The organism is Streptomyces sp. NPDC032198 (assembly GCF_040636975.1).
Taxonomy (GTDB): domain Bacteria; phylum Actinomycetota; class Actinomycetes; order Streptomycetales; family Streptomycetaceae; genus Streptomyces.
The window spans coordinates 1-57301 of record NZ_JBEZVL010000016.1; the positions used below are offsets into that span (position 1 = coordinate 1).

General features: G+C 70.2%; 48 protein-coding genes and 2 pseudogenes (1 of these 50 cut by a window edge). 21 read left to right on the plus strand and 29 right to left on the minus strand.

Annotated elements, in window-relative coordinates:
- Window positions 1-200 precede the first annotated feature (200 nt).
- The 10 genes from AB0E78_RS34595 to AB0E78_RS34640 all read right to left on the minus strand — a co-directional run bounded on the left by AB0E78_RS34595 (window position 201) and on the right by AB0E78_RS34640 (window position 11758).
- A complete protein-coding gene (locus tag AB0E78_RS34595) occupies window positions 201-1007 on the minus strand; it encodes a hypothetical protein (RefSeq protein WP_361841276.1) in 807 nt (268 codons plus the stop codon).
- A 299-nt stretch (window positions 1008-1306) separates the two neighbouring features.
- Window positions 1307-1555, minus strand: a complete 249-nt coding sequence (locus AB0E78_RS34600) for a hypothetical protein (RefSeq protein WP_361841279.1) — start codon at window positions 1553-1555, stop codon at window positions 1307-1309.
- Between the two features lie 282 nt (window positions 1556-1837).
- A complete protein-coding gene (locus tag AB0E78_RS34605) occupies window positions 1838-3361 on the minus strand; it encodes an aldehyde dehydrogenase family protein (RefSeq protein ID WP_361841282.1) in 1524 nt (507 codons plus the stop codon).
- A gap of 147 nt (window positions 3362-3508) precedes the next feature.
- Window positions 3509-4819, minus strand: coding sequence for a GAF domain-containing protein (locus AB0E78_RS34610; RefSeq protein WP_361841285.1), 1311 nt, complete (start codon window positions 4817-4819; stop codon window positions 3509-3511).
- A gap of 134 nt (window positions 4820-4953) precedes the next feature.
- The gene (locus tag AB0E78_RS34615) at window positions 4954-5553 is read right to left on the minus strand and encodes an N-acetylmuramoyl-L-alanine amidase (protein WP_361841288.1); all 600 of its coding nucleotides are present in this window, start codon (window positions 5551-5553) and stop codon (window positions 4954-4956) included.
- Between the two features lie 38 nt (window positions 5554-5591).
- Window positions 5592-6608 (minus strand): acetamidase/formamidase family protein, encoded by a 1017-nt coding sequence (locus AB0E78_RS34620; protein WP_361841290.1) that lies wholly within the window; start codon window positions 6606-6608, stop codon window positions 5592-5594.
- A 317-nt stretch (window positions 6609-6925) separates the two neighbouring features.
- Complete coding sequence (locus AB0E78_RS34625) at window positions 6926-8335, minus strand: tetratricopeptide repeat protein (protein ID WP_361841293.1); 1410 nt, start codon at window positions 8333-8335, stop codon at window positions 6926-6928.
- Between the two features lie 214 nt (window positions 8336-8549).
- A complete protein-coding gene (locus AB0E78_RS34630; protein WP_361841295.1) occupies window positions 8550-9833 on the minus strand; it encodes an MFS transporter in 1284 nt (427 codons plus the stop codon).
- On the minus strand, window positions 9833-10771 hold the full coding sequence (locus AB0E78_RS34635; protein ID WP_361841298.1) for a MerR family transcriptional regulator: 939 nt from the start codon (window positions 10769-10771) through the stop codon (window positions 9833-9835). Before AB0E78_RS34635 ends, AB0E78_RS34630 begins: the two co-directional genes overlap by 1 nt.
- An 81-nt stretch (window positions 10772-10852) precedes the next feature.
- On the minus strand, window positions 10853-11758 hold the full coding sequence (locus AB0E78_RS34640) for a LysR family transcriptional regulator (RefSeq protein ID WP_361841300.1): 906 nt from the start codon (window positions 11756-11758) through the stop codon (window positions 10853-10855).
- A 148-nt stretch (window positions 11759-11906) separates the two neighbouring features.
- Here AB0E78_RS34640 and AB0E78_RS34645 point away from each other — a divergent pair, with 148 nt between their 5' ends.
- Window positions 11907-12380, plus strand: coding sequence for a cupin domain-containing protein (locus tag AB0E78_RS34645; protein WP_361841303.1), 474 nt, complete (start codon window positions 11907-11909; stop codon window positions 12378-12380).
- Window positions 12381-12471: 91 nt separating this feature from the next.
- Here the strand turns inward: AB0E78_RS34645 and AB0E78_RS34650 are convergent, their stop codons facing one another.
- Window positions 12472-13674: an ROK family transcriptional regulator gene (locus tag AB0E78_RS34650; protein ID WP_361841305.1), complete on the minus strand. Its 1203-nt coding sequence runs from the start codon at window positions 13672-13674 to the stop codon at window positions 12472-12474.
- A gap of 28 nt (window positions 13675-13702) precedes the next feature.
- On the minus strand, window positions 13703-15166 hold the full coding sequence (gene xylB, locus AB0E78_RS34655) for a xylulokinase (protein ID WP_361841308.1): 1464 nt from the start codon (window positions 15164-15166) through the stop codon (window positions 13703-13705).
- A gap of 191 nt (window positions 15167-15357) precedes the next feature.
- On the opposite strand from xylB, the gene xylA reads away from it, so the two are divergent.
- Entirely contained in the window at window positions 15358-16524 is a 1167-nt protein-coding gene (gene xylA, locus AB0E78_RS34660; protein ID WP_361841310.1) for a xylose isomerase, read from the plus strand.
- A gap of 343 nt (window positions 16525-16867) precedes the next feature.
- A complete protein-coding gene (locus AB0E78_RS34665; RefSeq protein WP_361841312.1) occupies window positions 16868-17197 on the plus strand; it encodes a PT domain-containing protein in 330 nt (109 codons plus the stop codon).
- Window positions 17198-17228: 31 nt separating this feature from the next.
- On the opposite strand, the gene AB0E78_RS34670 is transcribed toward AB0E78_RS34665, so the two are convergent.
- The 3 genes from AB0E78_RS34670 to AB0E78_RS34680 all read right to left on the minus strand — a co-directional run bounded on the left by AB0E78_RS34670 (window position 17229) and on the right by AB0E78_RS34680 (window position 23298).
- The gene (locus tag AB0E78_RS34670) at window positions 17229-18581 is read right to left on the minus strand and encodes an esterase-like activity of phytase family protein (protein ID WP_361841315.1); all 1353 of its coding nucleotides are present in this window, start codon (window positions 18579-18581) and stop codon (window positions 17229-17231) included.
- Between the two features lie 521 nt (window positions 18582-19102).
- Window positions 19103-20431, minus strand: a complete 1329-nt coding sequence (locus AB0E78_RS34675) for an SWF or SNF family helicase (RefSeq protein WP_361841318.1) — start codon at window positions 20429-20431, stop codon at window positions 19103-19105.
- The gene (locus AB0E78_RS34680; RefSeq protein WP_361841320.1) at window positions 20428-23298 is read right to left on the minus strand and encodes a DEAD/DEAH box helicase; all 2871 of its coding nucleotides are present in this window, start codon (window positions 23296-23298) and stop codon (window positions 20428-20430) included. The genes AB0E78_RS34675 and AB0E78_RS34680 overlap by 4 nt, the downstream gene beginning before the upstream one ends.
- A gap of 247 nt (window positions 23299-23545) precedes the next feature.
- Here AB0E78_RS34680 and AB0E78_RS34685 point away from each other — a divergent pair, with 247 nt between their 5' ends.
- The 3 genes from AB0E78_RS34685 to AB0E78_RS34695 all read left to right on the plus strand — a co-directional run bounded on the left by AB0E78_RS34685 (window position 23546) and on the right by AB0E78_RS34695 (window position 28532).
- Window positions 23546-24601: an acyl-CoA desaturase gene (locus tag AB0E78_RS34685; RefSeq protein ID WP_361841323.1), complete on the plus strand. Its 1056-nt coding sequence runs from the start codon at window positions 23546-23548 to the stop codon at window positions 24599-24601.
- Window positions 24602-24744: 143 nt separating this feature from the next.
- Window positions 24745-24927, plus strand: coding sequence for a hypothetical protein (locus AB0E78_RS34690; protein WP_361841325.1), 183 nt, complete (start codon window positions 24745-24747; stop codon window positions 24925-24927).
- 191 nt (window positions 24928-25118) lie between these two features.
- A complete protein-coding gene (locus tag AB0E78_RS34695; RefSeq protein WP_361841327.1) occupies window positions 25119-28532 on the plus strand; it encodes a hypothetical protein in 3414 nt (1137 codons plus the stop codon).
- 30 nt (window positions 28533-28562) lie between these two features.
- Here AB0E78_RS34695 and AB0E78_RS34700 read toward each other — a convergent pair whose 3' ends face one another.
- On the minus strand, window positions 28563-29450 hold the full coding sequence (locus tag AB0E78_RS34700; protein ID WP_361841330.1) for a hypothetical protein: 888 nt from the start codon (window positions 29448-29450) through the stop codon (window positions 28563-28565).
- Window positions 29451-29707: 257 nt separating this feature from the next.
- A complete protein-coding gene (locus AB0E78_RS34705; protein ID WP_361841332.1) occupies window positions 29708-29986 on the minus strand; it encodes a hypothetical protein in 279 nt (92 codons plus the stop codon).
- Window positions 29987-30087: 101 nt separating this feature from the next.
- Between AB0E78_RS34705 and AB0E78_RS34710 the strand changes: the two genes are divergently transcribed.
- The gene (locus AB0E78_RS34710) at window positions 30088-30993 is read left to right on the plus strand and encodes an oxygenase MpaB family protein (RefSeq protein WP_361841335.1); all 906 of its coding nucleotides are present in this window, start codon (window positions 30088-30090) and stop codon (window positions 30991-30993) included.
- On the opposite strand, the gene AB0E78_RS34715 is transcribed toward AB0E78_RS34710, so the two are convergent.
- Window positions 30982-31503, minus strand: coding sequence for a PadR family transcriptional regulator (locus AB0E78_RS34715; RefSeq protein WP_361841338.1), 522 nt, complete (start codon window positions 31501-31503; stop codon window positions 30982-30984). The two genes, AB0E78_RS34710 and AB0E78_RS34715, sit on opposite strands and share 12 nt — an antisense overlap.
- Before the next feature lie 102 nt (window positions 31504-31605).
- On the opposite strand from AB0E78_RS34715, the gene AB0E78_RS34720 reads away from it, so the two are divergent.
- Complete coding sequence (locus AB0E78_RS34720) at window positions 31606-32361, plus strand: alpha/beta hydrolase (RefSeq protein WP_361841340.1); 756 nt, start codon at window positions 31606-31608, stop codon at window positions 32359-32361.
- 159 nt (window positions 32362-32520) lie between these two features.
- Here AB0E78_RS34720 and AB0E78_RS34725 read toward each other — a convergent pair whose 3' ends face one another.
- Window positions 32521-33120: a methyltransferase domain-containing protein gene (locus tag AB0E78_RS34725; protein WP_361841342.1), complete on the minus strand. Its 600-nt coding sequence runs from the start codon at window positions 33118-33120 to the stop codon at window positions 32521-32523.
- A 151-nt stretch (window positions 33121-33271) separates the two neighbouring features.
- Here AB0E78_RS34725 and AB0E78_RS34730 point away from each other — a divergent pair, with 151 nt between their 5' ends.
- The 5 genes from AB0E78_RS34730 to AB0E78_RS34750 all read left to right on the plus strand — a co-directional run bounded on the left by AB0E78_RS34730 (window position 33272) and on the right by AB0E78_RS34750 (window position 38114).
- On the plus strand, window positions 33272-34045 hold the full coding sequence (locus AB0E78_RS34730; RefSeq protein ID WP_361841344.1) for an MHYT domain-containing protein: 774 nt from the start codon (window positions 33272-33274) through the stop codon (window positions 34043-34045).
- Between the two features lie 72 nt (window positions 34046-34117).
- Window positions 34118-36667, plus strand: a complete 2550-nt coding sequence (locus tag AB0E78_RS34735; RefSeq protein WP_361841347.1) for a nitrate- and nitrite sensing domain-containing protein — start codon at window positions 34118-34120, stop codon at window positions 36665-36667.
- Entirely contained in the window at window positions 36664-37098 is a 435-nt protein-coding gene (locus AB0E78_RS34740) for a roadblock/LC7 domain-containing protein (RefSeq protein WP_361841349.1), read from the plus strand. Before AB0E78_RS34735 ends, AB0E78_RS34740 begins: the two co-directional genes overlap by 4 nt.
- A 19-nt stretch (window positions 37099-37117) precedes the next feature.
- Window positions 37118-37531: a DUF742 domain-containing protein gene (locus AB0E78_RS34745; RefSeq protein ID WP_361841352.1), complete on the plus strand. Its 414-nt coding sequence runs from the start codon at window positions 37118-37120 to the stop codon at window positions 37529-37531.
- The gene (locus AB0E78_RS34750) at window positions 37512-38114 is read left to right on the plus strand and encodes an ATP/GTP-binding protein (RefSeq protein ID WP_361841355.1); all 603 of its coding nucleotides are present in this window, start codon (window positions 37512-37514) and stop codon (window positions 38112-38114) included. Before AB0E78_RS34745 ends, AB0E78_RS34750 begins: the two co-directional genes overlap by 20 nt.
- A gap of 46 nt (window positions 38115-38160) precedes the next feature.
- On the opposite strand, the gene AB0E78_RS34755 is transcribed toward AB0E78_RS34750, so the two are convergent.
- A complete protein-coding gene (locus AB0E78_RS34755) occupies window positions 38161-38589 on the minus strand; it encodes a PPOX class F420-dependent oxidoreductase (RefSeq protein WP_361841358.1) in 429 nt (142 codons plus the stop codon).
- 93 nt (window positions 38590-38682) lie between these two features.
- Between AB0E78_RS34755 and AB0E78_RS34760 the strand changes: the two genes are divergently transcribed.
- Together AB0E78_RS34760 and AB0E78_RS34765 are read left to right on the plus strand one after the other, a co-directional pair.
- Window positions 38683-39096, plus strand: coding sequence for a roadblock/LC7 domain-containing protein (locus AB0E78_RS34760; RefSeq protein WP_361841359.1), 414 nt, complete (start codon window positions 38683-38685; stop codon window positions 39094-39096).
- Between the two features lie 110 nt (window positions 39097-39206).
- On the plus strand, window positions 39207-40190 hold the full coding sequence (locus AB0E78_RS34765) for a DUF6397 family protein (protein ID WP_361841362.1): 984 nt from the start codon (window positions 39207-39209) through the stop codon (window positions 40188-40190).
- A gap of 78 nt (window positions 40191-40268) precedes the next feature.
- Here AB0E78_RS34765 and AB0E78_RS34770 read toward each other — a convergent pair whose 3' ends face one another.
- A complete protein-coding gene (locus tag AB0E78_RS34770) occupies window positions 40269-40766 on the minus strand; it encodes a tetratricopeptide repeat protein (RefSeq protein ID WP_361841366.1) in 498 nt (165 codons plus the stop codon).
- Between the two features lie 143 nt (window positions 40767-40909).
- Window positions 40910-41386, minus strand: a pseudogene (locus AB0E78_RS34775) (substrate-binding domain-containing protein); the annotation flags it as partial.
- 284 nt (window positions 41387-41670) lie between these two features.
- Here AB0E78_RS34775 and AB0E78_RS34780 point away from each other — a divergent pair.
- Window positions 41671-43929: an MMPL family transporter gene (locus AB0E78_RS34780; protein WP_361841369.1), complete on the plus strand. Its 2259-nt coding sequence runs from the start codon at window positions 41671-41673 to the stop codon at window positions 43927-43929.
- Between the two features lie 22 nt (window positions 43930-43951).
- Here AB0E78_RS34780 and AB0E78_RS34785 read toward each other — a convergent pair whose 3' ends face one another.
- Together AB0E78_RS34785 and AB0E78_RS34790 are read right to left on the minus strand one after the other, a co-directional pair.
- Window positions 43952-44098: a hypothetical protein gene (locus tag AB0E78_RS34785; RefSeq protein ID WP_361841371.1), complete on the minus strand. Its 147-nt coding sequence runs from the start codon at window positions 44096-44098 to the stop codon at window positions 43952-43954.
- A gap of 120 nt (window positions 44099-44218) precedes the next feature.
- Entirely contained in the window at window positions 44219-44725 is a 507-nt protein-coding gene (locus AB0E78_RS34790) for a hypothetical protein (RefSeq protein ID WP_361841374.1), read from the minus strand.
- A gap of 23 nt (window positions 44726-44748) precedes the next feature.
- Between AB0E78_RS34790 and AB0E78_RS34795 the strand changes: the two are divergent.
- A pseudogene (locus tag AB0E78_RS34795) lies at window positions 44749-44901 on the plus strand (activator-dependent family glycosyltransferase); the annotation flags it as partial.
- Window positions 44902-44907: 6 nt separating this feature from the next.
- Here the strand turns inward: AB0E78_RS34795 and AB0E78_RS34800 are convergent.
- Together AB0E78_RS34800 and AB0E78_RS34805 are read right to left on the minus strand one after the other, a co-directional pair.
- Window positions 44908-45813, minus strand: a complete 906-nt coding sequence (locus AB0E78_RS34800) for an acyl-CoA thioesterase II (RefSeq protein ID WP_361841376.1) — start codon at window positions 45811-45813, stop codon at window positions 44908-44910.
- Between the two features lie 52 nt (window positions 45814-45865).
- Window positions 45866-48379 carry a DUF3516 domain-containing protein gene (locus AB0E78_RS34805; RefSeq protein ID WP_361841379.1) on the minus strand — a complete coding sequence of 838 codons (2514 nt, stop codon included), beginning with the start codon at window positions 48377-48379 and terminating at the stop codon, window positions 45866-45868.
- A gap of 121 nt (window positions 48380-48500) precedes the next feature.
- On the opposite strand from AB0E78_RS34805, the gene AB0E78_RS34810 reads away from it, so the two are divergent.
- Window positions 48501-49295, plus strand: coding sequence for a metal-dependent hydrolase (locus tag AB0E78_RS34810; protein WP_361841382.1), 795 nt, complete (start codon window positions 48501-48503; stop codon window positions 49293-49295).
- 56 nt (window positions 49296-49351) lie between these two features.
- Here the strand turns inward: AB0E78_RS34810 and vph are convergent, their stop codons facing one another.
- From vph to AB0E78_RS34825, 3 genes are all read right to left on the minus strand, one after another.
- The gene (vph, locus tag AB0E78_RS34815; RefSeq protein ID WP_361841385.1) at window positions 49352-50218 is read right to left on the minus strand and encodes a viomycin phosphotransferase; all 867 of its coding nucleotides are present in this window, start codon (window positions 50216-50218) and stop codon (window positions 49352-49354) included.
- A 102-nt stretch (window positions 50219-50320) separates the two neighbouring features.
- On the minus strand, window positions 50321-52102 hold the full coding sequence (locus tag AB0E78_RS34820; RefSeq protein ID WP_361841387.1) for an ABC transporter ATP-binding protein: 1782 nt from the start codon (window positions 52100-52102) through the stop codon (window positions 50321-50323).
- A complete protein-coding gene (locus AB0E78_RS34825) occupies window positions 52099-53955 on the minus strand; it encodes an ABC transporter ATP-binding protein (RefSeq protein ID WP_361841389.1) in 1857 nt (618 codons plus the stop codon). Before AB0E78_RS34825 ends, AB0E78_RS34820 begins: the two co-directional genes overlap by 4 nt.
- Window positions 53956-54220: 265 nt before the next feature.
- On the opposite strand from AB0E78_RS34825, the gene AB0E78_RS34830 reads away from it, so the two are divergent.
- The 3 genes from AB0E78_RS34830 to AB0E78_RS34840 all read left to right on the plus strand — a co-directional run.
- Window positions 54221-54955: a L,D-transpeptidase family protein gene (locus AB0E78_RS34830; RefSeq protein ID WP_361841392.1), complete on the plus strand. Its 735-nt coding sequence runs from the start codon at window positions 54221-54223 to the stop codon at window positions 54953-54955.
- A 42-nt stretch (window positions 54956-54997) separates the two neighbouring features.
- Window positions 54998-56620 (plus strand): peptide-N4-asparagine amidase, encoded by a 1623-nt coding sequence (locus AB0E78_RS34835; RefSeq protein ID WP_361841393.1) that lies wholly within the window; start codon window positions 54998-55000, stop codon window positions 56618-56620.
- 157 nt (window positions 56621-56777) lie between these two features.
- Window positions 56778-57301 carry the beginning of a cation:dicarboxylase symporter family transporter gene (locus AB0E78_RS34840; protein ID WP_361841396.1) on the plus strand. The gene runs 919 nt beyond the window's last position, so the window shows 524 of its 1443 coding nt (coding positions 1-524); its start codon is at window positions 56778-56780; its stop codon lies off the right edge, out of view.

A 57301-nucleotide genomic window follows, 5' to 3' on the forward strand; every position in this document is an offset into this window, starting at 1 on the left:
GGGCCCCGAGTTCGGCCGTTCGGGGGGGGGGGATCAGTGAGCGTTTTCAACGAGGCCACTGATCGGGTGACGCCGGTGAGACCGAGATCGCCCCCGGGAAAACTCTTGTAGTTGAAGGGGGCAGTCGGTTCTGCCCTCTCCCTCGGGGACAGCGACCTTAGACGGGCTGGGACGTGCCAGCTTGCGTCCCCCGGGGGTCACTACTTGCCGGGGAAGAAGGAGCCCAGCAGCAGCTCCAGGACGATCAAGCCGACACCCGCGATTCCACCAGCAGCCGCGTTCCGATAGATGATCGCCACCACAACCACAGCGGCAGCCATCGCGGCTGGCTCGGGCACCCCCTGCCGTGCTGCCGCTATGACAATCGCTGCGACCAGGACGACCGTGAGCGACAGGCGCACCGCATCACCCATCCGATGCGGCCCTTTGAGGTCCCGTTCGTCCAAGAGCGCTCCGAGCCGCCCCGAGGCGTACCGTTCGCTGATCGTCAACGCCATGCGCGCAAGGCCGCGCGCTGCCTTCTGCGGGTCCTTGTCCAGTTCGGCCTCAGCGGCACGCAACGCCCCCACAACCTGGGCCGCGTGGCTCTTCAACGGTCCGTTACGCCGTGAGAAGAAGGGGACGGACCCTCGGGACATCCGAGCACCTCGTACGCGCATCACTGGAAGCCGAAGGGACAGTGCTCGGAGGTGAGCATCACGACTTCCGGGAGAGCGCACGATGTCCGCGCACTGCCCGATCAAATGCGTCCAGACGTTCACGCGCTCGAAAGTGTAGCCACCTGCACCGCACATCCGGGCGACAGAAGCCAGAAGCGACCACAAAGGGTATGTCAGCAGCAGCAAGGCAATAGCACCTGCGCCAACGTCGCCGACGAACCAAACGGCCAGAGCCTTCGCGTCGCCGTAGTACGGAATCCGCTCGGCGTGTTCGTCTGCTTGCTTCACATAGTTCGACAGCCCCTCGCCGATGACGCGGAGACAGATGTAGGTGAACAGGCCATACAACACCCACGTTCGTACTCGACGTTGGTGATAGCGCCGCAGGGCCACCCGAACCGGACCCGGCACAGGACCGATCCTGAGCACCTCGGCGTCTTCACGCAGCTTCCGTATCGCCTCATCCGCCTGCCGCCTGTGGCGCGCAGCCAGAGGAGCCCCCCTCCACCTCATCACCAACCGATCATCGCATCCGGTGACCAGTAGCTTCGGTTTTTCTCAACACCCCGCGTACGAGCGCCAATTAAGGAACAGCGAGCCAGCAGGGCAGCGATGGCGGGGCCGGGCTCCGAAAGGGAATGAACGCGCTATGTAAGCAGGTCAGAGCACAATGCAACATCCAGCAGTTTCGTTGGCATGTCTGCCTTGCCGAGTTCGGCAGCGAGGTCCGCTCGGGCAGCAGGGTCGGCGTCGACGGCGTCCCACAGCAGTGCGGCGAGACCGGCGCTGGTCGGGTACCGGGCGGAGAGAAACAGTCCGGCCCCGACGACGGCGACGACGCCGAGTCCCAGACGACTGCCCAACTGCGCGATGCGGTGTGCGACATCGGTGTTCATCGGCTCAACCTGGATGTCGACGGGCAGCAGGAAGGTTCGCTACTGAGTGGAAGTCCTCGCATGCCCTCTATTGTCGACCATGGCACTGACAACGGCCTTGTTCACGCCGGGTGCGGCTCGCGGGGTGACGTTCTCCAGCACAAATTTGGTCCGTGACTGGTCCGAGTGGAACTCCACTGGGCGCCAGAGAGTAACTAGAAGAACCCGACTGATTGCATTGGGTAGCTATCGTGTCGGGTTGCCTGGAGCGCATCGGTGCCTCCAGGCAACCGACTTGAGACTCTAGAAGAACCCAAGTTTCTTCGGGCTGTATGAAACCAAAACGTTCTTCGTCTGCTGGTAGTGCTCCAGCATCATCTTGTGCGTCTCGCGGCCGATGCCGGACTGCTTGTAGCCGCCGAACGCCGCGTGTGCGGGGTAGGCGTGGTAGCAGTTCGTCCAGACGCGGCCCGCCTGGATCGCACGGCCCGCCCGGTAGGCGGTGTTCATGTCGCGCGTCCACACCCCGGCGCCGAGGCCGTACAACGTGTCGTTGGCGGTCTTGATGGCGTCGTCGAAGTCGTTGAACGACGCGACGGAGACGACCGGGCCGAAGATCTCCTCCTGGAAGATCCGCATGCGGTTGTCACCCTCGAAGATGGTCGGCTGGACGTAGTAGCCACCGGCCAACTCGCCGTCGTACGTCACTCGCTGACCGCCCGTCAGTACCTTGGCGCCCTCCTGCTGGCCGATGTCCAGGTAGGAGAGGATCTTCTCCAACTGGTCGTTGGAGGCCTGGGCTCCGATCATCGTGTCGGTGTCCAGCGGGTGCCCCGGCACGATCTGCTCGGTACGGGCGACCGCCGCCTCCATGAACTCGCTGTAGTGACCCCGCTGGACAAGGGCGCGCGACGGACAGGTACACACCTCTCCGTTGTTGAGGGCGAACATCGTGAAGCCCTCGAGCGCCTTGTCACGGAAGTCGTCGTTGTGGTCCCACACGTCGTCGAAGAAGATGTTGGGCGACTTCCCGCCCAGCTCCAGCGTCACCGGCTTGATGTTCTCCGAGGCGTACTGCATGATCAGGCGCCCCGTCGTGGTCTCACCGGTGAAGGCGACCTTCGCGACGCGTGGGCTGGAGGCGAGGGGCTTGCCCGCCTCGACGCCGAAGCCGTTGAGGATGTTGACGACACCGGGCGGCAGCAGATCGGCGACGAGGCTCATCCAGTAGTGGATGGAGGCCGGAGTCTGCTCCGCGGGCTTGAGGACGACCGCGTTGCCCGCCGCGAGGGCGGGTGCGAGCTTCCATGCCGCCATCAGAATCGGGAAGTTCCACGGAATGATCTGCGCGACAACACCGAGCGGCTCATGGAAGTGGTACGCGACGGTGTCCTCGTCCACCTCGCTCAGCGAACCCTCCTGCGCGCGGATGACCCCCGCGAAGTAGCGGAAGTGGTCGATGGCGAGCGGGATGTCGGCGGCCAGCGTCTCGCGTACCGGCTTGCCGTTCTCCCAGCTCTCGGCCACCGCGAGCTGCTCGAGGTTCGCCTCCATGCGGTCGGCGATCTTCCGCAGGATGTCCGAGCGTTCGGTCGCGGAGGTGCGGCCCCACGCGGGCGCGGCGGCGTGCGCCGCGTCCAGGGCCCGCTCGACGTCCTCTGCCGTGCCGCGGGCGATCTCGGTGAAGGGCTCTCCGTTGACCGGACTCGGGTTCTCGAAGTACTGGCCTCGGGCGGGCGCGACGTACTCGCCGCCGATGAAGTGGTCGTAGCGGGCCTGGTAGGAGACAACTGCGCCATCGGTGCCGGGCGCTGCGTAACGGGTCATCTTGCTGGCCTCCCGGGGAAGGCTGCCCGCCGTTGGGCAGCTCTCGCCCCGGAGAGTAGGAGCGCGGACGTTGCAGGTACGTTGCGGAAGCTGGCCGTCGGTTCGATTGCCAGGCAACCCCGCACCCACACACTGCGCCCCCGCCCCTCAGGCAGGCCTCGGACCGGCAGGCATGCGCCCGGCAGGTGCGCTCCCCACCACCTGCCTCACGCCCTTGAGCTCCGCATCCAGCTCCCGGAGCCGCGCCAGCACCGGTGGCGTCGCCCGGATCTGCGCCAGCGCTCGCCAGACCGGAAGGTCGTCCTCACCCCACGGGGAGTGCACCCAGTCCGCCAGGAGATCCGGGTCGCGGCGTGCGATGAGGGCAGCTCGAAGCTGATCGGCGAGCCTGCGCCGCAGCCGGGCCACGGCAGGCGCCTGCGAAGCGGGCAGGAGTGGACCCGCGTACGCGGCGGCGGCCGCGGTGACCGCCCCCGAACCGAGCCGTCGCTCGACGGCGTCGACATCAGACTCGACCGGCAACGAGATCCTGTAGGGGCGTGACCCCAGCAGCTCTGGCCCCAGAAGCCGCCGTAGCCGCGCCAGCTCGGCCCGAAGCGTCACCGGCGTCACCGACTCGTCCTCGTACAGCGCGCACAGCAGCTCATCGCCGGTCAGGCCGTCCGGGTGGCTGGCGAGCAGGACGAGAATCTCGCTGTGCCTGCGGCTCAGCCGCACCTTGCGACCACTGGTCAGCAGCAGCGCCTCGTCACGGCCGAGCGCGGTGAGACCCACGGTCTCCGTGTTCGCCATCGGAGGTGACAGCAGCGCCAGTTGAGACTCCGCCGCCCGAGCGACCGCCTGCACGAAGGCGAGGCTGTGCGGATGCGCCAGTCCGTCGCCCCCGGTGATGTCCACGGCTCCGAGGAGCCGCCCGGTCCGCGGATCGTGCACCGGGGCCGCCGCGCACGTCCACGGCTGGACGCGCCGGATGAAGTGCTCGGCCGCGAACACCTGCACCGGCCGATCGACCGCCACCGCCGTCCCCGGAGCATTCGTCCCCATCGCGGACTCCGCCCATCGCGCACCCGGCACGAAGTTCATCCGCCCCGCCTTCTGCCGGGTCGCGGAGTGTCCCTCGACCCAGAGCAGCCTGCCGTGCGCGTCGCACACCGCGAGAAGATGCTCACCGTCCATCGCGAACGTGCCCATCAGCTCACGGAACAGCGGCATCACCCCGGCCAGCGGATGTTCGGCCCGATACGAACCGAGATCCCCGTCGGTGAGCTCGACCGCCGCGCCGGTGTCCTCCGGGCTGACCCTCGCTCTGGCCGAGCGCCGCCACGACTCGGCCACCACGGAACGCACCGGTCGCGTGAGCGTCCCCGCCTCGGTGAACCTCTCGTGGGCGCGCCGCAGCACCCGCACCCGCTCGGCAGGATCGGCACCGGCTTCCAGCGCCACCCATGCTTCGGTCAACTCGGCCTCCCGGGACGGCGATGGGGTGCAGCCATCGTCGCCCCGTGAGCGTGCTCCGACAAGCGCTGCGGCAAGTGCCCCGACGAGGGTCGAACAAGTGCCTCAGTGATCGCCCCTGTTCGAGCCGACTGACGTCACGCAGAGTTGACCAAGCGGATATAGCGCGTCCAGTCCCAGTGCGGCCCTGGATCGGTGTGGTCGGTGCCGGGCACTTCCACGTGCCCGATGATGTGCTTGCGGTCCTTGGGGATGTCGTACGTATCGCAGATGGCCGAGGTCAGCAGCGCGGACTGCTCGTACATCGCGTCGGTGAAGTACTCGGGCTGATCCACCCACCCCTCGTGTTCGATGCCGATGCTTCGGGTGTTGTAGTTCCAGTTGCCCGCATGCCAGGCGACATTGCGTTCGCGGACGCACTGGGCGATGTGGCCGTCCTTGGAGCGCACCACGTAGTGGGACGAAACCTTCTTCGCCGAGTTCTGGAAGATGGCGAGCGTGTCGGCGTAGGTCTCCTGTGTGACGTGGACGATCACGTAGTCGATGGGGTAGGTGCTGGGACGGTTGGCGGCCGTGTAGTTGGAGCTGCTTGCCGGAACCCACTCGGCGAGCGGATAGTCGACCGCATGAGGTCGGGCCACGGCGCGGGTGGCGGGGAGGAGCGCGGCGGGGACGGCGGCCAGGGCCGCTCCCTGCAACAGCCTGCGCCTGCTGGGGAAACGTCTTGCTCGATCCATGGCTGGCCTGCCTCTCGGTGGGGGGAACAGCTGGATTCTCAGTGGGGCAACAGCGCGGCCGCCTCGCGCAGCCGGGCGTGCAGCCCCTGGTGAGTTTCGCGCGCGGGCAGCCACTCCTTGCGGATCTTGGCCACGCACGTGTAGTTGGTGTCGCAGACATTGGCGAGCGGCGACTCGACGGTCTGGGTCGCGAACTGGTAGGCGTCGAGCTCGCTGAAGCCGTAGTCCCGCACCAGCCACTGCACCAGGTCGAGTTGGGATATTCGGAAGGCGTCTTCGAGCGGACGTGCCGAGCCGGTGGAGATGATGTGGGTATCGGACTCCAGGCGCGGCCAGGGTGTGGTGATCTCCTTCAGGAGTTCGACGATCACGACTGTGTTCATCGCGCACTCGACGGCGACTCCGCAGGTCTCTCCCTCGCCCTGCCGGGCGTGTCCGTCACCCAGGCTCAGGAGCGCGCCCTCCACGTTCACCCCGAGGTAGCAGCAGGTGACGCCGGCCCGCATCTCGGGAGTGTCCATGTTGCCGCCGTGCGCGTCGGGCACGAGAGCCGAGCGCACCTCCAGATTGGCCGGTGCGACGCTGACCGTGCCGTGCATCGGGTCCATTGGCAGCGCGATCTCGAAGTCGCTGTCACGTGCGCTGAAATGTGCGGTGCGCCGGTCCCGGTCGAGCTGCCATATCCATACGGTCTCGGGCAGCGGAGGTTGGAGCGACGCGGTGGCGTGGGTAGAGGTAAGCGCCCCGAAGAGGGGGACTGTGGTGGACGCCGCCCAGTCGCGGGCCGGTTCGATCGACACGAAGTGCACGGCGACGGTGTCGCCCGGTTCCGCGCCCTCGACGTGGAAGGGGCCGGTCTGCGGATTCAGGAACGGAAACTGGCAGACCTCGGACACCAGGTCTTTCTCGGAGCGCACGCTCCCCGCGAAACAGTCCTCCGTGTACAGGTCGAGCACCGTACCCGGAGCGATCCGCGCCACGGGTGGCGCACCGCCGAACGTCCAGGCGAACTCGCCCGGTTCGGGCCGGACGGTCAGGATACGAGGCTGGTTCATGGCGGACTGCTCTCCTCTGTCGTTCCGTGGGGGACTTGGACCCTGTGCGGCCCGATGGCCCCGCGACGCAGCCCAGGACGGCTTGCTCCCGACACCTGAATCCCCCGATCCGCGAGGACATGAAACGCCGTCAGGGCGATGGTGTCCCGCGTCAATTACGCTACGGCGAGGGATGGTTGAGCCGGAAGAGCTCCGGACGAATCTGTGTACAGCACCGTGATTGTGGATAACGCTGTCACCCTTGAGAGTGCCGCGAGGACGAGAAATCTGAGGGTGCCGAGGGGGCCCGATGGTGTTGAGGGATGTCCGGGTCGTACTCAGCCCAAGGCAGCCGCGCCCACAGCGGCCTGCTCCTCCGCACGGGCGCGGGCGGACGCGGCCTGAGCCGTGTCTCCGAGCCGGTCGGCCAGTCGGGCACGTGCCCGCCAGTTGTAGGGGCAGATGGGGCGCAAATTGATGCGTTCACTCAGCAGAGTGCGCGCCAGGTCGTGTCGGCCGGAACGGATGGCCGCCTCCACGAGCGTCCGCTGGATGGCGTCGCGCTGTGCGTGGCTGCCGCCGAAGGAATTGAGGTGGTAGCGAATGGGGGCGAGCAACTCGACCACGCGGGCGTACTGCCGCTGCCGGTAGGCGATGAGGGCACGGCACACCGGGATGCCGATGTTGCGTGTCATCGCGTGATTCGACACGGAGACGTCGGTCCGGGCAAGCCACTGCTCGCGGTCTTTGACCAGCCGTTCGGCATCAGAGAGCCGTCCCGCCCCCGCGTACGCCATCACGGCGTGGACATCGTTGAAGGCGTAGTAGGCGCCGTCCCCACGCCCGGCCCAAGCCTGGGCGAGGGCAGTCCAACGGGACTCGACATCGATGTCGACCAGGAGAAGCCGCCACAGCAGGGCGGAGGCATCCAGGAGTTCCATGGCGATGGCCTGCGACGCCTCGTTGTGGAGAGTGTTGTCGTAGACGCTGAGGACGCGTTCGACGCTGCCCGCCTCGAGCGCGTACAGGGCGTAGTGCCACGCATTGTGCACGGAAAGGTAGTTGCCGTCGGTCCAGTCCTCGGTCCGCGCGTCCATATAGCGGATCCCCTCGCCGAACAGCCCTCGCATCTCGTAGGTGTGGACGACCGCGTGGATGCCCCACACATCCCGTGGGTGACGTTCGACCGCCTGTAGTCCTACCTCCTCCGCGTGGCCGTAGTGCCCGGCCTCTTCGAGCCCGAAGGCGTACATCCCCAGCAGTGGACCGAAGTGCGGGTCATCGCCCTCCCACGAGGAGAGTGCGCCACCGATCCGGTCACGCAACCGCTGCGCGTCCCCGGTGAAGAAGTCGATCTGGTGACCGACGGCCAGGGCGAGGGCGTCGCGGGGGAACTCGGTGCTGATCTCGCCGAGGATCTCCCCGGCCCGCAGCATGTTCCCCTCCAACCACGTCTCGGCAGCGGCCGCGTGCATCTGCTCGCGAGGCGAGAGCCCGGCAGGATCGACTGCGCCTCGGAAAGCGCTGAAGGAACGACGGGCGGCGGCTGCGTCCTTCTCCTCAGTGCCGAGAAGGCCGAGGTAGGCGCCCAAGACGTGCGCCATCGCGGAATCCGGAGAGGCCGCCACCATGGCCTGCGCCTCGTCGGCAACCTCGCCACGGAAGAACAGCAGCGCGCTGAGCGCTCGTTCGTAGTGACGCGCGGCTTCGTCGCTGGTGCCACTCAGGACGTGGGCATGCCGATCCATTTCCATTGCTGTCCCTCTCCCGCAGATCTGTCCGGTCTCCCGGGAGCATCCGATTCCGGTTCACGCTGTGCACTCAGTCCACTCAGTGCAGCTAGTTCAGTCAGTACAGTCAGACCAGTCTCGCGATTTCTGCCCGTGGGACACGAGGACGACGCTCGGTTCACCAGAACGACATACTGCCGGGCACGCTACGGCGGTTCGGTGCCCCGGACCGTCACGGTTGCCGACCACGCGTGTTCCACCCGATCGCCGCGGCGAGCAGGGCGGCCGCTGGAATCAGCAGCAGGGCGGCTCGGCTTCCCTGGTCCGCCGCGATGTGCGCGAACAACGCCGCGCCCACCGCACCGCCGACCATGTCGAGGCTGCTCAACCAGGACATCGCCTCGGTGATGCGTCCCCCGGGGGCGAGGTCGCCGCCGGCCGTGCGCAGCGCCGCGAACGTACATCCGATCACCAGCCCCGCCAGCGGGCAGGCCAGGAGCACCACGAGAGGCGACATCCCTGAAGCGAGCGTCAGCGCTCCGGCCCCGGCTGCGAAGACGCAGAGGAGTACGGAGACCTTGGGGCCGTGGGACAGGAGAGTCGGAACGGCGCCCAGAGCGAGGCTGCCCAGCACGCTGCCGATGGACAAGATCCCCAGGTACAGGCCGGTGAACCCGGCCGCGTGGTACTCCCGTGCGTAGATCGGCAGCACCACGTCCACCGCGGTCACCGCCATGACGAAGAGCGCGTCCGCGGCCAGCAGGCGCCGCAGGGGAGCGGACGCCAGGGGGCCGAGCCAATGCCCGGACCGAGTGGACCGAGTGGGCCGAGTGGGCTGAGCGGAACGTGACTGCGGGCCCGGCGAGTTGATCAGGAGGCCCACTGAAGCGGCCGTCAGCAGCCCCACGACAGCGAACGGCGCGACCGGCGAGAGCGACAGGCTGAGCCAACTGGCGAGCACGGGGCCGCTGATCAGCGCGGTACCCATCATCGACGAGTCGAGAGCCATCGCCGTCGCCAGCAACCCGGCGTCCGAGGAACTGCTCATCGAGCGGTGCCAGACCGAGCGCATCATGACGCCTACGGGAGGCGCGCTCGCGCCCATGATCGTGGCGAGTGCGAGGATCGCGCCGACGGGCCCGCCGCCGCTGACCACCAGGACCAGCAGGGCTGCGGCCACCAAGTACGCGGCCAGAAAACCCAGCAGGACCGGGCACGATGCAAGCCGGTCGACGAGACGGCCGCGCAGGGGAGCGGTGACTCCTTGGCCTACGGCCAAGGCGCTCACCGCCAAGCCTGCGGTTCCGTACGTGTGATCCCGGGCGACCAGGAGCAGCAGACTGAGGCCGACCATGCTGGACGGCAGTTTCGACGCCATGCCGGTCGACGCGAGCCGCCAGAAGCCGGGTACGTCCATCAGGCGCCGGTAGGCGGCGAGAAATCGCCGGGGCGGTGGCTCGGTCTGCTCCGTCGGCTCGGTGAGGCCGTCGGCGCGGACCGCGCTTTCCCGGCCCACTACTGAGGCAGTCGTGCGCGCAGGGCCGCGATGGCCCAGTCGAGTACAGGCGCCAGACTCTCGGGCGCGGGCCACCCGTTGACGACCGCGAGCAGCGTCAAGTAGCGGTCCCGCCGGGGGTCGTCCATGGTTTCCAGGCGGGACACCAGGCGCCGGCGGAGGGTGGTGTCATCGGGGAGGGCGAGAATGTGCGCGTAGTGGGCCGCGAGCGCCGTGACCACCGGTTCTGCCTCGGGCGAGGCCGGATCGATGCCTGCCGCCAGGGCCGGGGCGACCTGGGCGCGTAGGGCCTCGGCGAGGACGCGTGGCAGGCCGGTGCTGTCGTCCGGGGCGCGGTCGGCCGCCAGATCCCTGGCCATGCCCTGCATGGTGGAGCGGAACCCCGGATCCTGGAACAGCTCGGCCAGCTCCACCCAAGCCTCGACCTGTTCGGCCTCGGGGTCGTCCGGTAGCTCGGGCGTGAAGGAGCGGGTGACCGCCGCGAAGGCGGGGTGGTCGTACAGGCCGTCGAACACGGTGTCCAAGAAGTCGTCGATCAGACGTTGACGCTCGTCTTCGGAGAGCTTGGCCAGCTTGTGCATGAGATCCAACTCCTCAGGGGTGGACCCGCGCTTGGCCACCGCCGTCAGGACCGCTCGCCGCAGGCGCAGCACACGGATCTGCACCTCAAGAGCGTCCGCGTGTGCTGCGGCAACCTCGGGGAGCGAGACCTCCCGGTCCACCACCTTCCGGATGGTGGGAAGGTCAAGACCCAGCTCGCGCAGGGTGCGTACGAGGTCGAGGCGGGCGACGGCGTCGGTGCCGTACAGGCGGTAGCCGGCCGGGCTGCGGTCGGCGGGCGGCACGATCCCCGCGTCGGAGTAGAACCGGACGGTCTTGACCGTCAGGCCGGTCCGCCGTGCCAGATCACCGATCGAGTAGAGCGTGTCGCCGTTCATGACCCCACCTTCATGTCTCCCCCTACGGGAGACTCAAGCCGCGTCGCCCACCGGGATGAAGCCCAGTACTTACTGCGGCTCTTACCGAGCACGCGCACGCGTGGCCCCCAGGGCGTCGAGCAGGTGGCCGATCGCGGGGGACAGCGGGCCCGGTCGCGTGGCAAGGCTGACGGGCGAGCGCGCGCCGAGAAGCGGCCGGAAGGCGATACGGCGGGCTGATGGAAGATCGCCCACCAGGTCGAAGACGGTCCAGGAGGCCACCCCGCTAGCCGAACAGTCTGCGTCCGTGGCGATCGCAGTCAGCGTCTCCTGCAAGGTGGTGAAGTGCGGGCCGGCCGGCACGTCGGTGCCGGATGCCCGCAGTAAGCCCGTCACCAGGTCGTGAAACGCAGGGTTGTGTTCCCGTGGAGCCAACCGCAGCGGCAGGCCCGCGAGATCGGTCGGTTCGAGACGGGGCAAGGCTGCCAGTGGATGGGTCGCGGGCAGTGCGACGATCAGCGGATCGTCCCAGACCGCCAGCACCTCAAGGCCCGGCAGCGGTCCGCCGCCCCGGACGAGTGCGGCATCCAACTCCCCTCTCCGTAGTGCCCCGATACGCCGCTCACGAGCCTCCTGCACCAAACGGACCCGAAGCCTCGGAACCCGTTCCGCCAGCACGTCGAGGGCCGGATACACGCGCTCCGCGAACGCCCTGGTGGTGCCGAGCCGCAGTATCCCCTCCCCTCCGGAGACCATCTCGGCAGCCACGTGCCCCACACGGGCATCGGCCGCGAGCGCGGCCCGCGCCTCCGGAAGCAGCCGCTCCCCGGCCGCTGTCAGCCCCACTCGACGGGTGGTCCGGTCGAAGAGGCGCAGACCCAACCCCCGCTCGAGACGGGCAACCTGCTGGCTCACCGAGGCCTGTACGACGTGCAGCCGCACCGCCGCCCGGCCGAAGCCGCCCTCGTCCGCGACCGCCACGAAGTACTCGAGCTGCCGAAGCTCCACAGCCGTCGTCGCCCCTCCCGTATCCGGTCCACCCGAGCGCATTCATCGGCTCAGGTGATCACTGCCTTCATGAACGGCTTCTTGGACGCGCTGTGTTCCCGCGATGGACTGGTGCTCACGACCACCCACCGCGCCCGAGGAGTACGACGTGCCCCGCAACCCACAGCCCTTGATCGTCCACGCACGAGACGCGGAGGAAGTCCCCCTGCCCGGAGGCGGCCGGTTCCGGTTGCTGGAGGACAGCCGGGCGACCGGTGGGCTCCTGGGGGCCAACCGGCTCGTTCTGCCGGCCGGCGCCGACGGCACGCGCCCGCATCACCACCGCTTGTCCACCGAGCTCTTCCATGTGCTCGACGGCACCATGGAGTTCCTGATCGACGGCGCCCTGACGGCCGTGGACGAGGGCGGTCTGATCGTGGTGCCGCCCGGCACGGTGCACGCCTTCGGAGCGGCGGACGACGGCCCTGCGGAGTTCTTCGCCGTGCTCACCCCAGGCATCGAACGGTTCGGATACTTCCGGCAGCTGGGGCGCATCGCGCGAGGCGAGGCGAAGTGGGACAGCATGGATGGGCTGCATGACAGGTATGACGTGCACTTCGTCGGGGGGCCGCAGTGGCGCTGACAAGGAGGCGGGAGGCAAGAGGGAAGCGGCCCGTCGAGCCACCCCACGCTCTCCGAGTGGACAGCCGCCCCTAGGCCGCCGCTCCCGCAGGCTAAGCCGCCGCCCCCGCCGGATCATCGAGCACAGCCCGTACGACCGAGTGCGCCGCCCCCAGCAACGGACCGTCCGGGCCAAGACCGGACACAGCGACAGCACACGCTGTGCCCGCCGTGCGGCGCCCCAACTCGCCCTCCAGCGACGGCAGCAACCATGGCGCGAGCCTTGAGAGTGCTCCGCCGAGCACCACCGAACGCGGGTCCAGCAGATTCACCGCACCGGTGAGCGCGATGCCCAGTGCGGCGCCCGCAGCGCGCAGTGCCCTTCGTACGTCCTCGTCGCCCCGCTCGGCGCGTTCCGCGAGAAGTCCGACGCGGTCCGCACCGGGATCAAGGCCCGCCGCGCGCAACACCGCCTCCTCGCCCGCGTACTGCTCCAGGCAGCCACGGCCGCCACACGGACACTCCGGGCCGTCCGGCCACACCGGCACGTGGCCCAGCTCGCCCGCGAAGCCGCGTGTCCCGCGCAGAAGCTGCCCGTCGACGACCAGCGCGGCGCCGATGCCGATCTCCGCGGATACGTGGAGGAAGTCCTGGGGCACCTCGTCGCCGAGCCACAGCTCGGCCAGTGCGCCGAAGTTGGCCTCGTTGTCCACCGTCAGCGGAAGCTTGCCGGGCAGCAGGGCGCCGAGGTCGACGTCATGCCAGTCGAGGTTGGGGGCACGCACCACCACCCCTGAGCCGCGGGCGACGAGGCCCGGGACCGCGACGGCCAGTCCCGCCGGGCGCAGTCCTGCCAGATGGGCTTCGTCGCTCACCTGCCGCACCAGTGCGACGAGTTCCTTGAGAACGGGTTGGGGGGCGCGCCCCCGATTGTCTCCCTGCCGCACGGCACGCGCGCGTACCTCTCCGCGCAGGTTGACCGCGCACACCGAGAGATGGTCGACGCCCACTTCGGCTCCGATGCCGACCGGCCCGCTCCCGCTGACCGCGAGCGCGGAGCCGGGGCGCCCCACCTTGCCGGGGCGCTCGGGGCCCAGCTCGTCCAGGAGCCCGGACCGGATCAACTCGTCCACCAGGGTGGAGACGGCGGCCCGTGTCAGACCGATCCGGGTGGCCACGGCGGCACGGGACAGCGGCCCGTGCGCCGCGACGGCGTGCATGACGCGCGAGAGGTTGCGGCGGCGCATCCCCCGCTGGGTGTCGGGCAGCGGGACTCCGGACGTGCTCCGGTGCGCGTCGTGCGGTGGTGCGGTCATGCCCCCGTCAGTCCCTGTTCTTCCGTCCTCACGGCCGTACGTCCTCGCGGCCCCTGGCGTCGAGCAGTGGCGCCGCGTCGGAGACTACCCCGGCGATCCGCGCCAGCGTCGACTCGTCCCGCTCCACAGGGGGCAGCACGGGCCCCTCGGCCGTACCCCAGCGCCGTGCGACAGCCGCGGGGTCCTCGCCCGTGAGAAGGCCGGCGGCTTGCGCCGCGGCACCGAGTGCGACCAGCTCCCTGGCCTCGGGCACCTGAACCGCCCGCCCGGAGAGCCGACGTACGGTGTCCTGCCAGGCCGTGCCCCGTGCTCCGCCGCCGATGAGCAGGAGCGGAGCCGAGCGGTCCGCGTCCGCGTCCAGGACCAGATCGAGGGCGCCCAGCAGTGAGTGCACAGCCCCGTCGTAGGCCGCCTGCAGCAGTTGCCCCGGAGTCGTGTCGTGCCGCAGCCCGTGCAGCAGCCCTGAGGCGTGCGGCAGGTCGGGGGTGCGCTCGCCGTCCAGGTAGGGCAGCAGGGTGACGGCGCCGCCCGCCTCCACCGCCTCACGGTCGAGGCTCAGCAGTGCGGCGACCCGGTCCACGGCCAAGGTGCAGTTGAGCGTGCAGGCCAGCGGGAGCCAGTCGCCGCGCGCGTCGGCGAAGCCGGCCACCGTGCCCGTCGGATCCGCCGGACGCCGCGTGGAGACCGCGTACACGGTGCCCGACGTTCCCAGGCTGAGCACCGGGGTGCCGGGGCGCAGGCCGAGCCCGAGGGCCGCCGCCGCGTTGTCGCCGGTCCCGGGAGCGACCAGCGTGCCCTTGGAGAAGGGAAGTTCGCCGCTCCCGCGTACGGTGCCTGCGACCTCACCGGGGCGGACCACGCGAGGCAGGAGCTCCGGGTCCAGACCCACGAGCCCCAGGATCTCCTCGTCGTACGCCTCTGTCGCCGAAGCCCACCACCCCGTACCGGAGACATCGCCCCGGTCGGTCGTGCCGCATCCTGTGAGGCGCTCGGTGAGGTAGTCGTGGGGGAGCCGAACGGCCGCTGTGGCGCGGGCGGCCTCGGGCTCGTGCTCGCTGAGCCAGGCCCACTTGGTCACCGTGAAGGAGGGGCCCGGCACGCTGCCGATGCGCTCGGCCCACGCCTTCGGGCCCCCCAGGCTGTCCACCAGAGAGCGTGCGTGCGCCGCCGAGCGCACGTCGTTCCACAGCATCGCGGGACGTACCGGCCTGGAATGCGCGTCCAACGTCACGAGCCCGTGCTGCTGGCCGCCGACGGATACAGCGGCGGCCTCGCGCGCCGCGCCGCCGCACTGGTCCAGGGCCGCGCACAGCGCGTTCCACCACTCCTCGGGGTCGCTCTCGCGGGCGGCCCCCGAGCTGACGCTGTGCGGGGCCTGACCGCTGGCCACCACCTTGCCGGTGGCGGCGTCGACGACCAGGACCTTGGTGGACTGCGTGGAGCTGTCCACGCCGACGACGAGGGGTCCGTCGGCTGCTGGCGCTGATGACATCGGGGGGTCTCCGTTCCCGCGGCTCTTTCCGGGCGCGCCCGGACTTCTTTCCGTCCGACCTTCCCAGGGATGCTTCCGGATACTAATTTGTTAAGCGCCATGACGAAATAGTCGCGGCAGTCGTACATGGGGCACGCCGTCGTGCCCGACTCGGCCACACAGCCGTGCACCAGTCATCCAGGGAGCCGCACATGACGTACCAGCCCACTCCTGAGGACAAGTTCACCTTCGGCCTGTGGACCGTCGGCTGGCAGGGAAGGGACCCGTTCGGCGACGCCACCAGGGCGGCCATCGACCCGGCCGACTCCGTGCGGCACCTGGCCGAACTGGGCGCCTACGGAGTGACCTTCCACGACGACGACCTGATCCCCTTCGGGGCCACGGACACCGAGCGCGAGTCGCACATCAAGCGCTTCCGGCAAGCGCTCGACGCGACGGGCCTCGTCGTGCCGATGGCGACCACGAACCTCTTCACGCACCCCGTATTCAAGGACGGAGGGTTCACCGCCAACGACCGGGACGTGCGCCGCTACGCGCTGCGCAAGACCATCCGCAACATCGACCTCGCGGTGGAGCTCGGTGCCAGCACCTATGTCGCGTGGGGCGGCAGGGAAGGCGCGGAGTCGGGTGCGGCGAAGGACGTGCGCGTGGCTCTCGACCGCATGAAGGAGGCCTTCGACCTGCTCGGCGACTACGTGACGGAGCAGGGGTACGACCTGCGCTTCGCGATCGAACCCAAGCCGAACGAGCCGCGCGGCGACATCCTGCTGCCGACCGTCGGCCACGCCCTCGCCTTCATCGAGCGCCTGGAGCGTTCCGAGCTGTTCGGCGTCAACCCCGAAGTGGGCCATGAGCAGATGGCCGGCCTCAACTTCCCGCACTCCATCGCCCAGGCGCTCTGGGCGGGCAAGCTCTTCCACATCGACCTCAACGGCCAGACGGGCATCAAGTACGACCAGGACCTCCGCTTCGGCGCGGGTGATCTGCGCAGCGCCTTCTGGTTGGTCGACCTCCTGGAGAGGGGCGGTTACGAAGGGCCGCGGCACTTCGACTTCAAGCCGCCGCGCACGGAGGACTACGCGGGTGTGTGGGCCTCGGCCGCCGGCTGCATGCGCAACTACCTGATCCTTCGGGAGCGTGCGGCCGCCTTCCGCGCCGACCCGGAGGTCCAGGAGGCCCTGCGGGCATCCCGCCTGGACGAGCTGTCCCTGCCGACCGCCGAGGATGGCCTCGCCGGGCTGCTCGCCGACCGTGGTGCCTTCGAGGACTTCGACGTGACGGCGGCCGCGGACCGTGGCATGGCCTTCGAACACCTCGACCAGCTGGCCATGGACCATCTTCTGGGGGCGCGGGGCTGACCGGAGACTCCGAGTCCGCCTCGACTCCGGGGGGAGCAACTTCCGCACAGGGGTCGCATCCTGACCCTTTCGAGGCGACTCTTGACGGTATGGCCATGCCACTCGTACCGCCACCGCCTCCCCCTCCGCCGGGTGACTCGCCCCCTCCGGGCGACGGCGGCTACGGACCACCCGGGGGTGGTGGTTACGGACCACCCGGCGGAGGGTACGGGCCACCACCGGGCGGCGGGGGTGGCCTCCTGCGGGAGGCGGCGGTGTGCCCCCTGACGGGGGCGGATTCCCGCCCACTCCGCCCCGAGGTGGGCCGTCAGGGCGGCGGGGCGGGCCGTTCATCCTGCTAGCGGTGCTCCTCGCGATCGGAGCCGTCGTCGCCGTGATCCTGGTGGTCACCAGTGGCGACGGCTCCGGGGACAAGAAGGGCCCCTCCGAGAGCAGCAAGAGCTCGGACGGCAAGCCCACCCCCTCGCTGAGCATCCCGTCGAAGATCCCTTCTGAGCTGCCGACGGAGGCGCCCTCGAATCTGCCCAGCGGCCTGCCGTCGGACGTGCCCAGCAATCTGCCGAGCGAACTGCCGAGCGGCCTCGACTCGCTGGTCCCTTCACGCGCGGACACTGCGGGCGGTGAAGCGCCCTACTACTTCCTGAGGGCGGACGTCATCAACCCGGAGTCGTGATCGGCGCGTTGCACGGGGAGTGGGCGTGCACTCAGATGCCCTTCGGCAGCCGCACGTACGTCACCGTGGTCTCCACGCCGCTGTCCACGAGTCGGCCCTCCTTGTCGAACGCCTCCGCCCCGTCCGTCATCCCGAAGTCGTTGTCATTGATCAGGGCGAGGGCGTGACCGTTCACGCGGGCCACGCCCTCGATCTTGTCGGGTATACCGTCGATACCGCCCAGGTCGACCAGCAGGCGCTTCTTCAGGACGGGCACTCCGGAGGCCGCCGGGTCGTCGAGCTGCTCCAGGGAAGGCTTCGTGGCCGCGTCGTCCCACTGGTCGCCGAGGATGTCGGCTCGGCGGTCCAGCTTCACCGTCTGCAGTCGCGCGGCCTTGTCGGTTCGCTCCTCCACCAGGAGCCGGTCACGCCCCACGGCCACCACGGAGGAGATCTTCAGCTCGGACGTGTCGTCCTCGCCCGGGTCGACGACGTCCACCGCGTCGAAGCGGTACGCGTACTCGGCGGTGACTGCCTGCTTCTTCGGCGAGAAGCGCAGCAGCCGCGTCGTGCGCGATGCCTCACCCGCGTCCTCGTCCGGCAAGGACAGCGGGCTCTGGACTGCCATCACCAGATCCCCGCCCGGGAGTTGGGCGAGCCCCTCGAAGCCGCGGTTCCCCTTGCGGTGCAGCAGGACGCCCGGAAGCGCCTCGACGACCGGATAGTCGGCGCCCGACAGCTTCAGGCCGTCGGGGACGTAGCGCTTGAGCACCTTCCCGCGCGCGGAGACGTGGACGAGTGAGGGGCCGTACTCGTCGACCAGCCAGAAACTGCCGTCGTGCGCCCGCACGATGCCCTCGGTGTCGAGGCCGTTCGGGTCATAGGTCAGCGCCGTCTTGGCGTCGCAGGTGTACGGCGCCTCATCGCGTCCCTTCTGGTTGGGCAGTCCCGTCACGGGCTTGCCGGAGGAAGTCGTCAGCGGGAGCGCGTCGATGACCTTCACCGTGTCACCGGAGACGCGGATCTTCACGATCGCCGGATCGAAGCCGGGGACGGGGAAGGTGCGCCGCTTCTTGCCGTCCACCTTGATCTGGCCGTTGGGCCCACGGTCGGTGACCGTCCAGAACTCGCCCTTGCGGCCCGCAGGGTAGATGTCACTGCCGATACCGCCGAGATCCACACTGCGGTCGTCGCTCACCGTGCCGGGCAGCAAGGAGTTGCTGAACGTCCCCAGAGGTACGTCGCCAAGCGTCGCCGTCGAGGTGATCCGAGGCGCCTTCTCCTTGCCGCCGGTCTGGGCGCCCATGGCGGTTCCGGTCACCGCGATCGCGGCGAGCACGGCGATCGGCACACCCGCGGCAACGGATCGGCGGACGCGACGCTTACGGGCGGCGTGCGGGGACATGGTGCCTCCAGGGGCGCAAGTGTTCGGTGACAGCGATCAGACTTCGCCGTCGCCGCGAACACAGGGAGGCAGGAAGGTGAACGTGAGGGGGCGTGCTGACGGCGCCTCCCGCGAGGGGACAGGAGGCGCCGCCGGCACCCACGGGCCGGTCAGCGGCAGTTGGGCACCTGGCCCTGTCGTCCCCCTTCGGCTGGATCGCGCTGACGTACTCCATCACTCCGGGGCCCTGCGGGACGGGGGATGCCAGTCGCGGTCGGATCCCCCGGAACCGGTGTGATCCACCCTCCCGGGTGTCATGCCCGCGCTCAATCGCTGGGCAGGGGGAGTGCACGCGCCGGTGTTCCCGGCGCGTGCGTGTGCGGCGTGGATACGCCGGTGACCGCCGCGCGCATTCCGGCCGTGTGGAAGGGGGCGTTCACGCGTCGGGGAGCGAGCGGCTTCGGGTGGCCGGGGTGGGGAGGCTGAGCCTGTGGCCCGTGCCCGGTGCGGGCGTGTGGCCGCTCGCACCGGACCTGCCCGCACTACTCGCCGCCGGTCACCACGGCCAGGGCCGTCGCGGGGTCGTGGGCCGCGGGGCCCGCCGGGGTCCAGCGGCCGCGCTCCTTGCGGTACGGCCACCAGCGGCCATCGGCGCCGTGCCGCAGCTGGGCGTCGCCACCGACCACGGTCCAGCGATTACGGGCAGCCCGCAGCTGCGGACGCTCCCCGTCGTCCCAGGCCGCGTCCAGCGCCGCACGCGCGCGCGCCAGCGCGTCCGCCTCAGGCGTCCACTCCTCCTCCAGGACGAACAGTGCGGCAGGACCTCCGTACCTCCAGGCCCGGACGGCCAGCGCGAGGCCGTCCTTGCCGCGGCCCGCGGCGGTCGCGAGGCGGGCGGTTACCGACGCCGGAGCCGTGGCGGCGAGGCGCACGGCATCCTCGTCCGGCGTCAATTCGTCCCCTATCGGCTGCTGTTCGTGCCCTGGGGAGAGCGCCTCGGCCAGCATCCGGTGCGCCTCCACGGCTGCCTGCGCCGCAAGGAACTCGAGGGCCGCCACGTCGAGGCCGGGCGCGGGCTCCGCCTCCGTGTCGAGGGAAGGCGGCAGACCCGGCTCAGGCGGCAGCGGCGGCAGGTCGGGCAACGGGGTCAGGATGTCCCCCTCCGCGTACGCCTCGTCGGCGTACACGCCCTCCTGGGCCCCTTCCTGATCCTCGGCCAGCGTCTCCTCGGCCTCCGCTTGCGCCACGCTGCGTACCTGCAGCTCGTCAAGTAGCCCGCGCTCCGCACGGCCACGCATCAGGAAAAGCACGAACGGATCCTGGTCAAGCAGCCGGGCCACCTGGTAGCAGAGCGCGGCGGTGTGCCCGCAGTGGTCCCATGCGTCGCAGTCGCACTCCGGCTCCAGGTCGCCGATGCCGGGCAGGAGTTCGACACCCGCTGCCGCCGCGTCCTCCACCAGGTGCGGCGGCATCTCACGGTCGAGCAGCGCAGCGATGTGTCCGGCTCGCTCGACGGCCATGCCCAGGAAGCGGTCCCATTCGTCCTCGCTGAGCCGCTGCAGCAGCACATCGGAGCGGTGCGCGGTGCCGTCAGGGTCCTGGACGACCGCGGTGATGCGGCCAGGGCGCACCGAGACCGCGCCCACCGCTCCCACGCGCGCGAGCCTGCGTCCGGCCTTCAACTGCTGGAGGTCCAGCGCCGTGTCTTCAAGCGCCTTCAGCCAGGCCTGGCCCCACCAGCTCTGCGCGAACCCACGACCGTGCGTGGCCGGCAGCGCGGCGAAGGTGCGCTCGTGCTCGCCCACGCCTTCCTCGTGACGGCCGTCCCCAGGGCTCTGGCCGTTCGGCTCGTCGTACAGGTCGTCGCTCATCGAGTCCCCCCTCGCAACTCCACCAGATCGGACAGTTCGGCGTCGGTGAGTTCCGTCAGCGCCGCCTCGCCGGAACCGAGCACCGAGTCGGCCAGCTCCCGCTTGCGCAGCAGCATGTCGGCGATGCGATCCTCGATCGTCCCCTCCGCGATCAGCCGGTGCACCTGCACCGGCTGCGTCTGCCCGATGCGGTACGCCCGGTCGGTGGCCTGTGCTTCGACGGCGGGGTTCCACCAGCGGTCGTAGTGCACGACGTGCTCGGCCCGCGTCAGATTCAGACCGGTTCCCGCCGCCTTCAACGACAGCAGGAAGACCGGGACTTCGCCGTCCTGGAAGCGCTCCACCATTGCCTCGCGCGCCGCGATGGGTGTACCGCCGTGCAGGAACTGGGTCGGGGTGCCACGGGCTGCCAGGTGCTGTTCGATGAGGCGCGCCATCTGGACGTACTGGGTGAAGATGAGCACGCTCGCGTCTTCGGAGAGGATCGTGTCGAGCAGCTCGTCGAGGAGTTCCAGCTTGCCGGAACGGCCCTCGATCCGCGGCTTGTCCTCCTTGAGGTACTGCGCGGGGTGATTGCAGATCTGCTTGAGACCGGTGAGCAGCTTGACGATCAGACCGCGTCGGGTGAAGCCATCGGCGCCGGAGATCTCGGCGAGCGTCTCCCGCACCACGGCTTCGTAGAGACCTGTCTGTTCCGTGGTGAGAGACACGGCGCGGTCGGTCTCCGTCTTGGGCGGCAGTTCGGGTGCGATGCCCGGGTCGGACTTGCGCCTGCGCAGGAGGAAGGGCCGTACGAGCTGGCCGAGCCGCTCGGCCGCCGCCGGGTCCTTGCCGCTTTCGACGGCCTGGGCATAGCGGGTGCGGAAGGTGCCGAGCTTGCCGAGCAGGCCGGGGGTCGTCCAGTCGAGGATGGCCCACAGCTCGGAGAGGTTGTTCTCCACGGGGGTACCGGTGAGCGCCACGCGCGCGCGTGCGCCGATGGTGCGCAGCTGTTTGGCCGTGGCCGAGTACGGGTTCTTGACGTGCTGGGCCTCGTCGGCGACGACCATGCCCCAAGGGGCGTGCGCCAGGCTTTTCGCGTCGAGTCGCATCGTGCCGTACGTGGTGAGCACGAACTCCCCGTCGGTGAGGTCCTCCAGGCTGCGCTGAGCGCCGTGGAAGCGGCGTACGGGGGTGCCGGGGGCGAACTTCTCGATCTCGCGCTGCCAGTTGCCCATGAGGGACGTGGGACAGACGACGAGGGTGGGTCCGGCGGACTCGCTGTCGGTCTGCCGGTGCAGGTGCAGGGAGATGAGCGTGATCGTCTTGCCGAGGCCCATGTCGTCCGCGAGGCAGCCGCCCAGGCCGAGAGAGGTCATCCGGGCCAGCCAGTTCAGGCCGCGCAGTTGGTAGTCGCGCAGGTCCGCGGCGAGCGCTTCGGGCTGGCCGACGGGCTCCATGCCCTCGGGGTCCGCAAGGCGTTCGCGCAGGGTGGCGAGCCAACCCGTCGGCTGGACGTCCACTTGCCGCCCGGCCACTTCGGTGGTGCCCGTCAGGACGGCGCTCAGAGCGTCGATCGGCGTGACCTTGTGGTCCTGGTGGTCGCGAGCGCGCCGTGCCTCTTCGGGGTCGATGAGCACCCACTGGTCGCGCAGGCGCACCACGGGACGGTTGGCTTCGGCGAGACGGTCGAGCTCTGCGCGGGACAGCTGCTGACCGCCCAGCGCGAACCGCCAGTTGAAGGTGAGCAACGCGTCGGCGGAGAGGTACGACGGCGTGTCCGACGACGCCTTGTCGGGCTCCTTGGTCTCGTCGTCGGGCGGGCCGATGACCGCGCGGGCGGTGAGATTGCGTGCCAGCTCCCTGGGCCAGTGCACGTCGACACCCGCGGTGGCGAGCAGGCGGGCGCCCTCGCCCAGGAGCGAGGTGACTTCCTCGTCGGCGAGCTCGATCGCATCGGGGACGGTGGCCGAGAGCAGCGGGGCGAGCGGCGGCCACGCGCGCGTGGCGCGTCGCAGTGCGAGCAGGGCGTCCATCCGCGACCGTGACCCGAAGGCCTGTCCCGAGGCGCCGGCACCGGCCCACGCCTCGGCCGCATCGGCGACGAGCGAGGGGTCGCTGACGCTATGCATCTGCAGCACGGCACGGAACGGCAGCCGGGCCCCGTCGGAGGTGTCCGACACCAGGCCGGGCACTTCGACGCGCAGCGAGATCCGTACGCCGGCGTCGTGCCCGGCGGCGACATCGGTGGCCCAGGGGCGTTGCTCGGGGATGTGCTGGGGCTTCGGAGAGGCGAAGGCGGGAGCGCCCGCGGCCAGCGATGCGGCGGGGGAGCGCGGCAGCGTGTCGGCCACCGCGTCCAGGAACTGGCGCAGCAGTCGCTCGGGTTCCGGCAGCCGCAGAGGCCCGGAGCCGCCCTCCAAAGGAAGGGCATGCGCGGCGGGGGGCATCGCGGCGGCGAGGTCGCGCAGGCGTCGTAGATCGTCGGCGCCCAGCGGACCCGACCGCCATGCGTCGTGATCACTCGGCGTCAGTCCGGGCAACAGCAGCCCGCGCGCCGCGAGTTGCAGTGCCAGCAGGCCTGCCGTACCCCAGAACGCAACCGTCGGGTGAACGCCCTCCGCCGCACGCGCGCGTGTCAGGACCGGCAGAGCCGCGCGCATCGGAAGGACCACTGCGGATACCTCGCTGAGCCGGGCGCCGTCGTCGGCGGGCAGCGCGACGGTCAGCTCTTCGACGGTGCCCGCGAAGCAAGAGGGCGGCGCTTCACCTTCAGGACGCCAGAAGGCGACCCGGCCGGTGCGTGCCGGGTCGGCGGATACGAACAGGACGGAGCAGCGGGAGAGTTCAGAGATCTCGGAAGATGACGCGGCAGGGGGCCTGGGCACGGCGATGGCGCATTCCTCAAACTTGACTACTGGGTCTGGAGCGGCCGAGAGTACAGCACGTCGCCCCCAAGACGTGAGCGATTGCCAAGTGATCCACCTCACTCGCGGGCGGGGGTGTAGCTAACCCCCCTCCCGGGCGGTGCTGGCCCCCTCCCAAGAGGGGTGAAGGCGCCATGGTTGCCCCAGGTCACGGGCTCATACGTTGTGCCACGTCAGCCCGATCCAGTCAGAGACCGGAGACCTCACCATGTCCCAGGCCGCCGCAGCAGTCGCGGAGCGTTCCCCAGGCACCACCACACGGCAGCCCGCCGGGAGCGACTTCGCGCCTCTCCTGCGCACCGTCAAGCAGCAGGGGCTCCTGGGTCGCCGCACCGGCTGGTACGCACGCACCATCGCGATCAACACCATGGCACTGGCCGCCGTGGTGACGGGCATGTTCCTCATCGGCGGCACCTGGTGGGTACTGCTCCTCGCGCCCGTCCTGGCCGTCCTGTGCGCCCGCACGGCGTTCATAGGCCATGACGCGGGCCATTCCCAGATCACCGGCGACCGCGGCGTGAGCCGCGCCATCGGGCTCATCCATGGAAACCTCCTGCTCGGCATGAGCTCGGCGTGGTGGAACGACAAGCACAACCGCCACCACGCCAACCCCAATCACCTCGACAAGGACCCCGACGTCGCAGCGAACGTCCTCGTCTGGACCAGCAAGCAGGCCAAGGTCCGCGTGGGCTTCCAGCGCTGGCTCACCCGCAACCAGGCCTGGCTGTTCTTCCCGCTGACGCTGCTCCAGGGCATCGCCATGAAGATCTACGGTTTCCAGGACCTGCGGCGCCAGGCACCGCGCGAACGCGTCGTTGAGGGCTTCCTCCTGGTGGCGCACCTCGTCGGATACCTGACGCTCCTGCTCGTCACCATGCCGGTGGGTCACGCCCTCGCCTTCGCCGCCATCCATCAGGCGCTCTTCGGCCTGCACCTCGGCCTGGCCTTCGCGCCCAACCACAAGGGCATGGAGATGCCCGACCCCGACGGGGAACGATGGGGTCACCTCAGCCGCCAGGTCCTCACCTCGCGCAACATCCGTGGCAGCGCGCTGACCGACTGGTTCCTGGGCGGACTCAACTACCAAATCGAGCACCACCTGTTCCCGAGCATGCCCCGCCCCAGCCTGCGGCGCGCCCAGCCCCTGGTCCGCGCCCACTGCGCCGAGCTGGGCATGCCGTACACCGAGGCCGGATTCATCGACTCCTACCGACAGGTACTGCGCCACATGTACGAGGTCGGCGAGCCGCTGAGGGTCGAGTAGCCGCACGGACGCGCCGCGTGCCTCAGGGTTACGTCAGGGTCGCCCCTCAGGGATCTATCAGGGGAGCATCTGGAACCGTGGGCGGTCCGAGCCCGTTTCTCAAGACAGAGAGCGGCAGCAGCCGCGAAGGAGGCGACACACACATGTCGAAGAACGCGAAGATCGCCGCAGGAGGTGTGGCGGCCGGCCTCATCCTGTTGATCTGGCTGCCCTGGTGGGCCGCCCTCTTGATCGTGCTCGGGGTCCCGGCAGCGGCCTATCTGTCCCTCGACCCCGGACAGCGGCGCAGGCTGCGCCGCGTCTCGCGCAAGGAGCTCGGCCACTGACCCGGCGCCCCGCAGCGGGCACCACACCGCTGAGCGGACGCTCGACACGCAGCGGCTGACGGCTTCTCCGCTCGCGGTCCTGCCATGGCGGCACCGCGAGCGGAAAACCCATTGCGCCCCAGAAGTTCGGCGGTGACCATGACGCACATGACTTTCCGAGAGGAGGCCCAGCGATCCCACGGTGATCGCTGATGGCCGCATACGAGGCGTCGCAGACGCCGTCCCCCCAGCCTCGGCCCACTCCCGCGCCGCTGACGTCGGCCTGGCTGAAGGACCACTTCGACCCACTGCCCTTCCCGGCCCGCATGAGCGCCCTCGCCCGCTATGCCCGCGCTCTCACCGAGGAGGCGTACGGCACCCTCCGCGCGGCTCTCGCCGCCGGCACCCCTGACGAACGGCACACCGGGCTCTTCCTCGCCGTCGCCCGGCGCGACCTGGCCACCATCGCCGAAGCCCTCACCGATCCCCTCCTGCGCCGCCGCGCCCTCTCGGCCGCCATCCGGCTTCCCGTGCCTGAAGCAGCGCTGGAACAGCTCGCGTTGAGCGACATCGGGGCGGCACGGCACGAGACCTACCGCGTCCTGCGCCTGAGCCGGCGGCACACCCTCGCCGCACGCCTGCTGCCCGAGGTCCACGAACGGTTCGGCGCACGGGACGCCGCCCGGCTTCTGCCCGCATGCCCCGCCGAGACGGTCGGCGCATGGCTCCTCCGCCTCGATCCGCCCACGAGCGTCCTGAGCGCACTGACCCGCACCGCGCCGCTCGCCGTGGCTCAACTTCTCGTCACCCGAGGCGAAAGCCGTGCCGCCCGCGACCGATCTCGTTTCACGGGCCGCGACCGTGTGATCGCGAGCGCGGCCGCTGAACGAGACCCGGAAGTTGGGCTGCTGCTCCTCGCACAGGCCTCGGATCTCCTGACCCCGCGAGCGGCCCGCACGCTGCTGTGTCGTCCGGCCGCGGTCCTCGAAACCCTGCGCGCGACCCCACCCGACCGCGACGGCTCTCTCCGCGAACTACGGATCTGCGCAGGGGTGTTGCCGCCTGCCACAAGGCGATCCCTGCGCGCGCTCCCGCCCGCGGACTTGGTGGATCTCGCCCGCCGATGCCCCGTGACGCAGCCACGCCACCGGAGACCGGGGCGTCACGGCATCGAGCCCGACGGCCTCCTGGCGCTGCTGCCCGCACGGGAACGCCGCCGCCTCGTCGAAGAACGCACCGCCCGACCCCGCTCGGTGCGGAGTCTGCCCATGGCCGCACTCACGGCCCTGGAACCGGCCGACAGAGCGGCGCTCGTCATGCCCTGGGTGGAGCGCTTCGCGCGTCACGAATGGACGCTGAGCCGCCTTGCCGTCGGGCTCCCACTCGCTCAGGGCGAGCTGGTGCTGCGCGACATGGCCGGGCAGCACCGCATCCACCAGCGCCAGATGGCGTGGCCCGCGCTGCTCGCCTGCGCGGAACTCGAAGGCGACCCGGCCGAGTTCGCCCGGATCGCGGGAGACTGCGAGCGAGCCTGGCACGACCAGGAGGAGGTACGCAGGGCCGCCCTCGGACAACTCGCGGGGGCGCCCCCGCGCCTCCTCGCGGCGCTGCCCGACCGGGTCCTGCGCGACGCGGCACTGACCACCGTCCAGTCTCGGGACTCGACCAGCCACACCCTGGCCGCGGTGGAAAGGCTGCTCCGCCGCGCCGCGGAGAGCGCCGCGGCGACCGGCAGGCTCGACCGTGCGGCCTACGCGACGGACTTGCTCTGCCACGTCGTGTCCGACCCGCGCTCCCGCACGACAGTCACGCCGCTGCGCATCGGAGAGGGAGCGGCACGCGCCGTCTGGTCCGCCGCGTCGCCGGGCACACCGGCGCACCCCGAGCTCCGCACCGCCCTCGCGGAACTCCTCGCGCCGCACCTCACCGCGCTGCCGGACCTCGACGCCCTGGTGCGCGCCATGGCCTGGGAGTCCGACGACCCGGATATCGCCGCCCGCGCGGCAGCCGCCTGGGCGGGTCCCGCGGAACAGCGGGAGCGACGCAGCGCCGAACTGATCAGCCATGACGCATCGTTCGCGTCGGTGCCGGTCATCCTGCGCACCATCGTCACCCGGCGTACCGACCTGCTGGACCCCGTGCTGCTCGCCGCCCGGGAAGGGCTCACCGGTCGGACACGCCCTCGGGCCGTCGCCTGGGCCGCACGGCTGCATACGGGCAGCACCGGCCGCTGGCTGCCCGAACAACGCCATGCGTGGAACGAACACCACGCGCGCGTGGCAGCCGACGAGCTGGCTCCCCTGCGTACCCGCGCCGACGCGGCAGCGCAGGTACGCGAATCCACGCTGCTGACCAGGCTCGCGGAATCAGCGCCACAGCCCGTCGCCGCGGCGGCACTTGGCGCGCTGGGCGACATCCTCGGTGCGGCTCACGGCGGCCGACCGTCCGCCGCCGAGCCACTCCTGGCCGTCCTGCTGCGGCACGCCGCGACGGGCGGCGTCCGGGGACGGGCCGCCATGGCATCCGTTCGCCGACTCCTGGAGGCGGTGCCGGACCCGGAGGCGGTCGCCCTGCTCGCCCCCGTGGCCTGTGCGCCGGATGCGCCCGTCGGCTCCCGCAAGGAAGCCGTCCGAGCCCTGGGCGCGCTCACCGGCGTTGCGGCCTTCGACGCGCTGGTGGCTGCCTGGGACACACCGCGGCAACACCGCGACGTACGCGCCGTCGTTGCGCACCACCTCCTTGCCGCGATCGACCGCCCCGCCATCGCGGACCGCCTGGCTCGGGCGGCGGACGAACCCGCCGTACGGGAAGCGGTGATCCACGCGCGCGTAGGGCCCGTAAGCGAATCTGCGGGGAAGGCCTACGCGGACTTCCTGGCCCGACTGGTGAGGGACGGCGACGAAGAGACCGTGATCGCCGCGTGCCGCGCCCTGCCCGCCTGGCTCACACCAGCATCAGCGGACGCCATGCGGGCCGTCGCCGATGTCGCCACGGACCCGGGCCGTCGTCGACGGGAGTGGGACGCGGCCGCACAGCAGCTGGCCTGGTTCCCCCTGGGGCCGGTCGGCGGCCCCATCCTGAAGGACGTCATCCGGCGGCTTCAGGAACTCGCCGTCACGCCGGATCCGCGGGTGCGCGCCGACGCGCTCCGTCGCCTCTCCGGAATCGCTGAGGCCATCCGCGTCCGCCAGGGCTCCGCCCGCACGCTCCTCATCGCCGACGCCTTGGCCCTGTCGCTGCACGCGGTGGGTCTGTATGCCGACGCGGCGGCCCTGACGTGGGACACGTCGCTGGCTGCCGTGCGCCACGGCGTACATCATGCGGCGCGCTGGGAGCGGCTGTTGGATCTGGTCGAGGAACGCCCCGAACGGTTGCCCCTGGGGAGCGGATTCCATCTCGATGCCCCCACGCCACGCGCGCGTGACGCCCTGCTCGCGGCCGCTCGTCTGCTGCGCGAGCGGGGGACCCCGGCGGCCGGAGCGATGGCGCTCGCACTGGTGCGTGCCGGTGGCCGGGCCGCGTCCTGGGACGAGACCTGGCGCGCCGAACTGGTGGCACTGCGCGATCACGCGGACCACGACACGGCGATGGCCGCGTTCCTCCTCGCCTCCGAGCCGCATCCATGACGTGACGCGGGACCAGGGCCGCCAGGCGTGTCAGGAGGGGCGTACGGCCATCTTGTCGAGGGCATCCAGGAGCCAGGGGAGTTCGGGGCCGCGGCCCACCGGCAACACCTCGCCCGGCTCTTCGTCGAGAAGCACGAACGCGATGTCGTCGGTCCTGGCCACCATGGACCAGCCAGGACCGTCGGCACGAAGGATGCGGGCCTCTCCGGAGGCGAACGAGGACCGCACACGGCCCAGAGGCGGAGGAGTGCTCACGTACGCCCGCGCTTCCGCCAGCACGCGGCGTACGCCCGTGAGGGGAGCCTGAGCGGCATCAGCGTCGACGTCGGCATCGGAACCGGCCTGGGAGGCGTCGCCACTCTCCGGGCCGGCGTCCTCGCCCTCCTGTGTCGCGTCCGCCCCGGCACTGTCGGTCAAGAAGTCGGTGTCGTCGATCCGTTCGCGCCACGCCGCCCACTGGAGCGCGATCTCGTCGGCGCCGAGCCGACGCTGAGCAGGGCCCCAGGTGTCGGACTGCGGAGGTGAGAGCGGCTTCTCGTCCGCTTCCTCGGGCTCGGGATCGTGCGGAGCGGGCACGTTGGGCGCCGCGACGGCGACTGCGAGCGGCCAGCCGGGCAGCCCGGCGACCACCGTACGTTCGTCGGGCGACAGGTCGTACTCCATGCCGCAGTCCCAGGAGGCGATGGCGACGGCCACCAGCGACACGTCGTCGACGACCACGGTCCACCGGGCGCCCTCACCGTCCTGACCGAGCACCAGGCCGTACCCGGCCGCGAGCGGCGAGAGCCCCAGGGCCGCGCACGCCTCCGGATAGTCGTCACCGAGCACGCTCGGGAACTTCGCGGGTGTCAGCAGCACCGCGGTCAGCACGTACAGCGCGTCGTCCTCGGCGGCGACTGCGTCGTCCGTTCCGGCCATGCCAGCCTCCCCATCGCTTCATCCGTCGGCGCACCCTAACCACAGGTCCGCTTGATCGTCGAGGGGTGTGTGACCAGGAAGAGGGCTCCTGCCCACCGGGAAACTCGCTCGTACGCCCCGTAGCGGACACCTATGCCGGCCGTCATACCCAGAGCCAGTTCGCACTCCGTCTGCCTGTGATGCCGTGCTTCTTTCAAGAAGTCGGCCGACCACGGACGTGTGCGCGCCCTGAGGGCAGTCCTGTTGTCCGGAGTCCGTCAGGCGGCAGGCAGGCCGAGGAGCGTACGCGCCACGTCGTTCGGTGTCTCGTCGCGCTCCCGCGCGAGGGCGATGACGGCTCGGCAGGCGAGTTCGCTGACACCGAAGGACAGGGCCTCCGGCGACACCCAGCCCGTGGCTTGGTCCATGCGGTCCTGGTCGTCCTCGACGCACGCGGCCACGTAGACGGCAGCCGCCTCGAAGAGGTTGTGCGGGCGCTCCGCCTTGCTGCGAACAGCTTCGTCCGTACGCCACAGCTTGCTGAGTTTGTCGAACATGTGGGCCACCTTCCCCCGGGTTGCGGTTGCCGCTGATGCCCACTCACTTGCTGTACTCCAAAGTAGAGTTGGAGCTCCGGCGACAGAAGGGGGGCCGTGCGGTGAAGCGCTATGACCGGCTCAAGCAAATCCGGCGTCTCAACCCCGAGAAGGACGCCCTGACGATCTACCGGCTCACCGCGACGTACGAGTTCCCCTGGGATTTCACCCGCGCTCTCGAACTCGCGCTCTACCGCACCTACGCCGTTCCCAGCATCGGCCGGCTCCTGGCCGAGACGGCGGAACTGACGGGCCGTACGCAGAAGCGGTACGACGACACGGCCTTGCTCCTGGACACCGTCGTGGAGCACGGCTTCGGCACGGACGAAGGCCGCACCGCGATCCGCCGCATCAATCAGATGCACCGGAGCTACGACATCAGCAATGACGACATGCGCTACGTACTGTGCACGTTCGTGGTGATGCCCAAGCGCTGGATCGACGCCTACGGATGGCGCAAGCTCTCCCGCCACGAGACGACCGCGGCCGCTGTCTACTACCGCACGTTGGGGCGGCACATGGGGATCCAGGACATCCCGGACTCCTACGAAGCCTTCGAGGAGTGTCTCGATACCTACGAAGAGGCCCACTTCGCGTGGGACGAGGGCGCGCGACAGGTCTCCGATGCGACCCTCGACCTCATGGCCTCCTGGTACCCGCGCCCGCTGGCGCCCTTGTTGCGTGCCTCGACCCTCGCCCTGCTCGACGAGCCGCTCCTGCGCGCCTTCCGCTACGAACCGCCGAGCTCCGCCACCCGCAGGCTGGTCAGGCGCGCGGTGCGGTTGCGCGGCCGTGCCGTGCGCCTGCTGCCGCCACGTGACAAGCCCCATTACGCCCGGCAGAACTGGGAGATCAAGGGTTACCCGAAGGGGTACCGGGTCGGCGAGCTCGGCACCTTCCCGGCGCCCGGCGTTCGAGGCTGCCCGGTGGCGCACACGGACGAAGCGGAGGCCCCCTCAGCGGAGTGAGCTCAGCGTCGTCCGCAGCCAGGCGAGTTCGGCACGGCTCGTCGCGCGGGCGATGGTGAGGATGCCGCGGCGGAACGGGTCGTCCAGCTCCTCGGCGCGCAGCGGGTGCTCGCCGTCGTAGAAGAAGCTGGCCGGCTCGTCGAGGAAGGCCAGTCGGCGCTCGAGAACCGCGGCCTGGGCCGCCTTGTCGTCTACGTGGCGGAGAAAGGCGAGGACCGTGAACCAGCGGTTCTCGTCGGTGATGTCGGTCCGCTGCGGCTCAGTGAGCCTGCGGCGCAGTTCGTTCCTGCCCTCCTCGGTGAGGTTCAGGACATGGCGCGGGGCCGCCACGGAGCCGGGCTGTGTCTCACGGGCCAGCAGACCGGCCTTCTCCAGCCGTTTGATGGCGGGGTACAGCGTGCTCTCCGCGACCGGCCGTACGTGCCCGGTCAGCGCGGTGATGCGCTTGCGCAGCTCATAGCCGTGCAGGGGCGCGTCGTAGAGGAATCCGAGGATGGCCAGTTCGAGCATGCCGTGCATTCTGCCGTACCGACGGTGTACCTCACCGTCGCAATACATCGGGGCCGATGTATTCTGCCTCGGAAGTAAGCGTGGGCGAGCGAGAGAGTGGCAATGCGACAGGCACGGTTCGACGCGCAGGGCAGCTGTGTCCGCTGGACGGAGAGCAAGGGATCCGATCCGGCCCGGGTGTATGTGCACGGGCTCGGCGCGGCGTCGACGGTCTATCACGCGCACATCGCGGCCCGGCCCGAGCTGGTCGGCCGCCGGTCACTCTTCGTCGACCTGCCGGGCCACGGCATCAGTGACCGCCCGACGGATTTCGGCTACTCCCTGGAGGAACACGCGGACGCCCTTGCTGCGGTGCTGGGCGAGGCACAGGTGACCGGAGCGGAGATCGTCGCGCACAGCATGGGCGGCTCCGTCGCTATCGTGCTCGCGCACCGACGCGGCGACCTGGTGTCACGGCTCGTCCTCACCGAGGCCAATCTTGACCCCGACCCGGCCGTGACAGCGGGCAGCAGCGGTATCGCGGCCTACGAAGAGGAGGACTTCGTGGCGAACGGCCACGCGCGCGTGCTCGACAAAGTCGGCCGCCTGTGGTCGGCGACCATGCGGCTCGCCGACCCCCGCGCTCTGCACCGCAGCGCGAGAGGACTGGTGAGAGGCACGCGGCCCACGATGCGCGCGATGCTCATGGAGCTGCCTGCGGAGCGTGTCTTCTTGCAGGGCGCGCGGAGCGGGGAACTCCTGGGTGCAGAAGAGCTGGTGGCATCCGGGGTGCGGGTGGTGGCCGTGCCGAAGGCGGGGCACAACGTCATGTTCGACAACCCGGAGGCATTCGCCGCCGCTGTCGCCGGACGCTGGTGATCCACCCAAACGTTCACGGGCACCCCGGTGAGGTCGCGTTCGACAACACCCTTCGATGGTGTTTCGGTACCCACGTCGAGCGCCCGACCATGAGGAGCCTGCCCATGACGAGAGAGGGCGCACCCACCCATGCGGTGCTGCCCATCCCGCCGCCCCTGCCTAGTCCTCCCGTACCGCCAGTGCGAGGAACCGCGCGTCCTCGTCCACGTACGACGTCAGCTGCCAGCCCGCACCGGCGAGCAGCGGGCGGAGGTTCGCCTCGGCCCGCAGATCGTCCGGGGTGATCTGACGGCCCTGCCGCGCCGCGAGCGCCGCCCGGCCGATGGGGTGGAAGAGGGCGAGGACCCCTCCGGGACGTACCACGCGCCTCAACTCCCGCAGGTTCTGCGCCGGATCGGGCAGATGGGAGATCAAGCCCGCGCCGAACACGGCATCGAGCGACGCACCACGCACCGGGAGCCGGGTCACATCCGCGAGCAGGAGCTGCCCCTCGCCGTCCCTGCCCGCCTGTGTGGCGGCCTCCAGCATGGCGGGCGTCAGGTCGAGCCCGAGGACGACTCCGGACGCTCCTACAGCCTCCCGGAGCGCGGGCAGCGCACGCCCGGTGCCGCACCCGGCGTCGAGGACGCGGCCGCCGGGGCGCAGGCCGAGTTCGGACGCGGCGGCCCGGTAGGCGGGCCCGTCATCGGGGAACCGGCTGTCCCAGCCGGCCGCTCGGGCGGAGAAGAAGTCACGGACACGCGTGTGGTCATCGCTCATGTGGCCATGATTGCTCAATGACTCGCATGCGCGTTGGGGGCACATGTTCGGGCGTGACGCGATCCTTCAAGGTCCTCTCTCTGTCATATTCCAACACCTTTCGAACTGCGCCCCCGTCGCGCGCCCCTGTCAGGACTAGCGTCCCTGAGCCATGGGACACCTGGACCACGCCACCTTCGGCTGGCTGACCCCCGCGCTGTCGTACGCGATGGCCTGTATCGGCGCCGCTCTCGGGCTGCGCTGCACCGTCCGTGCGCTCGGTGCCACGGGCACCTCACGCCGCAACTGGCTCATCACCGCGGCCTCCGCCATCGGCACGGGCATCTGGACGATGCACTTCGTGGCCATGCTCGGCTTCGGCGTCACCGGCACCGAGATCCACTACAACGTGCCCCTGACGATCCTGAGCCTCGTCGTCGCGATGGCCGTCGTCGGAGTCGGCGTCTTCGCCGTCGGCTACGGCCGCGCCCGCGGGCGTGCGCTCGCACTCGGCGGGCTCACCACCGGGCTCGGCGTCGCGAGCATGCATTACCTGGGCATGGCCGCGCTGCGCCTGCACGGAGACGTGCGCTACGACCCCTTGCTGGTGGGCCTCTCCGTGGTCATCGCCGTCGTCGCCGCGACCGCGGCCCTGTGGGCGGCGCTCAACATCAAGTCGCCTCTCGCCGTCGCCGTCGCGTCACTTGTCATGGGCGGTGCGGTCAGCAGCATGCACTACACCGGAATGCTGGCCGTGAGCGTGCGGGTCACCGAGTCGGGTGCGGCACTGCCCGGGGCGACGACCATGCAGTTCATCTTCCCTCTCGCGGTCGGCCTTGGCTCCTATCTCTTCCTGACCTCGGCGTTCGTCGCGCTCTCCCCGACCTCGGGGGAGCGTGCGGCCTCCGTGGCGGCCCAGCGACCGGTGGAGCGTGCCGCCGGATAGCGGCGCACCGGTCACGGCCGGCCGATCAGGGCCGGGCGGACACACCCCGAAATCTCTCCGAGCGAGGAGGCCATGCGTACACCCCGTAGGACCCCCGACCCGGCCGACGGCATAGCGCCGTCGACGTCCGAGGCCCCGGCACGCGGCCGACGCGCACACGCCGGTCCGCCCGCCGACGAACGGCCCGACGCTGAAGCCTCCTTGGAGCCCGCACCGCGGGCCCCGACGTCGCCCGAGCGCTCGCGGTGGCCACGCCCGCGCACCGTACGAGCCAAGATCGTGTGCCTGCTGATGGTGCCGGTCGTCTCCCTCCTCGGTCTGTGGGGGTACGCCACGGTCCGCACCGCCCAGGACGTCGCGCACCTGAGGCAGTTGCAGCGCGTCGACGCGGAGGTCCGCGGCCCCGTGGACACAGCCATCGCCGCACTGCAGGCCGAGCGCGTGACAGCCGTGCGCTACGCGACCCGACCCGCCCCCGACGGGGGCAGCGAACTCAAGAGGCACGCGGAGCGCACGGACCGCGCGGTGGCGAAACTGCGGCGTGGCGAGGGCCGGACGGTCGCCGATGGCGCCGATCTGCCCACCGGCGTGGCGTCCAGGCTTGAATCGTTCGTCTCCGCCGCCGAGGGCTTGAGCACGTTACGGACCGACGTGCTCGACGGGCGCACCGGTTGGGACGCGGCCTACGGCCAGTACACGAAGACCATCTCGGACGCCTTCGGGGTCGGCGGCGCGCTCACCGGCATTCAGGACGCCGAACTCGGCTCCGACGCGCGCGTGCTGCTCGAATTCTCCAGGGCCGCCGAGATGCTGGCGCGCGAGGACGTCGTCCTGTCCAGTGCCCGACTCGACGGCGTCTTGGACGGCGAGCGGCTGCGGCAGTTCACCGGAGCCGTCGATACCCGGCAGACCTTGACCGACACGGCGGTGGCGGATCTGCGCGGACCCGAACGAGCCGCTTGGCAGGACCTCGTGGAGGGGAGCGCGTACGCCGACGTGCGCAACGTCGAGGACAAGGTGCTCGTCGCACCGCCGGGCCGCAAAGCCGCTGACGCGTCGTCGGCCGCCAAGTGGGACAGCGCGCACGCGGCGGTACGGGACGAGTTGCACGCGATCGCCGTGGGCGCGAGCCGCAGCGCCGCGGGCCGGGCCGACCCGTTCACCCGTGGGCTGCTCACCTCGGCGGGCGCCGCCGTGCTGTTCGGGCTCCTGGCCGTCGCCGCCTCGCTGGTCATCTCCGTACGCATCGGGCGAGGCCTGGTCGTCGAGCTGGTGAGCCTGCGCAACGGCGCCCTGGAGATCGCCCGCCACAAACTCCCGCAGGCCATGCAGAGGCTGCGCGCCGGCGAGGAGCTCGACATCCACGCCGAAGCACCACCAGGGCCGCCCGCGGAGGACGAGACGGGACAGGTCTACGAAGCGCTGGGCACGGTGCACCGGGCCGCCCTGAGCGCCGCCATCGAGCGCGCCGAACTCGCCAGCGGCATCTCGGGCGTCTTCGTCAATCTCGCCCGCAGGAGCCAGGTCCTCGTCCACCGCCAGCTCAACCTCCTCGACAACATGGAGCGCAGGTCGGACGATCCGAATGAACTCAGCGACCTCTTCCGGCTCGACCACCTCACCACCCGGATGAGGCGACATGCCGAGAGCCTGATCATCCTCTCCGGAGCCGCGCCAGGACGTGCATGGCGCCTGCCCGTCCCCCTGACGAACGTCGTCCGTGCGGCCGTCTCCGAAGTCGAGGACTACGCGCGCGTAGAGGTACGACAACTCCCCGTCGCCGCGGTCGTCGGCACGGCCGTCGCCGACCTCACCCATCTCCTGGCCGAACTGGTCGAGAACGCCGCCCAGTTCTCGCCGCCCCACACGAAGGTGCGGGTCAACGGCGAACCGGTCGGCAACGGCTACGCCCTGGAGATCGAGGACCGTGGCCTCGGCATGGGCGCGGATACCCTGGCCGAGGCCAACCACCGCATCGAGCAGTCCGAAGCACTCGATCTGTTCGACAGCGACCAGCTGGGCCTCTTCGTTGTCAGCAGGCTCGCCGCGCGGCACGGGATCAAAGTGCACCTCAGCACGTCCCCGTACGGCGGCACCACAGCGGTCGTCCTTCTGCCCACCGCACTGCTGCAGAGCACCAGGCCGGAGAGCCCCGGAGCCCACACCATGAAACGTGACCGTGAACTGGACGGGCACGCGCGCATGCCCGATGCCGCACCGATGAACGGCAATTCCGTGCCCGCCAAGGCGGCCCGCCCCGCACTGGCCCCGTCGACGGAGACCCCGGCGGCGACGCCCCCGGGCGTCACGGCTCTTCGCCTGCACAAGCCCCCGGACCCAGAACCCGAGAGCGCCCCGGAGCCTTCGGACGATCTCCCGCGCCGCGTGCGCCAGGCCAGCCTGGCCCCCCAGCTGCGCGAGCGACCCCACGCCGACGAGGCCGGATCCGTGAGCGTGCGCGAAGACACCGAACGCAACCCCGAACAGGTACGGGACCGCATGACCGCCTACCGCGACGGCTGGGCCCGCGGCGGCGGCCGACGGCCGGGCATCGTCGGCGCGGTCCCCGACGCCCCAGGGTCCGCCCCGGCCAGTGACAGCACCGAAGGAGATCTCTCATGATCCAGGATCAGAGCATCACCGCCGACAGAACCGGCGAACTCGACTGGCTGCGCGATGACTTGGTGCTGCGCGTCGGTGAGGTGCGGCACGCCGTGGTGCTCTCCAACGACGGGCTCGCCGTCGGCGCCTCGACCGCCCTCACCCGGGAGGACGCCGAACACCTCGCCGCGGTCGCCTCCGGCTTCCACAGCCTCGCCAAGGGCGCGGGCCGGCACTTCGGAGCCGGGGGAGTACGACAGACCATGGTGGAGATGGACGACGCCTTCCTGTTCGTGGCAGCGGCGGGCGACGGCTCCTGCCTCGCCGTACTCAGCTCCGTCACCGCCGACATCGGCCTGGTCGCCTACGAGATGGCGCGCCTGGTCAAACGCGTGGGCGAGCATCTCTACACGCCACCGCGCTTCGCGGCGCAGCCGCCGGCCGTCGGATGACGCAGGGCGGTCGACGCAGATGACCGAGGACAGGAGCGGCGTCCCGCGCGACGCGGGCATCCAGTGGTACGACCACGAAGCCGGACCACTGGTCCGTCCCTACGCGATGACGGGCGGGCGGACCCAACCGGGCCCCAGTGGAGTGCGCTTCGATCTGATCGCACTCGTCACGCTGGCCGAGAGCGCGCCGGCATCGGGCGACGACACCGCACTCGGCCCGGAACACAGGTCGCTCCTAGAACTGTGCCGCACCGAGACCCAGTCGGTCGCCGAACTGGCGGCCGGCGCCGATCTGCCCGTGGGCGTGGTCAGGGTGCTGCTCGGCGACCTGCTGGAAATGGGCTGCGTGAAGGTGAACCGACCCGTGCCCCCCGCACAACTACCCGACGAGAAGATCCTGCGAGAGGTGATCGATGGGCTCCGAGCGCTCTGACGCCGACGGCGACACGACCGCCATGGCGTTGAAGATTCTGGTCGCGGGCGGCTTCGGGGTGGGCAAGACCACCCTGGTCGGCGCGGTCAGCGAGATCCGCCCGCTGCGCACCGAGGAACTCCTCAGCGAGGCGGGCCAGTCGGTGGACGACACCGGCGGAGTCGACCGCAAGACCACGACGACCGTCGCCATGGACTTCGGCCGCATCACCATCAGGTCAGGCCTGTCGCTGTACCTCTTCGGTACGCCGGGCCAGGACCGATTCTGGTTCCTGTGGGACGAGCTGTCCCAGGGCGCGCTCGGTGCCGTCGTCCTCGCGGACACCCGACGGCTCGAGGACTGCTTCCCCGCCGTCGACTACTTCGAGCACCGGCACATCCCGTTCGTGGTGGCCGTCAACTGCTTCGCGACCGCCCGTACGTACGGTGCTCATGAAGTGTCACGGGCCCTGGACCTCGACCGCGGCACCCCCGTGGTGCTGTGTGACGCACGGGACCGCGATTCGGGAAAGGAGGTGCTGATACGCCTGGTCGAGTACGCCGGGCGGATGCATACCGCCCGGCTGCTCGACACGGTGGGTTGAGGCCGGCGGGTGAGTCGCTGAGGTCGGCCGGTGAGTCGAGGCGTCGTCAGTCGGCGACGGAGCCGAGAGCGATCACCTTGTCGATCTTGACGCGCACGAGCAGCTCACCCGGCACGCCATTGCGCTCCCCGAACTCCTCGGCGCGCCCCTCACCCATGTAGCGGGCGCCGAGCCGACCGGCCCAGTGCCGTACCTCGTCGAGATCGTCGCTCAACCGTGCCTGCCCTTGCACGACCACGAACGCGAACGGAGGCTTGTCGTCGTCCACACATAGGGCGACACGCCCGTCTCGCGCCAAATTCCGCCCCTTGACGGTCTCCGCCCCGGTGTTGAACACCAGCTCGTCCCCGTCCAGCAGAAACCAGATTGGTGCGATATGTGGGCTTCCGTCCGCGCGGACGGTCGACAGCTTGCCGGTTCGGGTGCCCTGCGAGAGGAACGCCCGCCACTGGTCCTCGGTCATCTTCTGTGCCATGTCCTCATCATGCTTGCCGGAGGGCCGATGGTGGGGAAGGCTGGCAGGTCAGTTCCTCCAGGCAGGGGGAACAGAAGGCGGGGAGACGGGAACATGGCGCAGAACACGGGCCTCGGTTGGCTGCTCGACGACTTGACCAAGCGCATGGAGCCCGTACGGCACGCTCTCGTGTTGTCCAACGACGGTCTGGTGACCGGCGCGAGCTCGGAACTGAAGCGCGAGGACGCGGAACATCTGGCTGCGGTCTCGTCGGGTCTGCACAGCCTGGCCAAGGGCTCAGGGCGGCACTTCCATGCGGGCAGCGTGCGGCAGACGATGATCGAGTTCGACGACGCGGTGCTGTTCGTGACGGCGGCCGGCGACGGCAGTTGCCTGTGCGTCCTCAGCTCCGCGGAGGCGGACATCGGTCAGGTCGCGTACGAGATGACACTCCTCGTCAATCGGGTCGGCGAACATCTGGGCGTGGGCGCCCGGCAGCCGGAGCGGACGCCAGTCGTAGACCTCTGACCAGCTGAAACGTCGACGCGGCGAGAGTTATCCACAGGCTCGGCGCGGATCGCGGTGATCGCGCTACGGTTTTTCCCGAGAGCAAAGACGCCTCACGGGGGAGAACCACCATGACAGGTCACACGATCACCCAGGAAACCGCTGACACGGCAGTGCGGACATCGATCACGCAGGGCCACGCGGCCCGAGAACTGGGGCTGAAACGCGGCGAGTTCGAGCTCGCCGTGATGCTTGGACGCATCCGCACCGTCAGCGACACGGTCGGTGGGCGGCGTCGCGTCACACGCGAGGAGATCGAGCGCGTCCGTGCGGGGGAGAGCTTTCCCGAGGCATGGCTGGAGCGGATGAGAGTCGTGGGGACCACGGAGGGCGCGGCTCTCATGGACATCTCCACGGCCCGGTTCACCCGGCTCACACGCGCAGGCTTCATCATGCCGGTGAAGTTCTACCTCAACCGCTATCGAGCGGTGGTCTGGCTCTATCTGGCCGAGGAGCTGAAGCAGTTCGCCAAGTCCGAGACCAACGCCGGACTGCTCACCGGCCGAGCACCCAGCACGATCCGCGCCCAACTGGAGGCGGGCATCGACCTGCGGGCACGTAACTGGCGGGGCCGCCAGGCGGGAGCGCTGCTGCAGCAGGCCGACGATGCCTGGGAGCGCGCCGCGGCCGTGGCCTCGCTGCTCGACCCGGTTCAGATCGCGGAGATCATCAAGGATCCGTACGAACGCGCCTACGTACGAAGGCTCATGCCCGAGCCCTTCGGCCAGGGCGCACCGGAGTCACCGGCGGGACGGATCATCCAGAAGATCATGACCGCGGACGATCCCAACGAGATCCGCTGGCTGCGGGCCCACCTCACCATCAGCCTCTCCCAGGCCAGAGGAGAGCGCCCAGCGCCACGGCCCGCGCCGAAGCCCGGGCCCGATCTGGGGCCGGAAGCCGTCCCTGGGCCTCGGGCAGGGGACGAGGCCCAGGAGACTCCGCCCTCCGCCCCGCACGAGACACGGGCCGCCGCACTGCCCGACGACAGGAAGGCAGTGCGGCTGCCGGAGCCACGAGGTCTGCTCAAGTGGATGCGCCGCAGGGGAGCCTAGCCAGGGTCGTAGGCGAGCGTAGCCAGTCAGCGTGAGGGAAGGCCCTGCTGCGGGTTGCGCCGTTGCGTGGTCGTGCCGCTACATGGTCGCGTCGAGGTCCTTGGCGTAGTGCTCGATCGCGGGACGGTAGCCGGCGATGTCCGGGTCCTGGCTCGTGGCGGCGAGCAAGGTCAGCAGGATTTCCATCGCATCGTGGGCCCGGCCGGTGTTGTAGAGGGCCATGGCCAGAAAGGTCTTGAGGGCGGCGTCACCGGGAAACTCAGCAGCCGCGTCGCTCAAAGTCGTGACGGCTTCCGGATACCGGCCAAGAACGCGATAGGTGCTGCCAAGGCCCAGGAGTGCTCCCCGGCGGTCATCAGGAGAGAGGCCCGGTTCCTCGACCGCGCGTACGTAATGCGGCACCGCCTCGGCCTCCAGGCCGAGCGTGTCGTGCACCCACGCGGTCTGGTACGCCACTTCCGGGTCCAAGGGGAACTGCTCGCACAGGGCGAGCAGCCGCTCCCGTGCCTCCTCGCGGTGACCCTCCTCGCGGAGCCGCACGGCCTCGGCGAGCAGCCGGTCACGGTGCGCGGTCATGTCCTCGTCCCTCATCAATGCCCCATCCCTCTCTACATGTCGCTCTGCCTTACCCGAAGCCCGAAGCCCGAAGCCCGAAGCGAACGGAGGCACCCTTGTCATCTTGCCTGGAACACACCGCCCGCATCATGCACACCGCCCGCCTATGGACGCATCGGTGGTGGCCCCGTCGAACCTCGTGGGGTGAGGGTGGGTGTGGGCACTTGGTGAGGGGCGACACGCCTGCCGGACAGGACACCATAGAGAGAGCGGGCGACATCCGCTCCGAAGGCGTGGATGTCATGGCTCATCGCGGAGAGCGTCGGGTGGGTCAGCTTGCACAACTGCGAGTCGTCCCAGGCCAGCAGGGAGATGTCGGCGGGCACTCGCAGACCCATCTCGGCGGCGACGGACAGCCCGGCCACGGCCATCAAGTCGTTGTCGTAGCCGATCGCTGTGGGCCGCCCGGCCGCGGCGAGCAGCGAGCGAGTCGCTCGGGCGCCCGCCTCTCCGGAGAAGTCCGTGGCCAGCTGACGGCCTTCCGGGAGCCCCAGGTCGGCCATGGCCGCGGTGAAGGCGGTGCCACGAATGACGCTGTGCCCCAGCTCAGCCGTGCCGCCGACCCGGGCGATGGACCGGTGTGGGCAAGGTGCCAAGCTCCGCGTTGCTCAGCAACCAGCCCCGCTGGTCGTACTTCATGATCTGGTCGGAGCAGCTCAAGGGGAGTAACACCAACGCCGAGATCCAGGCCTGCTACTTCCACCCGCGCGTCCTCAACCAGAGTGAGGTGAAGCTCCCGGCCGCCGGGCGGAGCGCCCCTTCCCGGAGGCGAGGGGCCATCACCCGTTCTGCCGTCCCTGGGTGCCGAGAGCGTTGCCGTTGCGTTGAATCGAATCCGGAGCGACCTAGGCCTCCGGGAGCAAGCATGTCTGTGAAGCATGGACCGGGTGGGTCACGGCCGACCACTACCGCACCGTCGCAGCGAGGCCGGCTCCGGCAGATCGGGCGGTGGTGCGCCCGCCACTGCGTCACCGTCATCGTGGTGTGGCTTGCCGCGCTGATCGGGCTCCAGGTCCTGAACCACGCCTACGGCGGCGAGTACTCCGACGACTTCTCCCTGCCGGGCACCGAGTCGCAGGCAGGTCTCGACGTGCTCAAGGCGCACGAGCCCGCGGCCGGCGGCTACAGCGTCCAGGTCGTCCTGCACGACTCGGACAAGCCCCTCAGCGACGAGAGCGATCAGGTCGGGTCGGCCGTCAGCAGCCTGCAGAAGCTTCCCCACGTGCTGTCCGCGCAGAGCCCGCTGCCCGCTCAGCAGCAGCCCGCCGGCACCCCGAACCTCGGACCGCTGTCCTCCGACGGCAAGACGGGCTACGTCACCGTCCGCTTCGACGTGCAGCCCTCCACCCTCGGCGACGACTACCTGGACGGCGTCGACACGGCGGTGCAGCCGCTGCGCTCCGCCGGCGTGGAGGTGGAGTACGGAGGTCCACTGGGCGAGCTGGCCCGGCCGGAGCCGGACGACCGGACGAGCGAGGCCATCGGCTTCGGTGTGGCGATCGTGGTCCTCCTGATCGGGTTCGGTAGCGTGCTCGCCGCGCTGCTGCCGCTGGTGACGGCGCTGATCAGCGTGTTGTGCGGCCTCGCCTGCCTGGGCCTGCTCGCGGGGGCGTTCACCTTCGCCACCGTCTCGCCGACGCTGGCCACGATGATCGGACTCGGCGTCGGGATCGACTACGCCCTCTTCCTGGTCACCCGCCACCGGCAGAATCTCCTGGGCCAGGACCCGGTCACGGCCGCCGGGCACGCGACGGCGACCAGCGGCCGGGCGGTCCTGGTTTCAGGGTGCACGGTGATCATCGCCCTGTCCGGCCTGTGGGTCTCCGGGATCTCGTTCATCGGCAAGCTGGGTCTGGCTGCCGCGGTCACCGTCGTCACGGCGGTACTCGGCGCGCTGACACTGGTGCCCGCGCTCCTCGGACTGATCGGGCGCCGCATCGACAAGCTGAGGGTGCGGGCCCCGATCGCCGAGACGAGCACCGAGTCCGGGGCGACGGACCAGGGCAGCTGGCACCGCTACGCGCAGCGTGTGGAGCGACGGCCCTGGTGGTTCCTCGTCGGCGGCGCCGTCGTGCTCGCCGTCCTGTCGATCCCGGTCTTCTCCATCCAGCTCGGCCACATCGGCGACGGCGCGGACCCGAAGTCCTTCACCGACCGGCGCGCCTTCGACCTGATGTCCTCCGCCTTCCGACCCGGCTCGAACGGCCCGATGACACTCGTCATCGACCAGAGCGCTGTGCCCCAGTCGGACAGGGCGGCCCTGGCGACCCAGGCGCAGAAGGCCCTCACCGACGTACCCGACGCGGCCGCCATCACCCCGCTCAAGGCCACGTCGGACGGCGACGTCCTGATCTCCACGGCATACTCCGTGGCCGCTCCGCAGGACGAGCGGACCACCGATCTGCACGAGAACCTGAGTGACGACGTGCTCCCGCTGGCGGTGTCAGGGACGAAGGCCAGCACCTACGTCACGGGGACGACCGCCGCGCAGGCCGACTTCCTGGAGATCGTCTCCAAGAAGCTGCCCCTGATCATCGCGGTGGTCGTGGCCCTGGCCTTCCTCGTCATCCTCGTCGTGTTCCGCGGCCTGCTCGTCGCGGTCAAGGCCGCGGTGCTCAACGTCCTGTCGATCGCCGCCTCGTACGGGGTCGTGGTGGCCGTCTTCCAGTGGGGGTGGGGCGGACCGGCGCTCGGCGTCTCGGGGAAGGTCCCGATCGAGAGCTACGTACCGATGATGATGTTCGCGATCGTCTTCGGGCTCAGCATGGACTACGAGATCTTCCTGCTGTCCCGGGTCCACGAGGCGTGGCTGCGCACCCGGGACGCCAAGGCGAGCGTCGCCCACGCTCTGGAGATCACCGCACGGGTCATCACCTGCGCCGCCCTGATCATGGTGAGCGTGTTCGCCGCGTTCCTCATCAGCGACAACATCGTGGTGAAGATGCTGGGGCTCGGCCTGGCGGCCAGCGTGCTCATCGACGCCACCGTGGTACGCCTGCTGCTGGTGCCCGCGGTCATGACGCTCCTGGGCAAGTCCGCCTGGTGGGCGCCCCGTTGGCTGGACCGGATCCTCCCGCACATCGATGCCGAAGGTGAGAGCGCCGACACCCGCACGCGGAAGTGAGGGACTGTGGAGTAAGGGGGTGTCAGTGGGTGTCGGTCGTGGCCAGGGGGCGGGGCGTCGTCGCGAGGGCGGGCGAGAGGGGCGTCCCCCCGTCGAGTTCCGCCTCCAGATGCTCCGGGAGCGCCAGCCGGTACAGGGGCAGGGCAGCGGCGCTCGTGATGACGGCCACCAGGACGAGTACGGAGTTCCCCTACAGCCCCCGACCGCCCCGGCCGGTCGGGGCAGGGGCGGTTGGGGGGAGCGGGAGTAAGGGAGGGGCGAGACGGGGATCGAAGCCCCTCCCTTCCGGTCAGAGGCTGGGGATGGCGGAGGCTTCCCCAGCGGTCTGCTGTTGCTGCGACGGCTTGCGGGCCGGGAGCAGCAGCGCGAGCAGTACGGACACGACCACGAACCCGATGACCCACCAGAAGGTGGTGCCGTAGGCGCCGGCCAGGCTGTCGGGCGTGATCTGCTTCGTCTCGATGAGATGGTCCATGCGGGTCTGGGCGACGAGGATCAGCACGGCCGCACCGAACGAGGACCCGATCTGCATGATGATCCGGTTCGCCGTGCTGGCCCGCGGAATCACAGACCCCGGCATGTCCCGGATGGCGCCCGCCATGGCGGGAACCATGACCAGGCCGATGCCGCCACCGCTCACCAGGAGCGCGGCGCCCAGGAGCACGACATTGGTGTCCGCCCCGAGCTGGGTGCACACCAGCGCACCGATCGTGGTGAGTGCGAGGCCGCTGATGACGAGCAGCCTCGGCGAGGTCCGGTCCGTGAACTTGCCGACGACCAGCAGCGACGCGGCCATGCCGACGCCCTAAGGGCGAGGAGGCGGAGACCGGCGCCATCACGGCCGCCGCGGCGAAGATCCTCGCGGGCGGCGAGCCCCGATCGGCGGCCCGTCGGCTGCGGGAGGAGATGCTGGCGCAGCCGACCCCCTCCGAGATCGTGCGGACCCTCGAGGAACTGTCGGCGGCGCACTGACGCGTCTCAGGCCCCCGTCGGCGGGCGGCCGTCCATGTGCCGCTCCCCGTAGGCCCGGAAGAGCCCTTCCTGCACGACCGAGACCAGCAGCCTGCCCTCGATGTCGTAGATACGGCCGCGCGCGAGACCGCGGCCGCCGGTCGCGATCGGGGACTCCTGGTCGTACAGGAACCACTCGTCCGCGCGGAAGGGGCGGTGGAACCACATGGCGTGGTCCAGCGAGGCCATGTCGAAGCCGCGCGGGCCCCACAGCGGCTCCACGGGGATGCGCACGGCGTCCAGGAGCGTCATGTCGCTCGCGTACGTCAGCGCGCAGGTGTGGACGAGCGGATCGTCACCGAGCGGGCCGACCGCGCGCATCCAGACCGCGCTGCGCGGCTCGGCGTCCTTGATCTCCTCGGCGGTCCAGCGCAGCCGGTCCACGTAGCGGATGTCGAAGGGCTGGCGCCTGGCCATGCGCTCCAGCTGCTCGGGCAGCTCACCCAGATGCTCGGTGATCTCCTGGGCGACCGTCGGCAGCGTCTCCGGATCGGGAGCCGTGATGCGCGGCGGCAGCTGGTGCTCGAAAGCACCCTCCTCGGGCTGGTGGAAGGAGGCGGTGAGGTTGAAGATGGTGCGGCCCTGCTGGACCGCGGTCACCCGCCGCGTGGTGAAGGAGCGCCCGTCCCGCACCCGCTCGACCTGATACACGATCGGCACGCCCGGACGGCCGGGCCGCAGGAAGTACGCGTGCAGCGAGTGCACCGGACGCTCACCCTCCGTGGTGCGCCCGGCAGCCACAAGGGCCTGCCCGGCGACCTGCCCGCCGAAGACCCGCTGCAGGGACTCCTGCGGGCTGCGGCCACGGAAGATGTTGAGCTCGATCTGCTCCAGATCCAGCACGTCGACCAGCCGGTCGGCGGGGTTGTTCATGGCGTCCTCGACTCCTGTCCGGGGGAAGCTCGGCGAGATGAGCGGTCAGCGGTCAGAGCTGGCCGACGTCCGTGACCCGGACGACGGCGCGGCCCTCCTCGTCGGAGGCCGCGAGATCGACCTCCGCGCTGATGCCCCAGTCATGGTCGCCGTTCGGGTCGGCGAACGTCTGCCGGACGCGCCACAGACCGTGCTCCGGGTCCTCCTCGATGAGCAGCAGCTTGGGGCCGCGCGCATCGGGACCGGTGCCGAGATCTTCGTACTCGTCCCAGTACTTGTCCATGGCCGCGCCCCAGGCGTCCGCGTCCCAGCCGGAATCGGCGTCCAGCTCGCCCAGCTCCTCGACGTGGTCGAGCGCGGCGAGCTCGACGCGGCGGAAGAGCGCGTTGCGGACCAGGACGCGGAAGGCGCGGGCGTTGGCGGTGACCGGCTTGACCTGGTCGGCGCGCTCCTGGGCCTCCTCGGCCGTCATGACCTCGGGGTTGGCGAGCTGCTCCCACTCGTCGAGGAGGCTGGAGTCGACCTGGCGGACCATCTCACCGAGCCAGGCGATGAGGTCTTCCAGGTCCTCGGACTTCAGGTCGTCCGGGATGGTGTGCTCAAGCGCCTTGTACGCGCTCGCGAGGTAGCGAAGGACGATGCCCTCGGTGCGCGCGAGCTCGTAGAAGGACGTGAACTCCGTGAAGGACAGCGCCCGTTCGTACATGTCGCGGATCACGGACTTGGGGGAGAGCGGGTGGTCGCCGACCCACGGGTGGCTCGTCTTGTAGGTGTTGTACGCGTGGAAGAGGAGCTCCTCCAGGGGCTTGGGATAGGTGACGTCCTGGAGCCGCTCCATGCGGTCCTCGTACTCGACGCCGTCCGCCTTCATCAGGGCCACGGCCTCGCCGCGCGCCTTGTTCTGCTGGGCGGCGAGGATCTGCCGCGGATCGTCCAGCGTGGACTCGACGACGGACACCATGTCCAGGGCGTACGAGGGGGACTCCTGGTCCAGCAGGTCGAAGGCGGCAAGCGCGAACGTCGACAGCGGCTGGTTGAGCGCGAAGTCCTGCTGCAGGTCGACCGTCAGACGCACGATGCGGCCCGAGGTGTCCGGCTGGTCGAGCTTCTCGACCACGCCGCCGTCAAGGAGCGAACGGTAGATGGCGATGGCGCGGCGGATGTGGCGCAGCTGCTGCTTGCGCGGCTCGTGGTTGTCCTCGAGGAGGTGACGCATCGCCTCGAAGGCGTTGCCCGGACGGGCGATCACCGCGAGGAGCATCGTGTGCGTGACGCGGAAGCGGGAGGTCAGCGGCTCGGGTTCCGAGGCGATGAGCTTCTCGAACCCGGCCTCGGTCCACCCCACGAAGCCCTCGGGGGCCTTCTTGCGTACCACCTTGCGGCGCTTCTTCGGGTCGTCGCCCGCCTTGTTGAGCGCCTTCTCGTTCTCGATGACGTGCTCGGGCGCCTGCGCCACGACGAGGCCCGCCGTGTCGAAGCCCGCGCGTCCCGCGCGGCCCGCGATCTGGTGGAACTCCCGGGCCCGCAGGGTCCGTACACGCGTGCCGTCGTACTTGGTGAGGGCGGTGAAGAGCACCGTACGGATCGGGACGTTGACGCCGACGCCGAGCGTGTCCGTGCCGCAGATGACCTTCAGCAGACCGGCCTGCGCCAGCTTCTCGACGAGCCGCCGGTACTTGGGCAGCATGCCCGCGTGGTGCACGCCGATCCCATGACGCACGTACCGCGAGAGGTTGCGGCCGAACTTGGTGGTGAAGCGGAAGCTGCCGATCAGATCGGCGATCTTGTCCTTCTCCTCACGCGTGCACATGTTGATGCTCATCAGCGACTGCGCGCGCTCGACGGCCTGTGCCTGCGTGAAGTGCACGATGTAGACCGGCGCCTGCTTGGTCTCCAGGAGCTCGGTGAGCGTCTCCGTGATCGGCGTCAGGCGGTACTCGTACGAGAGGGGGACCGGGCGGGTCGCGGAGCGGACGACCGAGGTGGGGCGGCCCGTGCGGCGCGTCAGGTCCTTCTCGAACATCGAGACGTCGCCGAGCGTCGCCGACATCAGGATGAACTGGGCCTGCGGCAGTTCGAGGATCGGGATCTGCCAGGCCCAGCCGCGGTCCCCCTCCGCGTAGAAGTGGAACTCGTCCATCACGACCTGGCCGACGTCGGCGTTCTTGCCGTCCCGCAGCGCGATCGACGCGAGGACCTCGGCCGTGCAGCAGATGACGGGGGCGTCGGAGTTGACGGACGCGTCACCGGTCAGCATGCCGACGTTCTCGGTGCCGAAGAGCTTGCACAGGTCGAAGAACTTCTCCGACACCAGCGCCTTGATCGGAGCCGTATAGAAAGTGACCTTGTCCTGGGCCAGCGCGGTGAAGTGCGCGCCCGCCGCGACCAGGCTCTTTCCGGAGCCGGTCGGAGTGGACAAGATCACGTTGGCTCCGGAGACCACCTCGATCAGCGCCTCCTCCTGAGCCGGATAGAGAGTGATCCCCGTCTCCTCGGCCCACGAGGAGAAGGCTTCGAAGAGGGCATCGGGGTCGGCATCCGGCGGCAGCTGATCAATGAGTGTCACACCCCCATCTTGCCTTCCTTCTCACCCGATCAGGGAACCGGCGGTCCGGACGAAGATCATGAACGCTACGCTGTGTCGCCAACGGGGCGTCAGTACAACGGAAATGGGGCGGGCAACAGCCATGATGGGTCCGGCACACTCACTGTCGGGGGCCGCGGCCTGGCTCGGCGTCGGAGCGGCAGCGGCGGCAGCGGGTCACACGATGCCCTGGCCGGTCCTTCTCGTCGGAGCTCTGATCTGCGCCGGTGCCGCGCTCGCACCCGACCTCGACCACAAGTCGGCGACCATCTCGCGGGCCTTCGGACCCGTCTCCCGGGGCCTGTGCGAGATCGTCGACAAGCTCTCGGCCGCCGTCTACAAGGCCACCCGCAAGCAGGGCGACCCGCGCAGAGCCGGCGGGCACCGCACCCTCACGCACACCTGGCTGTGGGCCGTCATCATCGGGGCGGGCGCGTCCGCACTCGCCATCTTCGGCGGGCGCTGGGCGGTCCTCGCGCTGCTCTTCGTCCATATGGTGCTCGCCATCGAAGGCCTGCTGTGGCGCGCCGCGCGCGGGTCGAGCAGCGATGTGCTGGTGTGGCTGCTCGCCGCGACGAGCGCCTGGATCCTCGCGGGAATCCTGGACAAGCCCGGGAACGGCGCGGACTGGCTGTTCACCGCGCCGGGCCAGGAGTACCTGTGGCTGGGCCTGCCGATCGTCCTCGGCGCCCTGGTGCACGACATCGGGGACGCGCTGACGGTCTCCGGCTGCCCGATCCTGTGGCCCATCCCCATCGGCCGCAAGCGCTGGTACCCCGTCGGACCGCCGAAGCTGATGCGCTTCCGTGCGGGCAGCTGGATCGAGCTGAAGGTGCTGATGCCGGCCTTCATGTTGCTCGGGGGAGTGGGCGGCGCGGCGGCGCTCAACTTCATCTGAGGGCGGTCACCGCCCTCAGACCTCGGGCAGGCAGTACTACCTCGGGGCGAGCACCCCTATACGTATCCCGCCAGCCCCTCCGCCAGCTCCTCCCCGTCACCGTCGCGATACGCGGACAGCGCCTGCTGCAGGGCGAACGTGCCGCGGATCGTGGCGGCACGCGCGGCCGTCCCGTCGTCCGCCGCCGACCGGCCGCCCCGCGCGAGGACCCGGTCCAGGAGCTCATCGCCGTAGCTCGCGGCGATGGCCGCGAGGTCCTCCGCCGGGTCCCCGAGCGCGACCTCGTCCCAGTCGATCACTCCGATGAGCCGCGGCCGTCCGTCGGCGTCCTCCCACCGCACGTTCTCCCCGCCGAGGTCCCCGTGCACCACCGCCCCGGTGAGATGAGGGAGGCCGTCGAGCTCCGCGAGCTCCCGCTCGGCGCGCAGCCGCCCCGCCTCGGACATGAGGGCGAACAGCTCCGCGCGGACGTCCGCCGCGAACCGCCGCCACTCGCCCTCGGGCGCAAGCGGCAGCGCCGCCCGCACCTCCGCGTCGGTGCCCGCCGCGGCGAGGGCGGCAAGGAGCTCGGCGTACTGCGCCGCCACTGACGCGGCCACCCCGGGCCGGTCGAGCACGCCGACCGCGAGGGGCGCTCCGGGGACTCGGCTGAGCACCAGGAACGGCGGCTCGTCCGTGCCAAGAGCGCCGCCGGTCATCAGGGGTACGGGGGTGCGGAAGCCGAGGTCGAGACCGGCGAGCACGCGCAGTGTGGCCGCCCGCCCGGTCAGCCGGGCGGCTGCCGCCTCGGTGCGGGCGAGGCGCACCACCCGGTCCGAGCCGATCACGACGTGGTGGAACTGCCCTTGGATCACGGGGCGCCCGGACACCGCCTCGCCCGGCAACAGGCGGCTCAGCAGCGCCTGATGCGATACGCCGGGCACGAAACTAGACGTGCTCGGGCCCGTTACAGACGTGCTCGGGCTCGTTCCGAGCGAGGCATCACCCACGTCGTTCATGCCATCCGCGTCTTCCGTGTCGTCATGTCATCCATGCCAGGACCGCCAGAGCGCCGCGTACGCACCGCCCGCCCCCACCAGCTCGTCATGGCTGCCGAGCTCGCTGATCCGGCCGTTCTCCACCACCGCGATGACATCCGCGTCGTGCGCGGTATGCAGCCGGTGGGCGATGGCGACGACCGTGCGGCCGTCCAGGACGCGCGCGAGGGAGCGTTCCAGGTGGCGTGCCGCGCGCGGGTCGAGGAGGGAGGTCGCCTCGTCGAGGACCAGGGTGTGCGGGTCGGCGAGCACCAGGCGGGCCAGCGCGATCTGCTGGGCCTGTGCAGGGGTGAGGGCGAAGCCGCCCGAGCCCACCTCGGTGTCCAGGCCCTCGCCGAGAGCCTGTGCCCAGGCGTCCGCGTCGACCGCGCCGAGCGCCGCCCACAGCTCGGCGTCCCGCGCCCCGGTCCTTGCCAGCAGGAGGTTGTCGCGCAGGGAGCCCACGAAGACGTGATGCTCCTGGTTGACCAGCGCGACGTGGGTGCGGACGTCTTCGGCGGGCATGGCCGAAAGCTCCGCCCCGCCGAGCGTCACGCGGCCGTCACGCGGGGCGTAGATCCCGGCGAGCAGCCTGCCGAGCGTGGACTTGCCCGCGCCGGACGGGCCGACCAGAGCGACGCGCGAGCCCGGCTCGACGGCGAGTGACACCTCCCGCAGGACGTCGACGCCCGCGCGGTAGCCGAAGTGCACGTCGTCCGCGAGCACGTCGCGCCCGTCGGGAGTGACGGAGGCGTCGCCCGCGTCCGGTTCGATGTCCCGTACGCCGACCAGGCGGGCCAGCGAGACCTGGGCGACCTGCAGCTCGTCGTACCAGCGCAGGATGATGCCCAGCGGATCGACGAGCATCTGCGCGATCAGGGCGCCCGTGGCCAGCTGGCCGACACCGATCCAGCCCTGCAGGACGAACACGCCGCCGATCATCAGGACGGAGCACAGCACGATGGTGTGCGTGAAGGTGATGACTGGGAAGAGGACGGAGCGCAGGTACAGCGTGTGCCGTTCCCATGCCGTCCACTCCTTGATGCGACGCTCCGAAAGCCGCACGCGGCGCTCCCCGAGCCGGTGTGCCTCGACCGTGCGTCCCGCGTCGATGGTCTCGGCGAGGGCGGCGGCGACAGCGGCGTACCCGGCGGCCTCCGAACGGTAGGCGGAGGGCGCCCGCTTGAAGTACCAGCGGCAGCCGACGACGAGCAGCGGCACCGCGACGAGGAGGGCGGGAGCCAGCGGCGGCGCGGTCACGGCGAGGCCGCCGATCAGCAGCGCGGCCCACACGACGCCGATCGCGAGCTGCGGCACCGCTTCCCGCATGGCGTTCGCGAGCCGGTCGACGTCCGTGGTGATCCGGGACAGCAGATCCCCCGTCCCGGCCCGCTCCAGCACACCCGGCGGCAGCCCGACCGACCGCACGAGGAAGTCCTCGCGCAGATCGGCCAGCATCCGCTCACCGAGCATCGCGCCGCGCAGCCGTACCTGGTGGACGAAGAAGGACTGCACGAGCAGCGCGATGGTGAACAGGCCGATGGTGCGGCCCAGATGGAGGTCACGGGCGCTGTCCGTGACGTTCTCGACCAGATCGCCCAGCAGGTAGGGACCGGCCATCGAGGCGATCACGGCGCAGGTGTTGACCGTGACGAGCAGGGCGAAGGCCCGGCGGTGCCGCCTGACCAGCTCGCGTACGTAGGCTCCTACCGTCGCGGGCGCGCCCACGGGCAGGGTGTCCGCGGTGGTCGGGGCCGCCGGGTCGTACTCCGGTGGCGCCAGGCCGATCATGCCGTCTCCTCGATGTCGATGTCGATGGTGCTGATGTCGGTGTCGGTGTCGGTGTCGGCGTCGGTGTCGTTCGGCGCCGACGGTGCTCGTTCCTCGTCCGTCTCCCGCGTCACGACCGCCCGGTAGCGCGGCTCGCTGTGCACCAGTTCGCGGTGCACGCCCACCGCCGCGACCTCGCCCTCGTGGAGGAAGACCACGCGCTCGGCCCGGTCCAGGAGCAGCGGCGACGACGTGAGGACCACGGTCGTACGCCCCTTGCGCAGCCCCTTGATGCCGTCGGCGACCCGCGCCTCGGTGTGCGAGTCGACGGCGGACGTCGGCTCGTCGAGCACCAGGACCCCGGGGTCGGTGATCAACGAGCGGGCCAGCGCGAGCCGTTGCCGCTGGCCGCCCGACAGGGACCGTCCGCGCTCGGTGACGTGGGCGTCCAGCGGGGCCTCGCCCACCGAGGCCTGCGCCAAGGCGTCCAGGACGTCCGCGCACTGCGCGGCATCCAGGGCCTCGTCGGCACTCACCGCACCCGATGCCGGTACGTCGAGGAGTCCGCGCAGCGTGCCGGAGAGCAGCACCGGGTCCTTGTCCTGGACGAGCACGGCGGTGCGGGCGGTGGAAAGCGGCGCCTCGTCGAGCGCCACGCCGCCGAGCAGCACGGACGGCAGCTCCTCCGCGTCGTCGAACGCCGCGTGCCCGCCGAGTCGTTCGGCGAGCCGTCCCGCCTCGTCCGGGTCGCCGCACACGACGGCGGTGAGACGGCCCGCGGGGGCGAGCAGCCCGGTCGCCGGGTCGTAGAGATCACCCGAGGGGATCTCGGCGTCGGCAAGCTGGGTACTTGCCGTCCGCTCGTCGCCTGCATGCGTCGTGCGCTGGAGCGAGAGCACTCGCGCGGCGCGTTTGGCCGAGGGGCGCGAGAAGCTGTAGGCCATCGCGATCTCCTCGAAGTGCCGCAAGGGGTAGGTCAGCATCGTGACCGCGCTGTAGACGGTGACCAGTTCACCGATGGTGATCCGGCCGTCCCGGGCCAGGTGCACGCCGTGCCAGACGACCACGATCAGGAGCAGCCCGGGCAGCAGCACCTGGACCGCCGAGATCACCGCCCACATCCGGGCGCTGCGCACAGCGGCCGTACGCACCTCTTGCGAGGCACGGCGGTAGCGGTCGAGGAAGAGCTCCTCGCCGCCGATGCCGCGCAGCACCCGCAGCCCCGCCACGGTGTCCGAGGCCAGTTCGGTCGCCCGCCCGGCCTTCTCGCGCTGGTGGTCGGCGCGCCGGGTGGCGCGCGGCAGCAGCGGAAGCACCGCGAGCGCGAGCACCGGCACCCCCACCGCGACGACGACGCCGAGCGCGGGCTGGTAGACGACGAGGCCCACGCAGACGAGGACGACGGTGAGTGCGGCGGCGGCGAACCGCGAGGCCGCCTCCACGAACCAGCCGATCTTCTCGACGTCACCGGTGGAGACCGCGACCACCTCACCGGCGGCGACGCGCCGCGTGAGCGCCGAGCCGAGCTGGGCCGTCTTGCGGGCCAGGAGCTGCTGGACGCGGGCGGCCGCGGTGATCCAGTTGGTGACCGCGGTGCGGTGCAGCATGGTGTCGCCCAGGGCGATGGCGATGCCGCACAGCGCCATCACCGCGCCCGCGACGGCGAGCCGCCCGCCGGAGCGGTCGACCACGGCCTGCACGGCGAAGCCGACCAGGTACGGGAGCACCGCGATGGAGCCGAAGTGCAGGAGGCCCCAGGCGAGCGACTTCAGCTGGCCGCCGAGCTGGTTCCGCCCGAGCCAGCGCAGGAAGTGAGGGCCCGAGCGGGCATCCGGCATGCCCGGGTCGGTGAACGGAAGATCGCGAATCTGCATGACGAGTGACGTCCCAGGGTCGGAGAGACAGACCGTCGGTTCGGCGGAGCGTGCCGGCGGGAACGGACGGTGGTGAGCGGGTGGAGGAGCGGCTCCGAAGGCGGAGGCGCCTGACATCGAGCGGCGGTAACAGGCCGTGAAAGGTTCGCCTCGGACGGTGGCGCGAAGCAAACGATTTTCCGTCGGAGAGTAAAGATTCGGCCCCTTCTCGGCCTGCGGCCGGGCGTCGGGACGGCTTCCCCGAGCCGAATGCGACCATGGACGGATGCGTATAGCCGGTGCGGTGCGAACGGCGGCCGCCTTGGCGGCCTGCGGTGTTCTTCTGACGTCCTGCGGAAGTTCGGACGACGGGACGAAGGCCGGAGCGAAGAACGACGAGGGCGGGGACCGGGCGAAGAGAGCCGAGGCGACGACCGACCTCAAGCGCATCCCCGACGTGGGCGACCGCCTGCAGAACAAGATCCCCCAGAACTCCCGGCAGGTCGTCGCGGTCTACGGAGAGGGCGAGGACTCGGCGAAGTCCACGGTCGTCTTGTACGAGAAGTCCGGCTCGACATGGGACAAGACGCGCAGCTGGGCCGCGCACAACGGCAAGAAGGGCTGGACGACCGACCACCGCGAGAACGACAAGCGCAGCCCGGTCGGCGTCTACACGCTCACCGACGCGGGCGGTGTCCTCGCCGATCCGGGCGCCGGATTCCCGTACACCCAGAGCGCGTCGATGCAGGCCCCGCACTACTGGGCCAAGTCGCATTGGCACGACTTCGACTACGTCATCGCCATCGACTACAACCGCGCCAAGGGCACCCCGCCCAACGACCCGACCCGCCCCCAGGGCCAGTCCAAGGGCGGCAGCATCTGGCTGCACATGGACCACGGCAGCGGCACGTCGGGCTGCGTGAGCCTGTCGAAGCAGGGCATGGAGTACCTCCTCAAGAACCTCGACCCGAAGCAGCACCCGGTGGTGCTCATGGGCGACAAGGCGAACCTCAAGGCGTAGCCGGGCATTGCGGTGATCGTCGGCTCCCCGTAGAACACCCCCATGAGAAGACGCGTCATGTCCATGCTCGCCGGGGTCGCTCTCGCGGCGAGCGCACTCTTCAGTGCGGGCCCGGCCGCTGCCGACACGCCACCGCCGGAGTTCGGAAACGACTGGCACGACCCGGTCACGGCCGCCCCGCCCGTCCCGAAGCCGCACACCAAGTCGTGCGAAGTGACCGTGGCCGAGGCTCAGTTCAGGGACTTCACGCCCTACAAGGGTGCCTACGCGCCACCCGGGAAGTGCGGCGCCGGTGACTGGAGCAAGGTGGTCCTGCGCCTCGACGGCAAGGTCAAGGGGCGGCAGTACGACCGCCTCGGATATCTCCGCATCGGCGGTGTCGAAGTCTTCCGTACCTCCACCCCCGAACCGTCCGCCGACGGCATCGCGTGGTCCGTGGAGAAGGACGTCACGCGCTACCGCGAGACCCTCGGGCGCGACCAGCAGGTCGAGATGCTCATCGGGAACGTCGTCAACGAGACGTACACGGGCGTCATCGACGTCAAGGCGACCCTGACGTTCTACGCAGCCGAAAAGGCCGAGAAGGCCGAGAAGGGCGCGCAGCACAAGCAGGCGCCCCCGGACCGTGTCCTGCCGCTCGGTGACAGCACCACCCTCACCACTCCGCGCAACAGCGAGCGCATCGTCGCCGAGGTCTATGCGACCGGCTCCGGCGGCGGCTGCGAGGAGTACTGGTACCTGACGGTCCCGGACGCGGCTCCGTACTCCTGCAAGGCCGAGGGCGGGCCCTACCGCGAGGTGCAGGTCACGGTCGACGGCCAACTCGCCGGTATCGCCGCGCCGTTCCCGACGGTGTGGACGGGCGGCTGGTCCAACCCCTTTCTCTGGTACGTGATACCCGGCCCGCGCGCCTTCGACATCAAGCCCATCGAGTACGACCTGACACCCTTCGCGGGGCTGCTCAACGACGGCCGCCCGCACCAGGTGGAGGTGTCCGTCGCGGGCCGGCCGGAGGCGACGACCGGCTGGCACACCCCGGCCAACGTCCTGGTCTGGCAGGACGAGAAGCGCGAGCACGTCACCGGCAAGCTGACCGGCCACACGGCGGGCGACCTGGCCAACAAGGCCACGTACAAGCCCGGTTCGCCCGGGCGGCTGCATCGCCTCGACACCAAGGGCGGCCACCGGCTGAGCGTATCGGGATACGTCGACACCTCCCACGGCCGCGTCGAGACGACCGTCACCCGCGCGCTGGCCAACACCTCCGTGCACCGCTGGACCGAGGGAGAGTCCACCGACGCGCTCAAGGCCATCTGGACCGACCGCGAGACGGTCACCCGGGACGGACGCGCGACCCGCACCGACCGGACGTACACGATGGACGGCACGACGACACTCGGTGCGGGCGACCGGCTGCGCACGGAGATCGCCCTCGGCGACCGCGCGGAGACGGCCGTCTCCAACGCCGGTCGGCGCACGGCCCGTTCGGTGACCGACGACCGCTACGAGGGCGATGCGACGTACACCGCCAACGTCCCGCGCGAGGACCGGCACGCGGTCGGCACCTCCCGCGAGCGCTTCCGCGTGTACGGCGACGGCGGCTGCTACGACCGCACGCTGGCCACCGAGCAAGGTGCCCTGACAGTGAACCGGCTGCGCTGCTGAGCCACCTCACAGAGCTCAGTTTGGAGCAAGATCCAAAATTTACGTCGATGTGATCTGTAGGTCTTTTGTGGAAGCGGGCACTCCGCCATAGTGGCGCCTCGCGGAAAGGAATTTCCGTATGGCAGAAGTCAGTTGATGTCTCACCACTGGAGTGCCCGTGCCGCAGTCCGTACCGTCCCCGCGACGCGTAGCACGCACCTTGCGAACCTCACTGTTCGCGCAGGTCGCCTGCGCGTTGGTGCTCGGAGTCCTCGTCGGACGGCTGTGGCCCGACGCGGGCACCGCCGTCCAGCCGCTCGGCGACGGCTTCGTACGTCTCATCAAGGCGATGATCGCCCCGCTCGTCTTCTGCGTGGTCGTCGCCGGAATCACCAAGGCCGGAGACCTCAAGGCCTTCGGCCGCATCGGCATCAAGGCCCTCATCTGGTTCGAGGTCGCGACCACGGTCGCCCTTGTCGTCGGCCTGGTCGCCGGGAACCTCGTCAGCCCCGGCACCGGCATGAACGTCGACCCCGCCACACTCGACGCGTCGGCCGTCGACGCGAAGACCGGCGGCGGTGAGCTTCCCTCGACCGGCGAGTTCATCCTGCACTCGCTGCCCGACAGTGCGATCGGCGCCTTCGCCGAGAACTCGCTGCTCCAAGTCCTCGTCCTGTCCTGCCTGGTCGGCGCGGCCCTGCT

Coding starts and splice junctions, on each gene's coding strand:
- AB0E78_RS34700 (WP_361841330.1), bottom strand. CDS start 29,450: ATGGCCGGAACGGACGACGCAGTCGCCGCCGAGGACGACGCGCTGTAC.
- AB0E78_RS34825 (WP_361841389.1), bottom strand. CDS start 53,955: ATGCAGATTCGCGATCTTCCGTTCACCGACCCGGGCATGCCGGATGCC.
- AB0E78_RS34760 (WP_361841359.1), top strand. CDS start 38,683: ATGGCGCAGAACACGGGCCTCGGTTGGCTGCTCGACGACTTGACCAAG.
- xylA (WP_361841310.1), top strand. CDS start 15,358: ATGACGTACCAGCCCACTCCTGAGGACAAGTTCACCTTCGGCCTGTGG.
- AB0E78_RS34685 (WP_361841323.1), top strand. CDS start 23,546: ATGTCCCAGGCCGCCGCAGCAGTCGCGGAGCGTTCCCCAGGCACCACC.
- AB0E78_RS34625 (WP_361841293.1), bottom strand. CDS start 8,335: ATGGATCGGCATGCCCACGTCCTGAGTGGCACCAGCGACGAAGCCGCG.
- AB0E78_RS34765 (WP_361841362.1), top strand. CDS start 39,207: ATGACAGGTCACACGATCACCCAGGAAACCGCTGACACGGCAGTGCGG.
- AB0E78_RS34615 (WP_361841288.1), bottom strand. CDS start 5,553: ATGGATCGAGCAAGACGTTTCCCCAGCAGGCGCAGGCTGTTGCAGGGA.
- AB0E78_RS34745 (WP_361841352.1), top strand. CDS start 37,118: ATGACCGAGGACAGGAGCGGCGTCCCGCGCGACGCGGGCATCCAGTGG.
- AB0E78_RS34835 (WP_361841393.1), top strand. CDS start 54,998: ATGAGAAGACGCGTCATGTCCATGCTCGCCGGGGTCGCTCTCGCGGCG.
- AB0E78_RS34790 (WP_361841374.1), bottom strand. CDS start 44,725: ATGGCCGCGTCGCTGCTGGTCGTCGGCAAGTTCACGGACCGGACCTCG.
- AB0E78_RS34810 (WP_361841382.1), top strand. CDS start 48,501: ATGATGGGTCCGGCACACTCACTGTCGGGGGCCGCGGCCTGGCTCGGC.
- AB0E78_RS34670 (WP_361841315.1), bottom strand. CDS start 18,581: ATGTCCCCGCACGCCGCCCGTAAGCGTCGCGTCCGCCGATCCGTTGCC.
- AB0E78_RS34780 (WP_361841369.1), top strand. CDS start 41,671: ATGTCTGTGAAGCATGGACCGGGTGGGTCACGGCCGACCACTACCGCA.
- AB0E78_RS34725 (WP_361841342.1), bottom strand. CDS start 33,120: ATGAGCGATGACCACACGCGTGTCCGTGACTTCTTCTCCGCCCGAGCG.
- AB0E78_RS34750 (WP_361841355.1), top strand. CDS start 37,512: ATGGGCTCCGAGCGCTCTGACGCCGACGGCGACACGACCGCCATGGCG.
- AB0E78_RS34740 (WP_361841349.1), top strand. CDS start 36,664: ATGATCCAGGATCAGAGCATCACCGCCGACAGAACCGGCGAACTCGAC.
- AB0E78_RS34650 (WP_361841305.1), bottom strand. CDS start 13,674: ATGACCGCACCACCGCACGACGCGCACCGGAGCACGTCCGGAGTCCCG.
- AB0E78_RS34800 (WP_361841376.1), bottom strand. CDS start 45,813: ATGAACAACCCCGCCGACCGGCTGGTCGACGTGCTGGATCTGGAGCAG.
- AB0E78_RS34620 (WP_361841290.1), bottom strand. CDS start 6,608: ATGAACCAGCCTCGTATCCTGACCGTCCGGCCCGAACCGGGCGAGTTC.
- AB0E78_RS34720 (WP_361841340.1), top strand. CDS start 31,606: ATGCGACAGGCACGGTTCGACGCGCAGGGCAGCTGTGTCCGCTGGACG.
- AB0E78_RS34735 (WP_361841347.1), top strand. CDS start 34,118: ATGCGTACACCCCGTAGGACCCCCGACCCGGCCGACGGCATAGCGCCG.
- AB0E78_RS34730 (WP_361841344.1), top strand. CDS start 33,272: ATGGGACACCTGGACCACGCCACCTTCGGCTGGCTGACCCCCGCGCTG.
- AB0E78_RS34830 (WP_361841392.1), top strand. CDS start 54,221: ATGCGTATAGCCGGTGCGGTGCGAACGGCGGCCGCCTTGGCGGCCTGC.
- AB0E78_RS34690 (WP_361841325.1), top strand. CDS start 24,745: ATGTCGAAGAACGCGAAGATCGCCGCAGGAGGTGTGGCGGCCGGCCTC.
- AB0E78_RS34600 (WP_361841279.1), bottom strand. CDS start 1,555: ATGAACACCGATGTCGCACACCGCATCGCGCAGTTGGGCAGTCGTCTG.
- AB0E78_RS34605 (WP_361841282.1), bottom strand. CDS start 3,361: ATGACCCGTTACGCAGCGCCCGGCACCGATGGCGCAGTTGTCTCCTAC.
- AB0E78_RS34675 (WP_361841318.1), bottom strand. CDS start 20,431: ATGAGCGACGACCTGTACGACGAGCCGAACGGCCAGAGCCCTGGGGAC.
- AB0E78_RS34695 (WP_361841327.1), top strand. CDS start 25,119: ATGGCCGCATACGAGGCGTCGCAGACGCCGTCCCCCCAGCCTCGGCCC.
- AB0E78_RS34770 (WP_361841366.1), bottom strand. CDS start 40,766: ATGACCGCGCACCGTGACCGGCTGCTCGCCGAGGCCGTGCGGCTCCGC.
- AB0E78_RS34820 (WP_361841387.1), bottom strand. CDS start 52,102: ATGATCGGCCTGGCGCCACCGGAGTACGACCCGGCGGCCCCGACCACC.
- AB0E78_RS34755 (WP_361841358.1), bottom strand. CDS start 38,589: ATGGCACAGAAGATGACCGAGGACCAGTGGCGGGCGTTCCTCTCGCAG.
- AB0E78_RS34715 (WP_361841338.1), bottom strand. CDS start 31,503: ATGCTCGAACTGGCCATCCTCGGATTCCTCTACGACGCGCCCCTGCAC.
- xylB (WP_361841308.1), bottom strand. CDS start 15,166: ATGTCATCAGCGCCAGCAGCCGACGGACCCCTCGTCGTCGGCGTGGAC.
- AB0E78_RS34705 (WP_361841332.1), bottom strand. CDS start 29,986: ATGTTCGACAAACTCAGCAAGCTGTGGCGTACGGACGAAGCTGTTCGC.
- AB0E78_RS34635 (WP_361841298.1), bottom strand. CDS start 10,771: ATGAACGGCGACACGCTCTACTCGATCGGTGATCTGGCACGGCGGACC.